The 57,141-nt window shown below is 64.0% G+C and carries 48 protein-coding genes and 1 pseudogene (1 of these 49 only partly in view); 25 read left to right on the top strand and 24 right to left on the bottom strand.

Going from position 1 to position 57,141, the window contains the following annotated elements:
• From DRB19_RS18840 to DRB19_RS18825, 4 genes are all read left to right on the top strand, one after another.
• The coding region annotated (locus DRB19_RS18840) for a hybrid sensor histidine kinase/response regulator (RefSeq protein ID WP_114187576.1) crosses the window boundary (this coding region is incomplete at its 5' end): on the top strand, nt 1–2,494 show 2,494 of its 5,130 nt. Its footprint begins 2,636 nt before the window's first position.
• The gene (locus tag DRB19_RS18835) at nt 2,491–4,548 is read left to right on the top strand and encodes a response regulator (protein ID WP_114187570.1); all 2,058 of its coding nucleotides are present in this window, start codon (nt 2,491–2,493) and stop codon (nt 4,546–4,548) included. The genes DRB19_RS18840 and DRB19_RS18835, both read left to right, overlap by 4 nt.
• A gap of 97 nt (nt 4,549–4,645) precedes the next feature.
• Nucleotides 4,646–5,560 carry a class I SAM-dependent methyltransferase gene (locus DRB19_RS18830; RefSeq protein ID WP_114187569.1) on the top strand — a complete coding sequence of 305 codons (915 nt, stop codon included), beginning with the start codon at nt 4,646–4,648 and terminating at the stop codon, nt 5,558–5,560.
• A complete protein-coding gene (locus DRB19_RS18825; RefSeq protein ID WP_114187568.1) occupies nt 5,557–6,324 on the top strand; it encodes a pseudouridine synthase in 768 nt (255 codons plus the stop codon). The genes DRB19_RS18830 and DRB19_RS18825 overlap by 4 nt, the downstream gene beginning before the upstream one ends.
• A gap of 15 nt (nt 6,325–6,339) precedes the next feature.
• On the opposite strand, the gene DRB19_RS18820 is transcribed toward DRB19_RS18825, so the two are convergent.
• The 6 genes from DRB19_RS18820 to DRB19_RS18795 form a co-directional block, all read right to left on the bottom strand.
• Nucleotides 6,340–7,695 carry a M10 family metallopeptidase gene (locus DRB19_RS18820; protein WP_114187567.1) on the bottom strand — a complete coding sequence of 452 codons (1,356 nt, stop codon included), beginning with the start codon at nt 7,693–7,695 and terminating at the stop codon, nt 6,340–6,342.
• A 281-nt stretch (nt 7,696–7,976) separates the two neighbouring features.
• Complete coding sequence (gene iolB, locus DRB19_RS18815; protein WP_114187566.1) at nt 7,977–8,774, bottom strand: 5-deoxy-glucuronate isomerase; 798 nt, start codon at nt 8,772–8,774, stop codon at nt 7,977–7,979.
• Between the two features lie 12 nt (nt 8,775–8,786).
• On the bottom strand, nt 8,787–9,671 hold the full coding sequence (iolE, locus tag DRB19_RS18810) for a myo-inosose-2 dehydratase (protein ID WP_114187565.1): 885 nt from the start codon (nt 9,669–9,671) through the stop codon (nt 8,787–8,789).
• Nucleotides 9,672–9,696: 25 nt separating this feature from the next.
• Nucleotides 9,697–11,544, bottom strand: coding sequence for a 3D-(3,5/4)-trihydroxycyclohexane-1,2-dione acylhydrolase (decyclizing) (iolD, locus tag DRB19_RS18805; protein WP_114187564.1), 1,848 nt, complete (start codon nt 11,542–11,544; stop codon nt 9,697–9,699).
• Complete coding sequence (locus tag DRB19_RS18800) at nt 11,541–12,653, bottom strand: hypothetical protein (protein WP_114187563.1); 1,113 nt, start codon at nt 12,651–12,653, stop codon at nt 11,541–11,543. The genes iolD and DRB19_RS18800 overlap by 4 nt, the downstream gene beginning before the upstream one ends.
• 15 nt (nt 12,654–12,668) lie before the next feature.
• Entirely contained in the window at nt 12,669–14,582 is a 1,914-nt protein-coding gene (locus DRB19_RS18795) for a bifunctional 5-dehydro-2-deoxygluconokinase/5-dehydro-2-deoxyphosphogluconate aldolase (protein ID WP_114187562.1), read from the bottom strand.
• 152 nt (nt 14,583–14,734) lie between these two features.
• On the opposite strand from DRB19_RS18795, the gene iolG reads away from it, so the two are divergent.
• Nucleotides 14,735–15,724, top strand: a complete 990-nt coding sequence (gene iolG, locus DRB19_RS18790) for an inositol 2-dehydrogenase (protein ID WP_114187561.1) — start codon at nt 14,735–14,737, stop codon at nt 15,722–15,724.
• Nucleotides 15,725–15,783: 59 nt separating this feature from the next.
• Here the strand turns inward: iolG and DRB19_RS18785 are convergent, their stop codons facing one another.
• Nucleotides 15,784–16,632, bottom strand: coding sequence for a MurR/RpiR family transcriptional regulator (locus DRB19_RS18785; RefSeq protein WP_114187560.1), 849 nt, complete (start codon nt 16,630–16,632; stop codon nt 15,784–15,786).
• Nucleotides 16,633–16,913: 281 nt separating this feature from the next.
• Here DRB19_RS18785 and DRB19_RS18780 point away from each other — a divergent pair, with 281 nt between their 5' ends.
• The 4 genes from DRB19_RS18780 (at nt 16,914) to DRB19_RS18765 (ending at nt 21,441) form a co-directional block, all read left to right on the top strand.
• Entirely contained in the window at nt 16,914–17,855 is a 942-nt protein-coding gene (locus DRB19_RS18780) for a sugar ABC transporter substrate-binding protein (protein WP_114187559.1), read from the top strand.
• A 69-nt stretch (nt 17,856–17,924) separates the two neighbouring features.
• The gene (locus tag DRB19_RS18775; protein WP_114187558.1) at nt 17,925–19,073 is read left to right on the top strand and encodes an ABC transporter permease; all 1,149 of its coding nucleotides are present in this window, start codon (nt 17,925–17,927) and stop codon (nt 19,071–19,073) included.
• The gene (locus DRB19_RS18770) at nt 19,073–19,858 is read left to right on the top strand and encodes an ATP-binding cassette domain-containing protein (protein ID WP_114187557.1); all 786 of its coding nucleotides are present in this window, start codon (nt 19,073–19,075) and stop codon (nt 19,856–19,858) included. Before DRB19_RS18775 ends, DRB19_RS18770 begins: the two co-directional genes overlap by 1 nt.
• Before the next feature lie 407 nt (nt 19,859–20,265).
• The gene (locus DRB19_RS18765; RefSeq protein WP_114187575.1) at nt 20,266–21,441 is read left to right on the top strand and encodes a Gfo/Idh/MocA family protein; all 1,176 of its coding nucleotides are present in this window, start codon (nt 20,266–20,268) and stop codon (nt 21,439–21,441) included.
• A 152-nt stretch (nt 21,442–21,593) separates the two neighbouring features.
• On the opposite strand, the gene recQ is transcribed toward DRB19_RS18765, so the two are convergent.
• Both recQ and DRB19_RS18755 read right to left on the bottom strand, forming a co-directional pair.
• Entirely contained in the window at nt 21,594–23,396 is a 1,803-nt protein-coding gene (gene recQ / locus DRB19_RS18760; RefSeq protein ID WP_114187556.1) for a DNA helicase RecQ, read from the bottom strand.
• Nucleotides 23,393–24,664 (bottom strand): BaiN/RdsA family NAD(P)/FAD-dependent oxidoreductase, encoded by a 1,272-nt coding sequence (locus DRB19_RS18755; protein ID WP_114187574.1) that lies wholly within the window; start codon nt 24,662–24,664, stop codon nt 23,393–23,395. The genes recQ and DRB19_RS18755 overlap by 4 nt, the downstream gene beginning before the upstream one ends.
• A 325-nt stretch (nt 24,665–24,989) precedes the next feature.
• Here DRB19_RS18755 and DRB19_RS31215 point away from each other — a divergent pair, with 325 nt between their 5' ends.
• Together DRB19_RS31215 and DRB19_RS18745 are read left to right on the top strand one after the other, a co-directional pair.
• Nucleotides 24,990–25,286: a CAP domain-containing protein gene (locus DRB19_RS31215; RefSeq protein WP_245439654.1), complete on the top strand. Its 297-nt coding sequence runs from the start codon at nt 24,990–24,992 to the stop codon at nt 25,284–25,286.
• Between the two features lie 59 nt (nt 25,287–25,345).
• Nucleotides 25,346–27,124: an SLC13 family permease gene (locus DRB19_RS18745; RefSeq protein WP_114187554.1), complete on the top strand. Its 1,779-nt coding sequence runs from the start codon at nt 25,346–25,348 to the stop codon at nt 27,122–27,124.
• Nucleotides 27,125–27,172: 48 nt separating this feature from the next.
• Here DRB19_RS18745 and DRB19_RS18740 read toward each other — a convergent pair whose 3' ends face one another.
• Nucleotides 27,173–27,475 (bottom strand): hypothetical protein, encoded by a 303-nt coding sequence (locus DRB19_RS18740; RefSeq protein ID WP_114187553.1) that lies wholly within the window; start codon nt 27,473–27,475, stop codon nt 27,173–27,175.
• A gap of 239 nt (nt 27,476–27,714) precedes the next feature.
• Between DRB19_RS18740 and DRB19_RS18735 the strand changes: the two genes are divergently transcribed.
• Nucleotides 27,715–28,674 carry a DMT family transporter gene (locus DRB19_RS18735; protein WP_245439653.1) on the top strand — a complete coding sequence of 320 codons (960 nt, stop codon included), beginning with the start codon at nt 27,715–27,717 and terminating at the stop codon, nt 28,672–28,674.
• On the opposite strand, the gene DRB19_RS18730 is transcribed toward DRB19_RS18735, so the two are convergent.
• Nucleotides 28,637–29,599 (bottom strand): hypothetical protein, encoded by a 963-nt coding sequence (locus tag DRB19_RS18730; RefSeq protein ID WP_114187552.1) that lies wholly within the window; start codon nt 29,597–29,599, stop codon nt 28,637–28,639. The two genes, DRB19_RS18735 and DRB19_RS18730, sit on opposite strands and share 38 nt — an antisense overlap.
• A gap of 265 nt (nt 29,600–29,864) precedes the next feature.
• Between DRB19_RS18730 and ribA the strand changes: the two genes are divergently transcribed.
• Together ribA and DRB19_RS18720 are read left to right on the top strand one after the other, a co-directional pair.
• Nucleotides 29,865–30,977: a GTP cyclohydrolase II RibA gene (gene ribA, locus DRB19_RS18725; protein ID WP_114187572.1), complete on the top strand. Its 1,113-nt coding sequence runs from the start codon at nt 29,865–29,867 to the stop codon at nt 30,975–30,977.
• Between the two features lie 150 nt (nt 30,978–31,127).
• Entirely contained in the window at nt 31,128–32,816 is a 1,689-nt protein-coding gene (locus tag DRB19_RS18720; RefSeq protein WP_114187551.1) for an L-lactate permease, read from the top strand.
• Nucleotides 32,817–32,867: 51 nt separating this feature from the next.
• Here DRB19_RS18720 and DRB19_RS18715 read toward each other — a convergent pair whose 3' ends face one another.
• Both DRB19_RS18715 and DRB19_RS18710 read right to left on the bottom strand, forming a co-directional pair.
• Complete coding sequence (locus tag DRB19_RS18715; protein WP_114187550.1) at nt 32,868–34,037, bottom strand: M20 aminoacylase family protein; 1,170 nt, start codon at nt 34,035–34,037, stop codon at nt 32,868–32,870.
• A gap of 95 nt (nt 34,038–34,132) precedes the next feature.
• Nucleotides 34,133–35,344 (bottom strand): peptide ABC transporter permease, encoded by a 1,212-nt coding sequence (locus DRB19_RS18710; RefSeq protein WP_114187549.1) that lies wholly within the window; start codon nt 35,342–35,344, stop codon nt 34,133–34,135.
• Between the two features lie 127 nt (nt 35,345–35,471).
• On the opposite strand from DRB19_RS18710, the gene DRB19_RS18705 reads away from it, so the two are divergent.
• A complete protein-coding gene (locus DRB19_RS18705; RefSeq protein WP_114187548.1) occupies nt 35,472–36,602 on the top strand; it encodes an FAD-dependent oxidoreductase in 1,131 nt (376 codons plus the stop codon).
• Here the strand turns inward: DRB19_RS18705 and mmsB are convergent, their stop codons facing one another.
• From mmsB to DRB19_RS18680, 5 genes are all read right to left on the bottom strand, one after another.
• Nucleotides 36,603–37,493: a 3-hydroxyisobutyrate dehydrogenase gene (mmsB, locus tag DRB19_RS18700; protein ID WP_114187547.1), complete on the bottom strand. Its 891-nt coding sequence runs from the start codon at nt 37,491–37,493 to the stop codon at nt 36,603–36,605.
• Nucleotides 37,494–37,496: 3 nt separating this feature from the next.
• Entirely contained in the window at nt 37,497–37,922 is a 426-nt protein-coding gene (locus DRB19_RS18695; RefSeq protein ID WP_114187546.1) for a DUF4267 domain-containing protein, read from the bottom strand.
• A complete protein-coding gene (locus DRB19_RS18690; RefSeq protein ID WP_114187545.1) occupies nt 37,919–38,290 on the bottom strand; it encodes a DUF5367 family protein in 372 nt (123 codons plus the stop codon). The genes DRB19_RS18695 and DRB19_RS18690 overlap by 4 nt, the downstream gene beginning before the upstream one ends.
• The gene (locus DRB19_RS18685) at nt 38,287–39,438 is read right to left on the bottom strand and encodes an isobutyryl-CoA dehydrogenase (protein ID WP_114187544.1); all 1,152 of its coding nucleotides are present in this window, start codon (nt 39,436–39,438) and stop codon (nt 38,287–38,289) included. Before DRB19_RS18685 ends, DRB19_RS18690 begins: the two co-directional genes overlap by 4 nt.
• Nucleotides 39,439–39,535: 97 nt before the next feature.
• Nucleotides 39,536–41,032, bottom strand: a complete 1,497-nt coding sequence (locus DRB19_RS18680) for a CoA-acylating methylmalonate-semialdehyde dehydrogenase (protein WP_114187543.1) — start codon at nt 41,030–41,032, stop codon at nt 39,536–39,538.
• 124 nt (nt 41,033–41,156) lie between these two features.
• Here DRB19_RS18680 and DRB19_RS18675 point away from each other — a divergent pair, with 124 nt between their 5' ends.
• On the top strand, nt 41,157–42,086 hold the full coding sequence (locus DRB19_RS18675) for a LysR family transcriptional regulator (protein WP_308494307.1): 930 nt from the start codon (nt 41,157–41,159) through the stop codon (nt 42,084–42,086).
• A 30-nt stretch (nt 42,087–42,116) separates the two neighbouring features.
• The gene (gene tal, locus DRB19_RS18670) at nt 42,117–43,082 is read left to right on the top strand and encodes a transaldolase (protein WP_114187542.1); all 966 of its coding nucleotides are present in this window, start codon (nt 42,117–42,119) and stop codon (nt 43,080–43,082) included.
• A gap of 132 nt (nt 43,083–43,214) precedes the next feature.
• On the opposite strand, the gene DRB19_RS18665 is transcribed toward tal, so the two are convergent.
• The 3 genes from DRB19_RS18665 to DRB19_RS18655 form a co-directional block, all read right to left on the bottom strand.
• Nucleotides 43,215–44,894, bottom strand: a complete 1,680-nt coding sequence (locus tag DRB19_RS18665; protein ID WP_114187541.1) for a thiamine pyrophosphate-binding protein — start codon at nt 44,892–44,894, stop codon at nt 43,215–43,217.
• An 87-nt stretch (nt 44,895–44,981) separates the two neighbouring features.
• Nucleotides 44,982–46,547, bottom strand: a complete 1,566-nt coding sequence (gene amaB / locus DRB19_RS18660) for an L-piperidine-6-carboxylate dehydrogenase (RefSeq protein WP_245439651.1) — start codon at nt 46,545–46,547, stop codon at nt 44,982–44,984.
• Nucleotides 46,548–46,759: 212 nt separating this feature from the next.
• Complete coding sequence (locus DRB19_RS18655; RefSeq protein WP_114187540.1) at nt 46,760–47,893, bottom strand: saccharopine dehydrogenase family protein; 1,134 nt, start codon at nt 47,891–47,893, stop codon at nt 46,760–46,762.
• 117 nt (nt 47,894–48,010) lie between these two features.
• On the opposite strand from DRB19_RS18655, the gene DRB19_RS18650 reads away from it, so the two are divergent.
• Complete coding sequence (locus tag DRB19_RS18650) at nt 48,011–48,439, top strand: Lrp/AsnC family transcriptional regulator (protein WP_114187539.1); 429 nt, start codon at nt 48,011–48,013, stop codon at nt 48,437–48,439.
• Nucleotides 48,436–49,641 (top strand): NAD(P)/FAD-dependent oxidoreductase, encoded by a 1,206-nt coding sequence (locus DRB19_RS18645; protein ID WP_114187538.1) that lies wholly within the window; start codon nt 48,436–48,438, stop codon nt 49,639–49,641. Before DRB19_RS18650 ends, DRB19_RS18645 begins: the two co-directional genes overlap by 4 nt.
• 13 nt (nt 49,642–49,654) lie before the next feature.
• On the opposite strand, the gene DRB19_RS18640 is transcribed toward DRB19_RS18645, so the two are convergent.
• On the bottom strand, nt 49,655–50,362 hold the full coding sequence (locus tag DRB19_RS18640) for a hypothetical protein (RefSeq protein WP_114187537.1): 708 nt from the start codon (nt 50,360–50,362) through the stop codon (nt 49,655–49,657).
• Nucleotides 50,363–50,382: 20 nt separating this feature from the next.
• Here DRB19_RS18640 and DRB19_RS30040 point away from each other — a divergent pair, with 20 nt between their 5' ends.
• The 6 genes from DRB19_RS30040 (at nt 50,383) to DRB19_RS18615 (ending at nt 56,648) form a co-directional block, all read left to right on the top strand.
• Nucleotides 50,383–50,583, top strand: a complete 201-nt coding sequence (locus DRB19_RS30040; RefSeq protein WP_147021851.1) for a hypothetical protein — start codon at nt 50,383–50,385, stop codon at nt 50,581–50,583.
• On the top strand, nt 50,573–51,883 hold the full coding sequence (gene ugpB, locus DRB19_RS18635; protein WP_114187536.1) for a sn-glycerol-3-phosphate ABC transporter substrate-binding protein UgpB: 1,311 nt from the start codon (nt 50,573–50,575) through the stop codon (nt 51,881–51,883). Before DRB19_RS30040 ends, ugpB begins: the two co-directional genes overlap by 11 nt.
• A 126-nt stretch (nt 51,884–52,009) precedes the next feature.
• Entirely contained in the window at nt 52,010–52,891 is an 882-nt protein-coding gene (gene ugpA / locus DRB19_RS18630; RefSeq protein ID WP_114187535.1) for a sn-glycerol-3-phosphate ABC transporter permease UgpA, read from the top strand.
• A complete protein-coding gene (ugpE, locus tag DRB19_RS18625; protein ID WP_114187534.1) occupies nt 52,891–53,736 on the top strand; it encodes a sn-glycerol-3-phosphate ABC transporter permease UgpE in 846 nt (281 codons plus the stop codon). Before ugpA ends, ugpE begins: the two co-directional genes overlap by 1 nt.
• Nucleotides 53,737–53,844: 108 nt before the next feature.
• Nucleotides 53,845–54,924 carry a sn-glycerol-3-phosphate import ATP-binding protein UgpC gene (locus DRB19_RS18620; protein ID WP_114187533.1) on the top strand — a complete coding sequence of 360 codons (1,080 nt, stop codon included), beginning with the start codon at nt 53,845–53,847 and terminating at the stop codon, nt 54,922–54,924.
• A 92-nt stretch (nt 54,925–55,016) separates the two neighbouring features.
• Nucleotides 55,017–56,648, top strand: a complete 1,632-nt coding sequence (locus DRB19_RS18615) for an HAL/PAL/TAL family ammonia-lyase (RefSeq protein ID WP_114187532.1) — start codon at nt 55,017–55,019, stop codon at nt 56,646–56,648.
• Between the two features lie 56 nt (nt 56,649–56,704).
• Here DRB19_RS18615 and DRB19_RS18610 read toward each other — a convergent pair whose 3' ends face one another.
• Entirely contained in the window at nt 56,705–57,046 is a 342-nt protein-coding gene (locus DRB19_RS18610; protein WP_114187531.1) for a hypothetical protein, read from the bottom strand.
• Nucleotides 57,028–57,141, bottom strand: a pseudogene (locus tag DRB19_RS18605) (IS630 family transposase); the annotation flags it as partial. The gene DRB19_RS18610 and the pseudogene DRB19_RS18605, both read right to left, overlap by 19 nt.

Below are 57,141 nucleotides of genomic sequence, written 5' to 3'. Positions count from 1 at the left end.
CATCATCGTGCTGCCCGTCCTGTTCGAGCAGGAGGTCAAGGCGGTCATCGAGCTCGCCTCGTTCAGCCGCTTCAGCGAAACGCACCAGTCCTTCCTGGATCAGCTGACCGAGTCCATCGGTATCGTGCTCAACACGATCGCGGCCAACATGCGGACGGAAGGTTTGCTCAAGCAGTCCCAGCTGCTCACGACCGAGCTCCAGAGCCAGCAGGAAGAACTCAAGAAAACCAACGACCGGCTGGAGCAGCAGGCTGCGACGCTCCGCCAGTCCGAGGAGCTGCTGCGCCAGCAGCAGGATGCCCTGCGCCAGACCAATGAGGAGTTGGAGGAAAAAGCCCGCCTGCTCGAGATCCAGAAGAAGGAGGTCGAGACCAAGAACCTCGAGGTCTCGCACGCCAAATCGGCCCTTGAGGACAAGGCGGAGCAGCTCTCCCTCACGTCGCGCTACAAGTCCCAGTTCCTGGCCAATATGAGCCACGAATTGCGCACTCCTCTCAACAGTCTGTTGATCCTCTCGAAGCTCCTGACGGAGAATCCGGACGGAAACCTGACGGATAAGCAGCGCGAATTCGCCAAGACGATTCATGCCGCAGGCTCGGACCTTCTGGCTCTGATCAACGACATTCTCGACCTGTCGAAGATCGAGTCCGGAACAGTAAGCCTGGAGCTGACCAATGTCAGCTTCCAGGAACTTGTCGACCATATGGAGCGCACCTTCCGGCAGGTGGCGGAGGAGAACAAGATCGACTTCAAGATCGCGCTTGACTCCGCGCTTCCGCCCACCATCCGGACGGACTCCAAGCGTCTGCAGCAGGTGCTCCGCAATCTTCTGTCGAACGCCTTCAAGTTCACGGAAAAGGGCGGCGTGACCCTCCAGATCGGTTCCGCCGAAGGATCGCCGCTACGCTCGGGCAGCGACTGGATCTCGCTCTCGGTCACCGATACGGGCATCGGCATTCCGGAAGACAAGCAGCGCATCATCTTCGAAGCCTTCCAGCAAGCGGACGGCACGACGAGCCGGCGCTATGGCGGCACGGGCCTTGGCCTTGCCATCAGCCGCGAGATCGCCCGCCTGCTTGGGGGCGAGATCGTCCTGTCCAGCGTGCCGGGCGAGGGATCGACCTTCACGCTCTTCCTGCCGCTCCAAGCGCCGGTCGTGATGGATGCGGATTCCCGCATCAGCAACGCGGACGGATCCTTCAGCCGCCCCGCCATGCCTAGCGCCCTGTCGGCCTTCTCGGATGACCGGCATGCCATCACCCAGGGCGATCACGTGGTGCTCATCGTCGAGGACGATTCCATGTTCGCCTCGGTTCTTCTCGAGCTGGCCCGCGAACAGGGGATGAAGGGCTTGATCGCCCATGACGGCGCCACGGCCCTGGCCTTGGCGCATCGCTACAAGCCGCATGCGATCACGCTCGATATCGGCCTGCCGGATATGGACGGCTGGGCCTTGCTGGACCTGCTCAAGCATGATCCGCGCACCCGCCATGTGCCCATCCATGTGGTCTCGGTGGACGACCAGAAGAAGCGTGGTCTCAGGGCCGGAGCCTTCGGGTTCCTCGAGAAGCCCGTGGACCGCGATGCCCTGATGAATGCCCTGTCCCGGACACGGGAGTTCATCGACCGTCCCGTGAAGAACCTGCTTCTGGTGGAAGATGACGCCAACCAGCGGATGAGCATGGTCGAGCTTCTGCGGGACAACGATGTCGGCGTGACGGATTTCGACACGGCCGAGGCCGCCATCGAAGCCATCAAGACGCGACGGTTCGATTGCGCGATCATCGACCTGGGCCTTCCCGACATGTCCGGCGCCGAGCTGATCGAGCAGATCCGCAGCATTCCGGGAAGCGAGGAGCTTCCGGTGATCGTCTATACGGGCCTCGATCTCACGAAGGCGGACGAGCATCGTCTCGAGGGGATCGCGTCGACCATCATCCTCAAGGGCACCGGCGCTCCCGAGAAGCTGCTGAGCGAGGCCAGCCTGTTCCTTCACAAGGCCGTTGCCGACAGCGAAGACAGCACGAGCGCCGTTCCGATCAGGCTGGAGCGTTCCAGCGACACATCCTTGCAAGGCCGCAAGGTTTTGATCGTCGATGACGACGTGCGCAACATCTTCTCCCTGACCAGCGCCTTGGAGCAGCACGGCATGGAGGTCGTGTTCGCCGAAAACGGACGCGAGGGCATTGAAATGCTCAAGAACACTCCAGATGTGGATGTCATGCTGGTCGACATCATGATGCCTGAGATGGACGGGTTCGAGACGATGGAAACCATCCGCAAGCTGCCGGAGTACAAGACCCTCCCCATCATCGCCGTCACGGCCAAGGCCATGAAGGGCGATCGTGAGAAGTGCCTCGAGTCCGGCGCGACCGATTATGTGTCCAAGCCGGTCGACGTGGATCAACTCCTGGCGGTGCTCCGCATCCAACTGACAAACAGTACGCACCGGAACGGGGCCAACGGCGTCACGCGAGGCGAGCTGCATCCATGACGCATACCCCCGGCCAATCAGAGCCGACTTTCTGGATCGATGGTGAGCCCGTCTATGCCAACCCAAAGCCGGTCATCACCAAGATCCTGGCGGTCGACGACGATCCTCGCAATCTCCTGGCCGTCCGGGAGATGCTGCAGGGACCGGACGTCGAGATCGTGACCGCCGAATCGGGGGAGGCGGCGCTCCGGCAGGTCTTGAGGGACGACTTCGCGGTCATCCTTCTCGACGTGCAGATGCCCAACATCGACGGTTACGAAGTGGCTGGGATGATCCGCGCCCGCGCCCGCTCGGCGCGGGTGCCCATTATCTTCCTGACAGCCTTCAACAAAGACGACATGCACGTCTTCCGCGGCTACAGCGCCGGCGCGGTGGACTACGTGTTCAAGCCCATCGAGCCTTTGATCCTGAAGTCGAAGGTCGACGTGTTCGTCGATCTGCATCGAAAGACCGAGGAGATCCGCCGCCAGGCCGCGGAGGAGCGCCGCCTCCTGATGGAGAACCTGAAGGTCCGCAGCGAGAAGCTCAAGACCGAGCAGATGCTGCGGCGGCGGGAGGAGCATCAATCGATCATCCTGCAGTCCCTTCCGGTCGCCCTGTTCACGGCCTCGCTCCAGGACGACCACCGGAGACTGCATTTCACGAAGGATGGAATTACGGGGCTTACGGGTTTTCACCCGGAGGCGTTTCTGGAGCGAGAGGATTTCTGGTCCTCGCGCGTTCATCCCGAGGACCGCGAACGGGTGTTCGCGCAGTTGCGCGAACTTCCGGATTTGGGCGCCGTCTCGCTGGAATATCGGTGGCGCTGCGCGGATGGGACCGACCGTCACTTCCTGGATCACACGGTGGTTGTTCGGGACGAAGACAACAACCTGCATGAATTTTTCGGCATGTGGTTCGACATCACGGAGCGCAAACAGCTTGAGCAGAACCTCCTGCATGCCAGCAAGCTTGAAGCGGTCGGTCGCCTGACAGGCGGCATTGCCCACGACTTCAACAACATGCTCAGCGTCGTCATCGGCAACCTTGATCTCATGCAGAAATCGCTCAAGGGAAACGAGCGGGCGCAGAAGCGGGTCAAGATGGCGCTAGATGGCGCTCAGCGCTGTGCCGATCTCACCCACCGCCTGCTGGCCTTCTCAAGGCGCCAGCCTCTCCAGTCGGCGACGATCGACGTGAGCGCGCTCATGCCGGGCCTGCTTGAGCTGATGCGCCGGACGCTGGGGGAGAACATTCGCGTCAGGCTCGCCGGCCCGGATGGGATCTGGCCCATCAAGGTCGATCGAGCCCAGCTCGAGGCTGCGTTGGTCAACCTGGCGGTCAATGCCCGGGATGCAATGCCCACCGGAGGTGAGCTCAAGATCGAACTGGAGAACCGCGTAGCCGAAAATCTCGCGAATCCGGGCGAGTACGTGGTGATCTCCGTCGCCGATACGGGGACCGGCATGCCATCCCATGTGCTCGAACGTGTTTTCGAGCCTTTCTTCACCACCAAGGAAGCCGGCAAGGGCACGGGTCTCGGCCTGAGCATGGTCTACGGGTTCGTACAGCAATCGGGCGGCCATATCGAAGTCGACAGCCTGCCGGAGAAGGGCACGACGATCCGCCTGTTCCTGCCTCGGGCTCATGGAGAGGTCGCTGCCTCCGCCGATGGCCTCCGGTCCATGGACATGCCCCAGTTCGGGCAGGGAGAGGCCGTTCTCGTGGTGGAGGACAACCACGAGGTTCGGCAGGTCGCCGTTTCGACCCTGAAGGCGCTCGGGTTCACCGTCACCGAAACAGAGACAGCGGACGAGGCTGCTGATCTCCTCAAGCGCAACTCTGATTTCCGGCTCGTTCTCAGCGATGTCCGAATGCCCGGTAAGCTGAGCGGCGTCGATCTCGCGAGCCTCATCAGGGCAGACTACCCCCATGTCCAAGTACTGCTCACTACCGGCTATGCCGAGGACAAGGGCTTGGCCGATGAGATCGACCTGATCTACAAGCCGTACCGAGCCCTCGACTTGGCCCAGAAGATCCAATCCATGTCGTCACTGGCGGTCTCCGCCGCCTGAGGTAAGGCGCCAGCTACGCCGACTTGAGCCATCGAGACTTACGTTTCCGGCCACGACATAATAAGAATGCCGGTCATTCAGCGTAGGCCACGAAGCTTTGCACGATACGAACCTTGACGGCATCTATGGAATCCCGCCGGCCGAACTTGCTCCATCGCCGCCGACGGCCATTCAGTTCTCGCCCCTGATCCCCGGGTCGCATAGGCTGGAGGAGCGGGAGGCAGGCTCCTTGGGCGCAATGGTCATGCTGGCCCCGCCCGGCACGGTCGAGCGGCGTCATGAGACCGCCCTTGCCTTGAGGGCTCTGGCGCCGGGTGGCCTGCTGACGATTCTCGCTCCCAAGGACAAGGGCGGCTCACGGCTTGCCAAGGAACTCAAGGGCTTCGGCTGCACCGTAACGGAAACCTCCCGCCGCCATCACCGCATCTGCGCCTGCGAACGCCCCGCTGCTCCCACGGGCATCGACGAAGCCCTGGCGGAGGGAGGACCCCGCGTGGACGAGACCCTGGGGCTCTGGACGCAACCTGGCGTGTTCAGCTGGAACCGGGTCGATCCCGGGAGCGCTCTTCTGGAACAGCACCTGCCGCCCCTGAGCGGCCGTGGCGCCGATCTGGGATGCGGCATCGGGTTTCTGTCCCGTGCCATTCTGGCCTCTGCGAAGGTCGAGCACCTGGCGCTCTTCGACATTGATCGTCGCGCCGTCGAAATGGCGAAGCGCAATATTGATGATCCCCGGGCCGAGGTTCGATGGGCGGATATCCGGGGCGGCATCCCTCTTGGCGGGCTCGATTTCGTGGTGATGAACCCGCCGTTCCATGATGGGGGCATGGAGGATCAGAGTCTCGGTCAGGCGTTTATTCGCCGGGCCGCCGAAGCCTTGCGCCCCGGTGGCGTCTGCTGGCTCGTGGCCAATCGGCATCTCCCCTACGAGGCGGTGTTGAAGCCCCTGTTCAGGCGCGTGACCCCAAAGATGGAAGCGGCAGGATACAAAATCTACGAGGCGCAAAAATGAGTAAGTCCACGCCAACGCTCCGGCTCGATCGCCTCCTGGCCAATATGGGTTATGGCTCGCGGCGCGAGGTTCAACAACTGGCCCGCGCCGGGATTGTGACGCTGGATGGAGCCGTGATCGAGGATGCCGATCAGCGCATCGCTGTCACCAGGGACCTGTCCGACAGGATGCAGATCAAAGGGAAGCCGCTCGATCCGCCGCCGGGCCTGACATTGATGCTGCACAAACCCCGAGGCGTCACCTGCTCCCACAAGGAGGCGGGTCCCCTTGTCTACGGCCTGCTACCCGACCGTTGGCGCAACCGCGACCCGGCCATCTCGACCATTGGGCGGCTCGACAAGGACACGTCGGGTCTGCTGTTGCTGACCGATGATGGGAGCCTGCTGCACCGGATCATCTCCCCCCGCGCGCATGTGCCCAAGCGCTACCACGTGACCCTCGACCGCCCCCTGCGGGGTGACGAGGTGGACATCTTCGCAGCAGGAACCTTGCTCCTGGACGGAGAGGACAAGCCGCTGCTCCCCGTCCAGATGGAGGTGCTCTCCAGCACGAGCGCCTACGTGATTCTGACCGAGGGGCGCTATCATCAGGTCAGGCGCATGTTCGCGGCGGTGGGCAATCATGTCACGGATCTGCACCGCGACCAGATCGGTCGGCTGACATTGCCGGAAGACCTTGGCCCAGGGCAATATCGTGTGCTCGAGGAGTCGGACCTGTCTCTCGTCCTGCCGCCAAACAAGAAGGATTCGTCGGAGGGGTCCTGATCCTCAACGGGCCGGCTACACGATGATGAAATCGGAAGCGCTCGCGGAAAGGGTCCTGTCCAGACGCGCGAACTCGACCTGAGGCGCAGCGCCCGTGCCATCCGGATCATAGAACAACGAGCCAGTGCCTCTGTTGTGGATGATCCTGTCGTTCCCGTCATGCGCCGCTGCGCCTGTCCAGAACGCGCCCGATGCAAGGGATCCAGCTTTCAACCCCGTAAAGATCGCATTCTCCAGCTTGATTACATCGACCCGGGAGGAGAAGTCGACGATATGGTCAACATTGGAAGCGGACGGTTTCGTATTGAATAGGAAGACGTCGCGCCCCGGTCCGCCCGCCAAGACATCATTGCCGAGACCGCCGTTGAGCATGTCATTGCCGCTCCCGCCCCGGAGCGAATTGGCCGCGGAGTTCCCGGTGATCTTGTCGTTGCCTGCACCCCCAACAGCAACTTCGATCACGGTATCGGGCCCGACCGCAATGGTGGCGCGAGACGAGGAGCCGTCGGAGAAGTGGATCGGCGCACCCATGGAGCTGAGCTTGCCGGGACGCAGGTCGATGATCGAGCCCGCATCGCCGGAATATGCGATCGTGTCTCGCCCGCCCGTGTCATAGATCGTCTGCCAGTATTTCTTGGCGTCCGAGAACCGATAGACGTTGCTTCCGGTATTGGCCGAACCGCTTCCATACAGGGCCTGCATGGCCACGATATCGAGATACATCGGCGTCGTCGGGTAGAAATCTGCGCCGCCGTCGAAGCCCGGCTTCGCGGAATAGCTCATCACCGTCTGGAAATAGCTGTCCTGTTTCGACGAGAGCTTGGCGCTGTTCGTCGAGGCGGTTTCGAACGGATGTTTGAGACCAAGAGCATGGCCGATTTCGTGCAGAAGCGTCAGATAGTCGGCGGAGCCCGGCTTGACGGAGGCGCCGTGTCCGGGATGCCAGTTTTGATACTGCATCCACACGTCGCCGGAGGACGCAAAAGTGCCTGGGCTGTAGGCATGGCCTGCAAGGCCGGAAGAAGCGTTGGCGCTCGTGAGGGCAAAACGCACCTCCCCGACGTCCGACGCCGTTTCAGTGACCTTTTGCAATGTTATGCCGGCGACGTTGTCCCACGCCTGAATCGCTTTGTGAGCCGCTGTCCGCTCGGCCGCCGTGAAAGTGTGCCATGCGTCGGTCTCGGTCTTGCTTCCGTAAAGCGCGGAGGCGGCGAAGGTCGAGGACGAGGTCGGAACGCTCCACGTCACCGATACCGGGCTTCCCATGGAGTTGTCGCCCCATCTGTAGCCCCATATCAGGGCCGATGCCGCGCCATACCCTGAGGTCTCGACCATGCTGGCCGAGACGCTGTTCGTCGTCGGAGTCGCCATATCTGCCCACCACAGCAGCAAGAGCACGTTGGCTCGGATCCCTGACCCATTTCGGGCCGGGCTTTTTGCTGTTCTCGCCGGCTGTCCGACGCGCTGCGTCTACGGTTCATCCTACAGACGATGACACTGCTGACGATGCGCTCAACGGAAGCGACCGAGAACGGTGTGTTTTTAACGGAGAGAGCGCCGCCTCGCCTAGCGTCACTTCGCTTCTGGCGATGCTTCATACGGTCCCATCCCGATTCAGGGATGGTCCCGAATTCAAGGTCGGCAGATGGGGTTCAGGCGACCATCCAGGCATGGTCCGGATCGTTATGAAACTTCCAGACGCGCTTTGGTCCCGCCATCACGTTCAGGTAATAGAGTTCGTATCCGTGCGGCGCGCCCACTGGGTGGTATCCCTTCGGCACGAGCACCACGTCGCCGTTGCTTGCAGCCAGCGTCTCGTCGAGGGATCGATCATCCGTATAGACCCGCTGGAGCGCAAAGCCGGAGGGTGGGTTGAGCCGGTGATAGTAGGTTTCTTCCAGGAAAGACTCATTCGGCAGCGCGTCGCGATCATGCTTGTGAGGTGGATAGCTCGACCAATGGCCCGACGGCGTGATGACCTCGACCACGAGCAGGCTTTCGGCCGGCTCCGTCTCCGGCAGGATGTTGCGCACATGGCGCGTGTTCGTGCCATTGCCGCGGGTTTCCTGCCCCACCTGATCGGGGCCGATCACCCGCGCCGGCAACTTGCCTTCGCCGGGTGCCGTGCACACGGCGATCTCGCAATCCGTCTCCGCCGTCAGGGCCCACTCGGAGCGCGCGGGGGCGTAGAGCGACCACGGATCCGGTTCGAACGGCGATGAGCGCCCGCCGATCACGCCGAAATCCTGGCCTGCCGCCGATCCCCGCGCCTTGCCGGACAGCATGACGATGCAGGCCTCCCGGTCCTCGGTCCGCTGAGCGAGGTTCTGGCCGCTTTTGAGCTGGTAGACCTCGAAACCCACATAGGTCCATCCGGCGGAGGTCGGGGTGACGGAGTGGATGCGCCCGCTGGCGTCGGGCTTGCTCGGTTTGACCAGGAGGTTCGACATCCGCGTTGCTCCTCAGCGAAGTCCGGCTTCCTTCAGGAAGCGGGTGAGATTGGCGTAGCCCATTTTGGCGTAGGTGAGGGGGTGAGCCTTCTTGGGATCCTGCTCCGCCTCGATGACCACCCAGCCGCTATAGCCCGGTAGTTCCTTGAACACGGACGTGAAATCCACCATGCCGTCTCCGGGAACCGTATAGACGCCTTCGATGACCGAATCGAGGAAGCTCCAGCCCTGCGCCTTAGAACGCTCCATCACGTCCTTGCGCACGTCCTTGGTGTGCACATGGCTGATGCGGTTGCGGTAGCGGCGAGCCAGATCCGCCGGGTCCGCGCCGCCCCAGGTGGCATGTCCCGTATCGAGCAGGAGATGAACGGCTTCGCCGGTTGAATTCATGAAGGCGTCGATGTCGGCCTCCGATTCCACGATCGTGCCCATGTGGTGGTGATAGACGACGCGTACACCTTCTTTCAGCGTCTGCTCGGCCACCTGCGTGACGCGGCGTCCATACTCGGCCCAATCGCCATCCTTCATGACAGGGCGCTGCGACAGGGGCTTGGAGCGGTCCCCGTGAATGGCATTCGACGTCTCGGCGAAGACGAGCACATTGGAGCCCATGGCCTTGAGAAGATCGAGATGCGGGCGCAGGGCCTTCATCTCCTGGTCCGCATCGCGTTTCAGCAATTCGGCCGAGTACCAGCCCGACACGCAGGCGAGGCCGAAGGGTTGAAGCGCCTTCTTCAAGGCTTCCGGCTCACGGGGAAACTTGTTGCCGAGTTCCATACCCTCGAAACCGGCTTCCTTGGCCTCGGCGAGGCAGACCTCGAGCGGCGTCTCGCCGCCGAGTTCCAGCATGTCGTCATTGGACCAGCCGATGGGGTTCGCCCCGATGCGAATCGTCATGTTTGTCTCTCGTGCTTTTGTTTGCTTAGTCGCCCACCCGCTGCGACGCGAGTGCGTTTTCATAGTCTTTGCGGGCAGCTGTTACTTCGGAGCGGACCGACACCTCCGGCACGGCCACGTCCCACCAATGGCCGCCCGCATCGGTGGCGATCAGCGGGTCGGTGTCGATGACGATGAGCGTGCTGCGCTCGGCGCCGCGCGCTTTTTTGAGCGCGTCCTCGAGTTCGCCGATGCTCTTCACCTTCATGGCCTGCGCGCCAAGGCTCGCCGCATGCGCGGCGAAATCGATATCGGGCAGCGTCACGTGATTGGTGTGTTGCAACAGGTTGTTGAAGCTCTCGCCGCCAGTTGCCCGCTGGAGGCGGTTGATGCAGCCATAACCCCGGTTGTCGAGCAGCACCACGGTGAGCTTTCGCCCCAGCATCACCGACGTGGCGAGTTCGGAATTCATCATGAGATATGAACCGTCGCCCACCATGACGATGACCTCGCGGTTCGGATCGGCCATCTTTACGCCGAGTCCGCCCGCAATCTCGTATCCCATGCAGGAATAGCCATATTCCAGGTGGTAGCCGAGGGGAGCGCTGGCTTTCCAGTGCTTGTGCAGCTCGCCGGGAAGGCCGCCTGCCGCACAGACCACCACGTCGGACGGTGAGGAGGTGCGCTGCACCGCGCCGATCACCTGCGCGTCGGAGGGCAGTTCGACGTTGGTCGGGTCAGTATAGCGGGCGGAAGCCTCGAACCAGCGGGTCTTCTCGTCTCGGGCTTTCGCCGTCCAGGCCTCGGGCGCTTTCCAGCCTTGAAGCGCTTGGCTCAATTCTTCAAGGCCCACACGCGCATCCGCAACAATGGGCTGTGCGCTGTGCTTCATCGCATCGAAGCCCTGCACGTTGAGACCGACGATGCGTCGACTCGGGTCTTTGAACAGGGCCCAGGAGCCGGTGGTGAAGTCCTGCAGGCGTGTGCCTACCGCAATGACCACGTCGGCCTCTTCAGCCAGGGCATTTGCTGCACCGGTACCCGTAACGCCCACCGAGCCGAGGCAGGCTGGATGATCGTGGGCCAGGCTCGACTTGCCGGCCTGGGTTTCGCCGACGGCAATGCCATGTTTGGTGGCGAAGTCGGCGAGCGCCTGCTCGGCACCCGAATAGAGCACGCCGCCGCCCGCCACGATGAAAGGTTTCTTCGCGCTGCGGATGAGCGCGGCCGCTTTCGCGAGTTCGTCCGCATCGGGGCGAATGCGGCGCGGAGTCCAGACCTTCTCGGCGAAGAAACTCTCCGGATAGTCGTAGGCCTCGGCCTGGGTGTCCTGGCACAGGGCAAGGGTCACCGGGCCGCACTCGGCGGGATCGGTCAGCACCGCCATGGCGCGCTGAAGCGCCGGGATGATCTGCTCGGGCCGCGCGATGCGGTCGAAATAGCGGGAGACCGGCTTGAAGCAATCGTTGGCCGAGATCGTGCCGTCGGAGAAGCTCTCGATCTGCTGCAGCACCGGATCGGGGCGACGATTGGCGAAGACGTCGCCTGGCAGGAGCAGCACGGGAAGACGGTTCACGTGCGCGACGGCGGCGGCCGTCACCATGTTTGTGGCGCCCGGTCCGATGGAGGTGGTGCAAGCCATCATGCGTCGCCGGCGGGAGGCCTTGGCAAAGGCGATCGCCGCATGGGCCATGCCCTGCTCGTTATGCGCACGATAGGTCGGCAGCCTTTCGCGGACCCCATGCAGCGCTTCGCCCATGCCGGCCACGTTGCCGTGGCCGAAGATGCCCCAGACGCCTGCGAAAAGAGGCAGGACTTCTCCGTCGATGTCGGTCTTCTGCGCCGCCAGGAACCGGGCGACCGCTTGGGCCATGGTGAGGCGGATCGTGCTCATGCGTGCTCCAATCGCTGGGCGCCAGCATGCGGCGGGCGCAATTTCGTAATGGTTTCAGGTAGGCTTTTCGTCATCCAGGCAGACAAGGCCGTGCGGTGACGCTGCAAAAGAAGCCCTGCGCCGATGATGGCGACGCCGATCAACGACAGGGCAAAGGTGAAGATCAGCGAGTTCGCGAAAACCCGGCTTGCCAGGTATCCGAGATAGACCGCCACGCCAATGGCCCCGAAGACGGCGTAGATGGGCCGCAGCAGGAACACGGACAGGAGGACAAGGCCGACGTTGATCACGCAGTAGAGGAGCTTTGCAAGCTCGCTGGATCTGTCTGAGATCGTCACCGCGCCCCAGAAGGCGAGAAGTCCGTAGAGGTGCAGCCAAAAGGCGAAGTCCTGCCGCGAATCGCGCTTGAGATCGATGAACCAGGCCGCGCCGATCATGATCAGCCCGAAGATCATCGAGACCGTCTGCCGCGCAGTCCAGGTCTCGGACCATGTCATGTCACGGCCATGGAGCAGCCAGGGCGTCAGGTCCATGGACATGAACCACAACCCAATGGCCAGGATCGCCACCATGAACGGGAACGGATAGAACCGGAGCGCGAGGAGGCTTGCGATGACGGTCACGATTTCCATCGGAAGCCAGCTGCCCTTGATCCAGACGAAGAAGTCGCGGTAACGCCCTGGGTCGCCCCCGTCGCCCCACAATCCGGAGGCGTCCTGGATGCCGTAAACCGCAAGCGGCGCCATGGCGACCGCAACCACGACCATCAAGCCTCCCGGCGTGTGGAGGCCGCGGCGATACCACAGATGATGTCCAGCCAGGAGGAAGAGCGCCGCGTATACGAGGGCGGTGACCGTCAGGGCCGTTCCGCCCATCGCCTCGAACGCCAGGGTGGAGAACAGCGTCATGGCGCCCATGACGATGAGCGCACCCGCATACCACAGGACATGGACGATATCGAAGCGCACGCGCTCCGGGGACGCGTGCACGGAGATCGCGGGTGATCCTGCGTGTCGCGCCCGCAAGACGGCCACGAGGCCCTCAACCTGATCGTCGCGAAGCGCGATGGCGCGGCCGGCTGCCTTGATGTCATCCTCGGTGAAGGACATGGACAATTCCGCCCCTCATGCTGCCTTCGCGCGGCCGGCGACGCGCTGCCATGCATCTACGAGACGCTGGAACCGGGCCGCCATGTCGCTGACGGCAGCCTCGTCGGTGATCTCGCCCTTCAGCCAGCGGCGGGCGGCGTCGTTGAAGATCGTGCGGCCGACCGCAAACCCTTTGACCTGCGGCTCGCGAGCTGCGGCTGCGAAAGCGGCCTCCAGCTCGCTCTCGGGCGCTTCGAGCCCGAGAAGAACGATGCCACGGCAATAGGGATCGTTCGTCGTGATGACCTCGCCGATGGCATGCCAGGCCGCGCTGTCCCGCTGCGGTTCGAGTTTCCACCAGTCGGGCTTGATGCCGAGATCGTAGAGACGCTGCAGCACGGTCGGAACGGTGCTCGGCGTCAGGGGCCCATTCTTGCCGGCGATAATTTCCACCAGCAGTTCGCGACCGATCCGTCGGGCGGCATCATGGAGGCGAAGGAGTTCGCGCTCCTGCCGCTCCTTCAGCTCCTGCGGATCGTCGGGGTGGTAGAAGCACAGGCACTTGATCGTGTGGCCCACAGGCCACTCGATGAGCTGCCCGCCAAGGCTTCCGCCATTCTCGAAGTCAAGCGGGCGAGAACCCGGCAGCTCGACCGGGCGGCCGATCCAGAACGGATGGTCGGCGGCCCGGAACAGGGCCTCTCGCCCATAGGTTCCGTCGAGCAGCATGCCGAAGCCGGGGCGACCGTTGGCCACTCGCGCTGCCGCCTGCACGGCGAGCACCTTGAAGGCCGGAATGAGACCGGAAGACGCGCCGGCCTCCCTGGCCATGGCTTCCAGCTGAACGCGATGGTCGATGGCAAGCGCCATCAACATCTCGGCTTCGGGGCGGCGGGTCGTGGCCCAGTGGATATGGTTGATGTCCTGGTCGAAGCGCAGCGCCCTGTGGCGGCTCCCCGCCTTCAGGAAGTGCTGCAGTTCCGGGAAAGTCGGGATCTCAGGCGAGCACAGCAGACGCGACACCGCGAAGGCGCCGCTCGCATTGGCATAGGCACAGCAGGTCTCCAGCGGCTCGTCTTTCAGCCACCCGCGCAGGAAACCGGACAGGAACGCGTCGCCTGCGCCCAGCACGTTGTAGACCTCGACCGGGAAGCCTGGACCCTTCACGCCGGCATCGAGGGAATCCGGGATCTCGCCGGGAAACACCACGCAGCCCATGGGACCACGCTTGCACACGATGGTTGCCCTGGATGCCGCACGGATGCTCCTGATGGCCGTCAACGTATTCTCTGAGCCGCCTGCAATATGCAGTTCCTCCTCGGTGCCGACGATCAGATCGCAATCTGCAAGGATAGGTTTCAGATGTTCCGTCACCGTGTCGGAGCGCACGTAACGGGAGTCTCCCGCCCCATGGCCCAGCAAACCCCAGAGATTCGGGCGGTAATCCACATCGAACACCACCTTGCGGCCATTGGCCTTAGCGATGCGGATCGCTTTCCTTTGCGCGTCGGCCGTGCCCTCGCGGGCAAAATGGGTGCCAGTCACCACGATGGCGGCCGATGAGGCGATGAACGCCTCGTCGATGTCGGCTTCGCTCAGCGCCATGTCGGCGCAGTTGTCGCGATAGAAGATCAGCGGGAACGAGTCCTCGTCCCTGACGCCGAGGATCACAATAGCCGTGAGGCGTTCCTTGTCGGTCACGATACCTTGGGTCGCTACCCCTTCGCGTTCCATCTGCTCGCGGATGAAGCGGCCCATGGCTTCGTCGCCGACCCGGGTCACGAGGCCGGATTTGAGGCCGAGCCGCGCCGTGCCGATGGCGATGTTGGCGGGGCATCCACCGACTGCTTTCGAGAAGGACGCCATGTCCTCCAGGCGCCCGCCGACCTGCTGGCCGTAAAGATCCACCGAGGCGCGGCCGATGGTGATGACATCCAGGGTCGGCTTCATGCTATTCCTCCCGCTCTCCGAACCGGTTTTCACCGAATTCCGGCCTTTTTCGCGGCTCTTGCAGCTATGGAATGTTTATTCTATTAGCAGCTTGAGCTGGAACATCAATTCCAAATTTGCCTGTAAGCCGGCAAAAAGTCCTTGGGGGGAGCATGATCAGAATCGCTGTTTTGGGCGCAGGCCGCATCGGCCGTATCCATGGACGCAACGCCGCCAATCACCCGGAGGCCCGCCTCGTGGCCGTCGCCGATCCCCATGCGCCCGCAGCCCAGGAGCTTGCAGCCGCGACAGGGGCCGAGGTCGCTTCTCTCGATGCCATCGTCGAGCGCTCCGACGTGGACGCGATCCTGATTTGCACGCCCACCACCACTCACTCCGATCTCATTGAGCGTGGCGCCCGCGCCGGTAAGGCCGTGTTCTGCGAAAAGCCCGTGGACCTCTCCAGCGCCCGCATCGAAACATGCCTGGGCGCCGTCGAGAAGGCCGGCACGCCGCTCATGATCGGCTTCAACCGCCGCTTCGATCCGAATTTCGCCAGCCTGCGCCGCCGTCTTGCTGATGGCGAGGTGGGCGAGGTGGAGCTCGTCACCATCCTGTCCCGGGATCCCGGCCCCCCGCCGGTGAGCTACATCGCCACCTCGGGCGGCCTGTTCCGGGACATGATGATCCATGATCTCGACATGGCTCGCTTCCTGCTCCTCGGCGACGAGCCGGTGGAGGTGCATGCGGTCGGCTCCTCTCTGGTCGATCCGGCGATCGGACAGGCCGGCGACGTGGACACTGCGGCTGTCATGCTGAAGACCGCGAAGGGCCGCATCGTCCAGATCTCCAACTCCCGCCGCGCCACCTACGGCTACGATCAGCGCATCGAGGTCCATGGTTCGAAGGGCATGATCCGCGCGGGCAACATCCACCGCACCACGGTGGAGGTGGCCACAGGCGTCGGCATCATGGCCGATCCCGTGCAGGACTTCTTCCTCGAGCGCTATGTGGACGCCTACAAGGACGAGCTCAATGCTTTCCTCGAGGCGGTGAAAAGCGGCAAGGCCTGCGAACCGACCGGCCACGACGGCCTCATGGCGCAGCGCCTTGCGGATGCCGCGACAGAATCGGCGCAGAGCGGCAGGCCTGTTCGGCTCTGACTCCGGAAATGCGTCTTCGCCATGGCCAGGTACGTCCCGGCCATTTTTCTTTGACAGGCCTATGTCTCGGAACGCTTCTCCGCTGTGCCCACGGCCAGCGCCATGGCCAGTGCAAAGGAGGCGGACAGGGACCGGAACGCGCCGAAATCCGCTTCCGCCACTTCGAGCCAGACATCCGCGTTGGTGACAAGCGGGCTGAACGCCGAGTCGGTGATCGCCACGACCGGGATGTTGCGCCGCGCGGCGATCGCCGCGAGGTCGGCCGTGACGGGTGAATAGGGCGTGAAGCTGATCGCCAGAACCGCATCCCGCTCCGTTGCGGTGGAGAGCTGTTCCGGACCGAGCTGGGCGATGTGATCGATGAGCATCGCCCGCACCCCGAGCTTGCCGAACGCATAGGCGCAGTAGGCCGAGACCGGGAAGACCCGGCGAGCACCGAGCAGATAGATCGTGTCCGCCTTGGCCAGGGTCTCGATGGCGCGCGACAGCTCTTCCGGACGCACCGAGCCGCGCATGCGATCGAGGGAAACGGCGGCCGCGTCGGCGAAGCCATCCAGAAGGGCTGTCGAGTGACCATGGCGTCCATCAGTGTTGCGCAGGACCCGCAGTCGCTCGCCGTAATCCGGAAACCGCTCTCTCAGTCGCGCGCGAAAAATCTGCTGGAGGTGAGAGAACCCATCATAGCCGATGCTCTTGGCAAAGCGCACCAGGGTGGAGGGCTGCACGCCCGCATGCTCGGCGATGCCGGCAACAGTGCCGAACGCCATCTCCTCCGGATGTTCGAGGGCGAAGGCGGCCAGCTGTTTCAAGCGTTTGGGCATGCTCTCGCGGCGGTTGAGCAGAAGCGCCCTGAGGCCATCGTAATCCTCAGGGGTCACGTCCGTTGCCGTTTCCGAACCGTCCTCCATCGTCCGCCCGCATACCTTTTCGCTCTACCTCAGGATGTGCGGGAGCTTGACACCGATCCCCTGAAAATGGAATAAAAATTCTAAAGATATAAACAAAAGGTCCAGCTGTTCCGTTTCGGAGGGCTTGGACTGGCAGAGGAAACGCCTGGGAACGGATGCTTCGAGACCCGAATCATTCGTTTTCCCTCTGCCAACTCCATCGCGCGGCTGTCAGCCGCAGCGTTCGTCGCGACCGGGCATCCGGGGCGATGCCAGAGAGAAGACCCATTGGGAGGAAACATATGAAATCGTTCGTCACAGGATTGGCTGCCGCCGCAGCCCTTGCGCTCGCGGTCGCAACTCCGGCCTCGGCGCAGCAAAGTTCCCGCATCATCGTGGTCAGCCACGGCCAGGCCAACGACCCGTTCTGGTCGGTGGTGAAGAACGGCGTGACGGCGGGCGGGCAGGACATGAAGGTCCAGGTCGATTATCGCGCGCCCGAGACTTTCGACATGGTGGCCATGGGCCAGCTCATCGACGCGGCGGTGAACCAGAAGCCGGCCGGTCTGATCGTCTCGATCCCCGACGCTTCGGCGCTCAGCGCATCCATCAAGAAAGCCGTCGCCGCAGGCATTCCGGTCATTTCCATGAATTCCGGCTCCGATGTGTCGAAGAGCCTCGGCGCGCTGCTTCATGTGGGCCAGGACGAGGTTGAGGCCGGGCGCATCGCGGGCGCAAAACTCAAGGAGATGGGTGGTAAGGTTGGCCTGTGCGTGAACCAGGAGGTCGGAAACGTATCCCTCGACCTGCGCTGCAAGGGCTTTACGGAAGGGTTCGGCGGCAAAGTGACCGTATTGCCGGTCTCCAACGATCCCGCGGACGTGCGCGCCAAGGTGAAGGCGGCAGTCGCCGCCGACGGCTCCGTCGATACGATTATGGCACTCGGGGCCGGTACGGCGGGCGAGCCGACGGTTGCGGCCGTGAAGGACGCCGGCAAGACGGGCGCCATCCGGGTCGCGACGTTCGACATGTCGGCCAACTTCCTCAAGTCGATCGCCGCCGGTGAGGCGGCTTTCGCCATCGATCAGCAGCAATACCTGCAAGGCTACCTGCCGGTCGTGTTCCTGGCGCTCAATGCCAAGTACGGTTTGATTCCCGGCGGCGATGTGCCTTCCGGCCCGAACCTGGTCACCAAGGAAAAAGCCGCTCAGGTGGTGGACCTTTCCGCCAAGGGCATCCGCTGATCATTGCCGGAGCCCGCGAGCATCCTCGCGGGCTCTTCTTCTTGAATGTCATTGTCCGGGGAGGCGTTCATGACGGATGTCAGCCAACCTACCGCAGATGTGACCACCGCTTCGGCTGCGCCTGTCAGCCGGGCTCGCGACGAGCGCCTCAAGGAGGCCTCGTTCCTGACCAAAACCATGCGCCGTCCGGAACTCGGGGCGCTGGCCGGTCTCATCCTGGTGACGATCTTTTTTCTCTCCACCGCCGATGCATCCATGTTCACGTTGGCGGGCATGATGAACGTGCTCACGCCCGCGTCACAGCTCGGCATCCTGGCCATTGCGGCCGCGCTTCTCATGATCGGCGGCGAGTTCGACCTTTCCATCGGGTCGATGGTGGCTTTCGCCGGCCTCATCTTCGGATCGTTCCTCATCCTCACCGGCTGGCCCCTGCTGCTCGCCATCGCGGCCACCTTCGCGGTGGCGGCGCTTCTCGGCGGCCTTAACGGACAGATCGTGATCCGCACGCGGCTGCCGTCCTTCATCGTCACGTTGGCGTTCCTGTTCATCCTGCGTGGCCTGTCCCTCGTGGGGCTCAAATGGGCTACCGGCGGGTCCACCCAGATGCGCGGCATCGGCGAGCAGGCAGGCGAAGGCCTCGTGCGGGAGATCTTCTCGGGCACGGCCCTGGAAGGGCTGTTCTCCTGGCTCGCAGCCCACGACGTCATCGCGAAGTTCCCGAACGGAACTCCTACCGTCACAGGCGTTCCCGTCTCCATCATCTGGTTCATCCTCGTGGCCGTGGTGGCCACGTGGCTCTTGCTTCGCACAAAGGCCGGCAATTGGATCTTCGCGTCGGGCGGCGACCCCAATGCGGCGCGCAACTCCGGCGTGCCGGTCGACCGGGTGAAGACGGCGCTCTTCATGCTCACGGCCTGCGCGGCGGCGCTCGTCGCCATTCTGACGGTGCTTGATGCGGGTTCGACTGATTCCCGGCGCGGCTTCCAGAAGGAGTTCGAGGCCATCATTGCGGCCGTGATCGGCGGATCGCTCCTGACGGGCGGCTACGGCTCGGCCATCGGGGCGTTCTTCGGCGCCATCATCTTCGGCATGGTGTCCATCGGACTCACTTACACGCGCTTCGATTCGGACTGGTTCCAGGTGTTCCTGGGCGCCATGCTGCTGCTCGCGGTGCTCTTCAACAACTACATCCGCCGCAAGGTCACGGGAGAGCGCTGATGGAAACCCATGCTCCTCTCATCGACATCCGCAACGTCGTCAAACATTTCGGCTCGGTGATCGCGCTCTCGGGTGTGTCGCTCACGGTCAATCGCGGCGAGGTGATGTGTCTGTTGGGCGACAACGGCGCCGGCAAATCGACCCTCATCAAGACCCTGGCCGGCGTTCACAAGCCGACCAGCGGCGAATTCCTGGTCGATGGCCAGCACGTCACGTTCACGAGCCCGCGGGACGCGCTCGATGCGGGCATCGCGACGGTCTACCAGGACCTCGCCATGATCCCGCTCATGTCGGTGACCCGCAACTTCTTCATGGGCCGCGAGCCCGTGAAAGGCTTCTGGCCCTTCCGCTACGTGGATTTCGATTATTGCGATGAGGTCACCCGCGAGGAGATGCACCGGATCGGCATCGACGTGCGCGATCCCAACCAGGCGGTCGGCACCCTGTCAGGCGGCGAGCGGCAATGTGTGGCCATCGCCCGCGCGGTCTATTTCGGCGCCAAGGTGCTGATCCTCGACGAGCCGACCTCGGCGCTCGGCGTGGCGCAAACCTCCATGGTGCTGAAATACATCCATCAGGTGCGCCAAAAGGGCCTCGGCGTGATCTTCATCACGCACAATGTCCGCCACGCTTACGCGGTCGGCGATCGCTTCACGGTGCTCAACCGGGGCAAGACGCTGGGCACTTATACGAAGTCTGGGATCCAGATCGAGGAGCTGCAGAACCTCATGGCCGGCGGCAAGGAATTGCAGGCGGTCTCGGCTGAACTCGGCGGAATGGTCTAGCTCCTTGAGACATGCCATGCCATGCGAAAACCCTACGAAGAGTAAGTTCGAGCAGTCATGAGAACAGGGCTCCGCATCATTGAAGTCTTGTCTCTTGCGTGGTGGCTTTTCGCACTCGGCGCAACCTTCCTTTTTAGCGCCTATCTCCCTCGTCGGCCTCTCTTCACGATCTCTGACAGTTGTTATCTGACCTCCGATTGGTTCGAAATTGTTGAATGTGGATCGACCTGGGGCCGCCACTTCTTAGGTGGTCTCCTCACTTGGGGGATGCTCTGGACAAGAAATATCGAGGATCTGATGGCTCTGACACCCTTGATCTCGATTTGGTTGGCATCTCTGTTTCTTGCATCAACTTGTATCTTCCGAGTTGCTTCAAAAATTTCGAGCGCATCAAGGGCTTGTTTCAGATGACGAGTATAGGCGTTGGCCTTATCGGCACGGGCTATATGGGCAAGTGCCACGCATTGGCTTGGAACGCAGTCGCGCCTGTCTTCGGCGATGTCGAGCGCCCGCGCCTCGCGGTACTGGCGGAGAGTTCGCAGGATCTTGCCGACAGGAAGGCGCGTGAACTCGGCTTCGACAGAAGCACTGGTGACTGGCGGTCGCTCGTATCCGATCCAACCGTCGACGTCGTCTCCATTACGACACCCAATGCATTCCATCCCGACATGGCGATTGCCGCGCTGGAAGCCGGCAAGCATGTCTGGTGCGAGAAGCCCATGGCGACAAAGCTTGCCGATGCTGAGCGGATGCTCGCCGCCGCCCGCGCGTCCGGCAAGGTCGCTGTGCTGGGCTACAACTACATCCAGAACCCCATCATCCGCCTGATCCGGCGTCTGCTCGACGAGGGCCGGATCGGAGATGTGAACCACGTCCGCCTGGAGATGGACGAGGATTTCATGGCGGACCCGGAGGAGCTTTTCTATTGGAAGAGCGAAGCAGCCTCCGGCCATGGGGCGCTCGACGATTTCGGCGTTCATGCGCTCAGCCTGATCTGGACGCTCTTCGGGGGCGTCCGCCGCGTTTGCGGTCACATGGCGAGGCCCTATGCGGACAGGCCCGTACAGGGAGGCGGCCGACGCGCGGTCGAGACTTACGATATCGCCACAACGCTGATTGAGCTGGAGAACGGCGCGTCCGGCGTCATCGCGCTGAACCGATCCGCCTGGGGCCGCAAGGGACGCATCTTCGTGCAGCTTTTCGGCCCGAAGGGCACCATCGTGTACGATCAGGAGCGCATGAACGAGGTGCAGCTATACACCACGGATGAGCCTAAGGAGACGCAAGGTTTCAGGACGATCCTCACCGCTCCGCACCACCCACCCTATGACAAGTTCATTCCAGCTCCAGGACATGGGCTAGGCTTCAATGAACTGAAGATCATCGAATGTCGGAAGCTGATCGGGCGTATCAGGGGCGAGGCCGCGACACTGATCGAGTTTGAGGACGGCATCCGCATCGAGCGCACGGTGGATGCTATCGCGCGCAGTGCGCATGCAGGGCACTGGGTGGACGTGCCTGCCGCTGCTGGCGAAGGCTTCGACGTAAAGCATCCCAAAACTGGTCGTTCCGGGGCCACGTAGCGGAGCCCGGAACCCATCAACGTCAGCGCTTCAGAAAAAAGGCGGCTCGCGTTCCAACACCACTTGCAGCGTCAGCGGCTATGGGTTCCGGGCTCTCGCTCTGCTCGCCCCGGAATGACGGTGGCGGCTTCTTCGCCTGGCATCCAGAATTCTTACGTCCCGTGCGCCCTCACCACCTCGAGGAATGCATCCGCATAACGATCAAGCTTCGCCTGACCGACGCCGTGAACCTCGCCGAAGGCTCGGGTGGTGGTCGGGCGCTTGGCCGCCATGTCGATGAGGCTGCGGTCGGAGAAGATCACATAGGCCGGAACGCCTTCCTCCTTGGCGAGGCGCGTGCGCAGCGCCTTGAGGTCGAGGAGCAGCGGATCGTCCGACGGCACGGCGGATTGCGCTTCCATGCGGGTGCGACGCCGACGGCGCTCGGCGGGCTTCATGAGAACGTCGGAGCGCAGCTCGATGCGCTCCTGGCCTTTGAGCACGGCGACGCCCCTGTCGGTGAGGGTCCAGCGTCCGTATTCGGCAATCTCCAGGCCGACGAGGCCGGCCGCATAGATCTGCCGCAGCAGGGAGCGCCACTCCGTCTTCGAACGATCGTTGCCGACCCCGAAGGTTTTCAGCTTGTCATGGCCGAAACGACGGATCGAATCCGTTTCCTCGCCCATCAGGATGCTGATCAGATGTTCGGTGCCGAAGCGCTCGCCCGTCCGCACGATGGCCGAGAGCAGCTTCTGCGCCTCGATGGTGCCGTCGAAGGACATGACGCCCTCGATGCACAGATCGCAATTACCGCAGGGCTCCGTCGTTTCGCCGAAATAGGCAAGCAGCGTCTGGCGGCGGCAGCGCGGCGCTTCGCACAGGGCCACCAGCGCGTTGAGGCGCTGGCGTTCCACCCGCTTCTGGTCGTCGGAGGCCTCGCTGTCCTCGATCTGCATACGGCGCAGGCGCATGTCGTCGAGGCCGTAGAGGGTGAGCGTGTCGGCGGCCGCCCCGTCGCGGCCGGCGCGGCCGATTTCCTGGTAGTAGGCCTCAATGGATTTCGGCAGGGCCGCATGGGCCACAAAGCGCACGTCTGGCTTGTCGATGCCCATGCCGAAGGCAACAGTCGCAACCATCACCACGCCGTCCTCCTGCAGGAAGATGTCCTGGTTCTTGGCGCGCTCTCCTTGAGCCATGCCCGCGTGATAGGGCAGGGCGCGGTAGCCGGCCTGGCTCAGCGAATCGGCCAGCCTCTCGGTGGCGTCCCGGGACGAGCAATAGACGATGCCGCTCTCGTAGCGGTGCTTGTCCAGGAAGGAGAAGAGCTGGCGTTTCATGCTCTCCTTGGCCTGCATGGCAAGGCGCAGGTTCGGCCGGTCGAAGCCATGGATGAACAGGCGCGGCTCCGTCTCGAACAGGCGGTGCATGATGTCGCCGCGCGTCGCCACGTCGGCGGTGGCCGTCAGGGCGATCGTCTGCACGCCGCCCAGGCGCCGGCGCACCTCGCCCAAGAGGGCGTATTCGGGCCGGAAGTCATGGCCCCACTGGGAAACGCAGTGAGCCTCGTCGATGGCCAGCAGACTGACACCGGAGCGACCGAGCCACTCGGTCGTGCCCGTATTGGCGAGACGCTCCGGCGATGCATAGAGGAGCCGCATGGTGCCGTCGCGCACCGCGTCGGCCACCCGCCGGTTCTCGGCCTGGTCGTTGGCGGAGTTGAGGCTCCCGGCCTCGATGCCGAAATGGCGCAGAGCCGCCACCTGGTCGCGCATGAGCGCGATGAGGGGCGACACCACAACCGTCAAGCCATTCCGCACGAGGGTGGGCAACTGATAGCAGAGCGACTTCCCGGCCCCGGTCGGCATGACGGCCAGCACGTCCTCGCCGCCCAGAACCGCGCGCACGATCTCCTCCTGTCCTTCGCGGAAGGACGGGAAGCCGAAGATGTCGTGGAGAATTTGCGCCGGATCAGTCACGTGTGCCGTGTGGCCGAGGCAGGACTCTGCGTCAATGCGGCAATGGGAATCTTAAGGTGGTCCAACGCCCCTCTTGCGGCCGCGATCCCGGTGGCGAAGGCGGCCTGGAGGAGATAGCCCCCCGTAGGGGCCTCCCAATCCAACATCTCGCCGGAGACGAAAACACCGGGCAGGCGGCGCAGCATCAGGTGCTCATCGACCTCGGAAAACGAGACGCCGCCCGCCGTGGAAATGGCCCTGTCCAGGGGTTTCACCCCCGTCAGCCGCAAGGGCACGGCCTTGATCAGGCGGGCCAGCTCGTCCGCCTCGCTGGGCAGAGTCAAGCTCGCTTCCCGTAAGAGAGCGATCCCGACCGGCGGCAATCCGGCGGCTTTACGCAAGAACGTGGACGTGGACTGTCCTTTGCGCGGGGCTTTGAGGCGATTCGCCAGAGCCTCCGACGAGAGGTCCGGCCGCAGGTCGAGGAAGAGCGTAGCCTCGCCAACGCGCTCCAACGCATCGCGCAACCGTGCCGAAAGGGCATAAACCGCGCCACCCTCGATTCCGTCCGCTGTCAGAATGGCCTCTCCGCGCACCGTCGTGTTCTCGAAGGTCAGGGCAAGCCGCTTCAACGGCTCGCCCTCGTGGCGGCTGCGAATCACCTCGGACCAGGGAACGGTGAAGCCCATATTCGACGGGCGAAGCACCGATACGGCAACGCCCCGCTCCTTCAGAAAGTCCGTCCAACGTCCATCCGAACCGAGCCGGGGCCAGCTCGCCCCGCCAAGCGCCAGGATGGTCGCATCGGGCTTGGCCGTCACCGTCTCGCCCCCTGGCCCGGCGAAGGTCAGGGCGCCGTCCTCGTTCCAGCCCTGCCAGCGGTAGCGCAGGGCGAACCGGACGCCGAGCTGTTCCAGCCGCGACAGCCAAGCGCGCAGGAGGGGCGAAGCCTTGAAGGACTTGGGGAAGATCCGCCCGCTTGAACCGACGAAGGTCTCTTGGCCCAGCTCCTCACACCAAGCGCGCAGGTCCTCGGGCCGAAACCTCTCGAGCATGGGCCGCAGCCGCGGCTCCGCTTCAGCATAGCGGCCGACGAAACGCGCGAAGTCCTCGCTGTGGGTGAGATTCAGGCCCCCGCGCCCCGCCATGAGCAGCTTGCGGCCGACCGAGGGCATCTGGTCGTAGACAGTGGCCGCGACCCCTGCCTTTCTCAGGATTTCCACCGCAATCAGCCCGGCGGGGCCGCCGCCGATGATGGCGACGTTGGAATGGGATGGTGGCGGGAGCATGCGATCAGCTGACGCGGCGAAGGTTTTGCCAAGGGTTCTGGACCCTGCGCCTGCCGCATGGCATGCAGCGGCATCGGGCCTGTGCTTCTGCACATGACCGCCACGGGCATTTTTTTCAAGGGGAGCGGCGCCGAACGCCGCCCGCAAGGGGAATTCGATGCGGACCGTCTCGTTTTGTCTTCTGGCCGCCTTGGCGCTCGCCGGCTGCGCCACCGAATCGTCGCTGACGAGCCAGCACGCCGTTCTGGCAACCTCGACTTCCGATGCTGCTACCGCGGCGTCCCTCATTTCAGCCTACCGGGTGTCCCAGGGCCTGAGTCCTGTTATGGTCGATTCGCAGCTCAACAAAGCCGCCGAGCATCAGGCGCGGGTGGTGGCGGCGGCCGGCAAGCTCAGTCACGGCAATTTCGCGAGCCGCATGGATCAGTACGGCATTGCCGGCTACTCGGCCGAGAACCTGTCCGCGGGTTCTTCATCGGTGGACGGCGCGGTGAGTCGCTGGAAGGCTTCGCCCGGCCACAACAGCAATCTTCTCATGCCGCAGGCCCGCAAGATCGGCCTCGCAAGGGCCGACGCCAAGGGCGGCTATGGCCGCTACTGGGCACTCGTTCTCGGGCAGTAGGTTCCGGCACAAAGACGGCGGCTGCGCGTTAGAGGGATACCTCCTCAGTTCGCGCACCCATGACCCATCAACAAATTCTCGCCTTCGCCATCGTCGCCGGAATGATGGCTCTCTTCGTGTGGGGGCGTTTTCGCTACGATCTGGTAGCGGCCTTGTCCCTGCTGGCGGCCGTGCTGGTCGGCATCGTTCCGGCCGACAAGGCCTTTTCCGGCTTCAGCGATGACATCGTCATCATCGTGGCGAGCGCGCTCCTGGTCAGCGCCGCGGTTGCAAAATCGGGGGTGCTCGAGGCCGGCCTGAACCGGATCGGTCCCTATCTGCGCACGACCCAGCTTCAGATCGCCGTGCTCGTCGGGGTGGTGACGGTGCTGTCGGCCTTCGTGAAGAACATCGGCGCACTCGCCATGATGATTCCGGTGGCTTTCCAAATCGCGCGGCGCACGAACACGCCGCCATCGAGCTTCCTCATGCCTATGGCGTTCGGCTCGCTGCTTGGCGGGATCGTGACGCTGGTGGGCACTTCGCCGAACATCATCGTTTCGCGCGTCCGGCAGGAATTGATCGGCGAGCCGTTCGGCATGTTCGACTTCACGCCCGTCGGCTTGGGCATTGCGGTGCTTGGTGTCATCTTCCTGACGTTCGGTTACCGCCTGCTGCCGCAAGGCCGCAAAGGCGCAGCCTCCCTGGACGATGCGCTCAACATCAAGAATTACGTCACCGAAGCGCGCGTCGCCCCCGAATCCGACATCATCGGGCAGACCGTCGCGGATCTGCGCAAGCTTGCGAATGACGAGGTCAAGGTCTCGGCCATCATCCGCAAGGAGACTCGCAGCTCCAGCCCCCTGCCGGACGCCATGATCCGCGAGGATGACGTGCTTCTGCTGGAAGGTGAGCCGGATGCCCTGGAAAGCGCCGTTTCCCGGGCGGGCCTGAAGCTCAGCCGGGAGCATCGTCAGCCGGAGACCGACGAGGCTACCGACGAAATCGGCGTCATCGAAGCGATCGTCGGACCCAACTCGGTTCTGACCGGAGCTTCGGCGGAGCGCCTTGCGCTCTATGAGCGCTATCACGTCAACCTCCTGGCGGTCAGCCGAAGCGGGCAGCGCTTCACGGAGCGCCTGCGCACGATCAATCTGCGCTCGGGCGACGTGATCGTGCTGCAGGGCAACCTCAAGAAGCTGCCGGACACCTTGCAGGAACTCGGATGCCTGCCTCTGGCGGAGCGCACCATTCGCCTCGGGAGCGCCCGCAGAAGCCTGCTTCCGATCCTGATCCTCGCTGGCGCCATGGTATTGGTGGCGTTCGATCTTCTGCCGGTGGCGATCGCCTTCTTTGGAGCAGGGGTTCTTCTCGTCCTGTTCGGCTCGCTGACCCTGCGGGAGGCCTACGAAACCATCGAGTGGCCGATCATCGTCATGCTCGGCGCGCTCATTCCAGTCAGCGAGGCGATCCGCACCACGGGGGGAACGGACCTTATCGCAGCGTGGCTCTCATCAGCCGCCAACATGCTGCCGCCAACCGGGGCGCTCGTGCTCATCATGGTGGCCGCTATGGCGGTGACGCCGTTTCTCAACAACGCCGCGACCGTGCTGGTGATGGCGCCCATCGCGGCAAGCTTCGCCAGCCAGCTCGGTTTCAGGCCCGACGCGTTCCTGATGGCGGTGGCGATCGGCGCGGCCTGCGACTTTCTCACGCCCATTGGGCATCAGTGCAACACCCTCGTCATGGGGCCGGGGGGCTACCGGTTCGGGGATTACTGGCGGCTCGGCCTTCCGCTTTCGGTCCTGGTCGTGGTTGTGGGCACACCCCTCATCATGCTGTTCTGGCCGCTAAACTGAGAAACGCGGCCTGAGAGCCCATTTTCCGTTCGATTGGATTGGCCGGATCTATCGCAGGGCCGCTGTCAGCAAGAGGGTCGTCCCGGCGGCCGACGACGCGACCGCGACGATCATGGCCCAGCAATGGAGCCGGTCGCGCTCCTCCTGGTTCAGGAGGGGGCGGATCCGCGAATCCGAGCGCCCGAAGATGAAGCTGCTGTTGCGCGCCGGCCTGGGCGAGGCAGGCATGATGCTGAAGCTCGATCGGCCGTCGGGACGCATCCGCATGGCGCGCGCATTGTCCGTCCGGAACGAATGGTCGTAAAAGGCTTGCGGATCCATGGCCTGCGCAACGTTGAGGAAACATGTCATGGCCGTGAGCCTCGCCCTGAAGGCGTGAATGCGAAGTAAAGCTGCGTGAGAACCCGGGATCGTCGTAAACCAAACCTTGCCAGCAGACAGCGCGCCGATGGTTTACAACTCGTAAACGTGTGAGCTGAAACTCTGTTATCCAATGGTTTTCTTCCCGTCGAAGCCCGATGGCCACAGAAAACGGGTCGATGGGCTGCCTGGAACGTGGCAAGGCTGGCCTGAAACCGGGAAATGTCACGATGCCATCAGCATCCATCCACAAGACCATGACGGCGTCCGACTGGGGGCTCCTGATCATCCTGTCCGTCCTCTGGGGCGGGTCCTTCCTGTTCATCGGGATCGCCGTCAAGGAACTGCCTCCCCTGACGATCGTCGCGTCCCGCATCGCCCTGGCGGCCGCAGCCCTGTATCTGATCCTGCGCGTGACGGGGGCCTCGCTGCCGCAAGGGCGGCAGGTCTGGGCGGCCTTTCTGGGCATGGGAATCCTCAACAACGTGATCCCAATGAGCCTGATCGTCTGGGGGCAGGGCCACATCACGAGCGGATCGGCCTCCATCCTCAACGCCACGACACCGCTTTTCACCGTTCTGGTGGCCCATGTTCTGACCGTTGACGAACGCCTGACGCGGCAGCGCTTCATCGGGGTGATCGTCGGCTTCGCCGGGGTGGCGGTGATGATCGGCGCGGCCGCTTTTCAGGCGTGGAATGTCAGCATTCCGGCGCAGCTCGCGGTTCTGGCGGCGGCCCTTTCCTATGCGTTCGCAGGGGTATTCGGTCGTCGCTTCAGAGCGATGGGAATCGCGCCGCTCGCCACTGCGGCCGGGCAGGTAACGGCGTCCAGCGCCATTCTGCTTCCCTTGAGCTTCATCATCGACCGTCCCTGGTCTCTGCCGGCTCCGAGCGGAGGCGCCGTCCTGTCCCTGGTGGGGCTGGCTCTCGTGTCGACTGCGCTCGCGTATATCCTGTTCTTTCGCCTGCTTGCGCGGGCGGGCGCCACCAATGCCGGGCTGGTGACGTTCCTGATTCCGGTGAGCGCCGTCCTGCTCGGAACCATGTTTCTCGGGGAAACCCTGGAAGTCCGGCACATGGCCGGAATGGCCCTGATCAGCGCAGGGCTTCTCCTGATCGACGGCCGTCTGATCCCGGCCGTTGCGGGCGCAATCAGCGCGAGGAGGCCGGCGACGCGCGGAAATGGTTGAACATCATGTCCGGCGCGCTGGTGTTGTGGCGCGATGGCAGGAGGCGTCCCATCCACACGTCGGTTGCTCTAGCGCGATCGAAAGTCATGATCGGCTCCTCGCGCCAGGACCGGGCTTTCTCCTCCCGGGACGCGATGCGGGCAACGTCGGCGTTGAACTCGGTGACGTACATGGAGCGCAGGGTCGCGAAGGGCTGATCCTTCACGGCTTGGCCGAGATCCACCTCCAGGGTGAGGCGGTCCTCGGTCAGTTCCTTCATGAGGACCGTCGCCGTTCCTCCCTTGGCCAGGGTGAGGGTGAAAGTCATGGTCTTGGGGTCGAAAGCCACATCCTTCAGGTTCACCACCGGGCGAACATCCATGTCGACGGGGCCGACCAGGAACGAGGACCCGTAGGCGCTCTGTCCCAGATGGGCAGGCGGCAGCGGGCGGATGCGCCAATAGCCGTCCCCCGGATAGAGCACCAGCACCTCGTCGATCCGGTCCTTCCGGCGCTTGAGGATCTGCATCATGTGGATGTCGCGCTCGACCCGGTCGCCGACCCGCACCGTCACATCGCTCGGACGCCAGAATTGGCTGTAGGACAGGCCGATAACCTGAAGATCGGCATTCTCGAACAGCGTCATCATCTTGGGGTGGGGATGATTCGACGTTTCGGCCGAAATGTCCTCGCAGGCCGTCCAGTCCGGTGCCCAGCGGTCTTCGCGCAAGGTGCCCATATAGGCCGGATGCACAGCCTCGATCCGGAAGTGACGCACCTCCGGCGACGCGAAGTTGATGGAAACGTTGTCCTTCTCGGCGCAGAGCACGGGCTCGCTCCCGTTCGTCACATCGACCGCCAAGCCATCGAGCGTGGCGGCGCCTGCGGGAGACGCGGCGCTCAGGAATCCGAGGATTGCAACGCGGAAAAGCCAGTTTTGCATCATGGGGAATTCTTCATCCGGGCTTGCAGGCGGCGGCGTGTGCATGGGAGACCGCACAGATACTCCTCTCCGGCTTAGCCGTCGAGCTGAACAATATCCCGTCGCCGCGCCTGTTGACCGGACATGGCAGCCATCCCATCTCAGGCGTTAGGGATCGCCTAGAGCCTGTGATAAGGTGCCTCTTGTCCGGAAGCTTGGCTTGAGGCGGCTCGTTCCGCAGGGGATGTTCCTCCGCACAAGGCCGGTTCGCCTGAGTTTTATGAAGATGATGCGCCTTGTCCTGAGCCTGTCCGATGATCCCTCCACCACTTCGGTCGAGCGGGCCATTGCCGAATTCCGCAGTGCGCGCCCGGTCGTCATCGACGGGCCGGCCGCAAGCGCACTCGTGATCGGCGTGGAAGAGCTGGACGAGGCCATGGGCGCAGAGCTCGAGACCGTGGCTGGGGGGCATGCCCATCTGGTACTGCCTCCCGCGCGGCTGCGCCGCCTGGGTCTTGATCGGAATACGCCTGCGCGCGTGGCGCTGCCGGCCGTGGACAGGGCTCGGATCGAGCATCTCGCTCTCAAGATCGATGGCCGAATCGATGCGCCGGTTCGCCCCATCGGCCCGCTGGACGATGAGGCCCTTGAACTCGCCCGCCTGTCCCTCGTCCTGCCCGCCGTGGTGGTGGTGCCATTGGGCGCGGGCATCGAAATCGATCCGTCGCTGGTTCGCGTGTCGGCTTCCGCCGTCCGGGAGTACCGCCGGGCGAAGGCGATGGACCTGAAGATCGTCAGCCGCGCCCCGGTGCCGCTCGAAGGTGCGCCCGCGAGCGAGTTCGTGGTGTTCCGCGGCGGCGAGGGCCTGCGGGACCAGGTGGCGGTCATCGTCGGGAAACCCGATCTGTCCGAGCCCGTGACGGTGCGCCTGCATTCCGCCTGCCTGACCGGAGACCTCTTCGGCAGCCTCAAATGCGATTGCGGCGACCAGCTGCGCAACACCGTGCGCCACATGGCCCAGAACGAGGGCGGAATCCTGCTCTATCTCGACCAGGAGGGGCGTGGAAACGGCATCGCCAACAAGATCCGCGCCTACAAGCTTCAGGCTCAAGGCTACGACACCTATGACGCCGACGAAGTTCTCGGATTTGATGCGGACCAGCGCCGCTTCGATTTCGCCGCCGGAATGCTCAAGCAGCTCGGCGCGACGACAGTGCGGGTCATGACCAACAACCCGGAAAAGCTCAGCGCCCTGCGTGAAGCCGGCCTCGAGGTCATTTCCGATCACCGGGTCCTCGGCCGCCCGACGCCGGAGAACGTCAGCTACCTGGCGTCCAAGCGGGACCGCGCGGGCCATTACATCGACATCGAAGGCCTGCTCGCCTCCTCGATGAAGGATTGAGATGCCGCTTCCGTAGCGGCATTTTTCGTCTAAAGCCCAATATGCGCCAACCTCGGGTGACCTAACTTCCTCTTCAGCGGCTGGACCCGCTCGCCTGGCCGCTTTCAAGCACGAACAACCGGTTCGCCGGTAAGTTTGAGGAATGCGCCCATGTGGAGCCAGGTCTACAACCCATTCGGGAGCGCGGTGATCTCGACCATCGTCGCCGCCCTGCCGATCGTCTGCCTGCTGGGGCTGATCGCCTTCGCCAAGATGCAGGCTCATATCGCCGCCGTCATCACCCTTGTCCTGTCGCTGGTGATCGCCATCTTCGCCTTCGGAATGCCCAGCATGATGGCCCTCGAGGCTGCGGGCTTCGGAGCTCTGACCGGCCTCTTTCCCATCGGCTGGATCATCATCAACGTGATCTTTCTCTACCGGCTGACCGTTGAGAACGGCTCGTTCCAGACCCTGCAGGATTCGATTGCCGGCATCACCACGGACCGACGCCTGCAGCTGCTTCTGGTGGCGTTCGCGTTCGGGGCGTTCTTCGAAGGGGCGGCAGGTTTCGGCACGCCGGTCGCCGTGACCGGCGCCATCCTGATCGGCCTTGGGTTCTCGCCCCTTGCGGCCTCGGGCCTGTCGCTGATCGCCAACACGGCTCCGGTCGCCTATGGGGCGCTCGGTACGCCCATCGTGACGCTGGGGGCCGTAACGGGGCTCGATCCGATCGCCCTCGGGGCGATGGCGGGACGCCAACTCCCGTTCTTCTCTCTCATCGTGCCGTTCTGGCTGATCTGGGCCTTCGCAGGCTGGCGCGGCATGATGCAGATCTGGCCCGCCATCCTGATTTGCGGCGTCTCCTTCGCCATTCCGCAATTCGTTGTCTCCAACTATCACGGGCCGTGGCTGGTGGACGTCGTCGCGTCCCTCGTGTCCATGGGGTGCCTGGTGGCGTTCCTGAAGGTCTGGCATCCTGCCGCGATCTGGACAAGCCCGGCTTTGCGCAACGGCGCTGAACTCGCGACCGCGGGTGGACCATCGTCTTTGGGCGCAGCATCCACGTCTGCGAGCCTGGGAAGACCCCGTCACAGCCCCGGCGTCGTCTTCAGGGCTTGGCTGCCCTGGATCATCCTCTGCGCCTTCGTGTTCGTGTGGGGCACGCAGACCTTCAAAGATATCGTCAATCCCTTGTTCTTCCCGAAATGGACGTTCGAGGGTCTGCACAACATGGTGCTGAAGGTGCCTCCGGTGGTGCCGAAGCCAACTCCCGAGGGCGCCGTCTACAACTTCAACATCCTCACCATGACCGGCACAGGCATCCTGCTGGCGGCCATCGTGTCCGGTCTTGTGATGAAATACTCGCCCCTGAGGCTCATCCGGGCCTACGGCGAAACCCTGTGGGTGGTGCGCTACTCGCTGGTCACCATCGCGGCGATGCTCGCGCTCGGCACGCTCACCCGCTATTCCGGCGTAGACGCGACGCTGGGTCTTGCCTTTGCGCAGACCGGGTTCTTCTACCCGTTCTTCGCCGCGATGCTGGGGTGGCTGGGTGTTGCCTTGACCGGGTCCGACACGGCCTCGAACGTGCTCTTCGGCAACCTGCAGAAGATCACAGCAGGGCAGTTGGGACTGTCCGAGATCCTTATGTGCGCATCCAACTCAACGGGCGGCGTCATGGGCAAGATGATCGACGCCCAGTCCATCGTGGTCGCGTCCACGGCCACCAACTGGTTCGGGCACGAGGGTGAAATCCTGCGCTTTGTATTCTGGCATTCCATCGCGCTCGCGTCGCTGGTCGGCGGGCTCGTGATGTTGCAGGCCTATGTGTATCCGTTCACGGCCATGGTCGTGCAGTGACGGATGGGTTCAGTCGCCGCCGGCGATGTCCGGCGGCGACCGCAAGGCTTTCTATCGGGCCGGCATGCCGGTCTCGATGATCTTGGCCCAGAGCGAGACCCCATAGGGAGCCGCTTCGTCGTTGAAGTTGTAGGCCTCGTGATGAAGGCCGGCGGATTCGCCGTTGCCGACGAAGATGTAGGCGCCGGGCCGTTCATTGAGCATGAAGGAAAAATCCTCTGCGCCCATCATGGGCGGCGGGGTGGTGTCGACCGCCTGCTCGCCCACGAGGGCCTTCGCCACCTCGACCATGAAGGCGGTCTTCGCCGGGTCGTTCATGGTGACCGGGTAGCCGCGCACGTAGTCGACAGTGGCGGTCGCCCCGAAGGCGGCGCAAACGTTCTGGGCAATGGTCGCGATGCGAGCCTCGCAGAGGTCCTGAACGGCAGGCGACAGGGTGCGCACGGTGCCGAGAAGCGTTGCCGTCTGCGGGATCACGTTGAAGGCGTCGCCCGCCTTGACCGAGCACACCGACACGACCGCCGATTCCAGGGGATCGACGTTGCGGGAGGCGATCGTCTGCAGAGACGTGATCACATGGGCGGCGACCACCACAGTGTCGATGCCGTCATGGGGGCGGGCCGCATGGCCGCCCTTGCCTTCGATCGTGATGGTGAAGCGGTCCGCCGCCGCCATCATGGCGCCGGGACGGATGGCGAAATGGCCGAGCGGCATGCCCGGCATGTTGTGCATGCCGTAGACCTCCTGCACGCCGAAGCGCTCCATGAGGCCATCCTTCACCATGGCGTCGCCGCCGCCGCCGCCTTCCTCCGCCGGTTGGAAGATCACCACCGCGGTTCCGTCGAAGTTGCGGGTCTCGGCCAGGTACTTGGCGGCTCCCAGCAGCATGGCCGTATGGCCGTCATGGCCGCAGGCATGCATGAGGCCAGGGGTTTTCGACTTGTAGGGGACGTTCGTGGCTTCCACGATGGGCAGGGCGTCCATGTCGGCCCGGAGGCCGATCACCTTGCCCGAACCGGTCGCGCGGCCCTTGATGACGCCGACGACGCCGGTCTGGCCCAGTCCGGTCACCACCTCGTCGCAACCGAAGGCCCTCAGCTTATCGGCGACAATCCCGGCGGTCCGGTGAACGTCGAAGAGCAGCTCGGGATTCTCATGGAAGTCCCTGCGCCAGGCGGTGATCTCATCGGCAAGATCGGCGACACGATTGATGATCGGCATGAAAAACCCTTGGTGAGATGTTCAAGGACTTACCGAAGCAGAGGCAGTGCCTGTGCGTCAACCATGATGAGGCGACAGGCCCGTATGCGCAGCCTTCAAGGGGTGCGGCGCAGGATCGCCTTCGGACGCGTCGTGCGGAACTGCCCACGCTCGATCGCCACGAAGATCAGCACCACGACCACAAGAGCCGTGAACCACCAGACCTGCGCGGTCCCGATCCCGAGGCAGCCGAGCGCATAAGCCGTGGCGAAGGCCGCCATGATGCCGGGACCGAGGATGGGGCGCTGCCCGCCGGCCCCGAGTACGGACCGGTAGAGGAGCACGGCACCCGCCACGGCGCCGACGAGACCAAGCTCGTACCAGATCTCGAACAGGAACGTGTGCGGGGCTGACGGCGGAACCAGGCCGATGATGCGGCCGCGCAGGGCCGTCTCGAGGCCATGGCCCGTGATCAGGCTCAGAGGGTCGTTGAGGATGACCATGCGCCAGGTGTTCAGGGACGTCACCAGAGGAGCGCGTGCCCCCAGGAAGATTTCGAACATCGGCTTCAGGATGAACGGCAGGACAGGGGCGACCAGCAGGAGCCCGGCCATCAGCCAGCCTGTCAGGCGGGAGCCGAACGAGGGGCTGGCCGCTGTGACCACGAAGATCACGGCGCCCACGGCCAGGCCTTGCAAAGACGATCCATCGCTTGCCAGAAGCGCGCTGCCGGCGACGATGATGCCGAGAAGCATCGCCTCCAGGTTGCGTCCGCGGGAATGGAGCCAAGTCACCGCGGGCCAGAGCATCAAGGCAAGCACGATCATGCCGCGCTCGATGCTTTGACCATCCGGGTCCTGAGGGCCGGTTCCCCGAAACGCCATCGCCATCCCGGTCAGGGCCGCAAGGCCGACGCCCACGGGCAGAATGTAAAGATTGGCGGACCGCATCCGGTCCGGGAGGGCCAGATAGCCCGCAAGCGCCATGAGAGCCATGGTGGCGATGTTGAGGAGCCGCTCAGAGGCTTCCGACATGAAGGGCGTCCAGAGCAGCGAGAGGGCTGTCCAGAGCAGGAGGACCGCGCCTGCCATGCCGCCCGGCGAGCCGACCACGATCCTGACCTTCTCGCCCAGGTGCTTGGTGCGACCATCGATCACGGAGGCGAGAATCAGCAGAACCACCGCCACAGGCGCCAGGGCCACGACGGCGCGCCTGGCGAAAAGGGCGCTTAAGGGTATGGCGAAGAACAGGATCGCGAAGCCGACCCGCCGCAGGATGGCTGCGGCGTCGGCGGAAGGGTCGGCCGTGAGGGATGTGGGTCGAGCCATGGGGACTTCGGCAATCGGAGGTTGAGCGATCGTGAGTCCGGAGACTAATGGACGAAGTCCCCAAAAGCTGTAGGTGTCTTGCAACACCTCTCAGCCCATTTCGCTGTCTTTTCAAATCCTCGCACCCATGGAACGTACCCGGTCCCGGCCCGAAAAGCACCTCGTCCTCGTAGGCGGAGGACACGCTCATGTGCTTGTGCTGCAGGCCTTCGCCCGCAGGCCGGAGCCTGGAACCCGCCTGACCCTGGTCGCCAAGGACCGGCTCACGCCATATTCGGGCATGCTGCCGGGCCACATGGCCGGGTTCTACCCTCGCGACGCCCTGCACATTGATCTGGAGCGGTTGGCCCGGCGATGCGGCGCGGTCCTGATCCAGGACGAGGCCATTAGCTTTGATCGGGATGCCGGGCAGGTTCGCCTTCGCGGCGGCGGCACGATCTCTTACGATATTCTGTCAATCAATATCGGCATCACGCCAGACCTGTCCGATCTTGAGGGAGCGGAAGAACACGCTCTTGCGGTCAAGCCCATCGGGGATCTGCTGCCGAAATGGGACCAACTCGTCCAGGACGCGCACAAGCCCGATGGACCGCGCCGGATCGTCATCGTCGGTGGAGGAGTGGCCGGAATCTGCCTTGCCTTTGCGGTCTCTTCATCGCTGCGGGCCAAGGTCGGGAGCAGCATCGAGGTGACTCTCGTCAGCGCGAGCGCCGCGCCGGAGATCAACTCTCGCATGCGCAGGCGCGTCGAAAGGGCGCTGGAGCGCCGGGGCATCAAGGTTTGGGCAGGTTGCGCGGCCATTGCCGTTGATCCGCAGGGCATAACTCTTGCCGGAGGCCGTCGCATTCCGGCCGACCGGGTGCTCGTCTCGACCCAGGCGGCTCCGCCGCCCGCGCTCCAGCACTGTGGCCTCGCCAAGGATGAGAAGGACTTTCTGGCGGTTGGACCGACCCTGCAGGTTCTGAACGACAAAGCGGTGTTTGCCGCCGGAGACTGCGCCACGATGCTCGGGCATCCCCGGCCCAAAGCCGGAGTCTTCGCCGTTCGGCAGGGGCCGGTTCTTGCCCGCAATCTCCGCCGCGCCCTGCGGGGGGAGGCGCTGGAAACCTATATCCCCCAGCGCCGCCACCTGGTGCTGATCGGCACGGGAGACGGCCAAGCCATCGGCGGACGCGGCCGATGGCTGGCTTTCGAGGGCCGCTGGGCGTGGCGGCTGAAGGACTGGCTCGACCGGCGATTCATGCGCCGGTTTTCATGATCAGGCCCGTTGTCCCCGCAGGAAATTGATGATGCCAGAAAAATCGTCGCCCTCGTGGCCCGCATTGTTGAACAGGGCGTAGAGCTGTGCGGCTTCCGCGCCCAGCGGCGTGGTCGCGCCGGAGGAATTCGCCGCCTCCTGGGCGAGCTTCAGGTCCTTCAGCATCAGGGCCGCGGCGAAACCCGGCTTGTAGCCGTTATTGGCGGGCGATGTCGGCACCGGCCCGGGCACCGGACAATAGGTGGTGAGCGACCAGCACTGGCCCGACGCGGTCGAGGCCACGTCGAACAGCGCCTGATGCGACAATCCTAGTTTCTCGCCCAGCACGAACGCTTCCGCCACGCCGATCATCGAGATGCCGAGGATCATGTTGTTGCAGATCTTGGCCGCCTGTCCGGCCCCCGCCTCGCCGCAATGGACCACCTTCTTGCCCATTTGGGACAGGATCGGCTCCGCGCGCTCGAAGGCATCCGCCGCGCCGCCGGCCATAAAGGTCAGCGTCGCGCCCTTCGCGCCGCCGACGCCGCCGGAGACCGGCGCGTCCAACGACAGGAGGTTCCGCTCCTGCTCGCCTGCGAGCCCGTGGGCCCTGCGGGCGCTGTCCACGTCGATGGTGGAGCAGTCGATCACAAGCGCACCCGGCTTCACGACCGGCAGGATGCTGGACCAGACCGAGAGCACGTGCTTGCCGGCGGGCAGCATGGTGATGACCACGTCGGCATCCCGCACGCTATCCTGCGCCGAGCCTGCGACCGTGATGCCGTCTGCGCGGGCCTGATCGCAGGAGGCCGGCACGAGATCGAAGCCGATGACCTGGTGTCCCGCCTTGACCAAGTTGGCCGCCATGGGGCCGCCCATATGGCCGAGGCCGATGAAGCCGATGGTGGTCATGGATTAATCCTCCCGTTGATGTTTTGAGCCGATGAGCAGCCAGATCGAGCTTGCCGCCATGACGATGCTGCTGCCCGAATGCAGCAGGAGATGTTGGGGGCTCTCGAAACCGCGCTCCAGAAATACGATGAACACGTCGCCTGCCGGGATCAGAACGGTCAGCGCCAGGATCACGCCGACGGTGCGGCGGCCTGAGAGGCGCGACAGAGCGAACAGGTAGAACCCGAAGGCAAGATCGCGCAGGCCGATGGCCGACACATAGGATAGTCCCGGGCCTTCAGAGACCGGAATGCCGAACAGGGCTGCGCTTGGGCGTGGGGCAAACACGAAGAGCAGGCCCAGCAGGACGAACACGCCCGACAGCGCCAGCACGAGCCAGATGCTGGGCTCGCTCAACGGCAGTCCCGCGCGCTCGCTCCCGCGTCTCATGCGCGCCGCGCCACCCACAGGGTTCCGGCAAGCGAGAAGCCGTAAAACCACAGCATCAGCGACCCGAACACCTTGTCGAGGGCTGGATCGAGGCGCGGAAAGAACACCGCGAAGTGGGACCCGATGGCCGCCATGACCAACATGCCCGGAACGGCCGCCAGAGCCATCGCGGACACAGCGTGCTTCGATGGCGCACGGATGAGGCGAGGGACCACGAGACCGAGCAGCAGACCGAGCGCGGCCCCGACTGTGAAGTTGACCTGGAACGGCCTGCGGCCATCGACGAAAAACCAGGGACCGGCGAGATGGAACACGGCCAGGATCACCCCGGTGAGGGCCAAGCCCAGGACGATTGCCCTGAAAGTCACCGGTTGCCCCGACCGACGAGGCTTCGCGCCACGATCAGGCGCATGATCTCGTTGGTGCCCTCGAGGATCTGATGCACGCGCAGATCCCGGACGATCTTCTCGACGCCGTAATCGGCCAGATAGCCGTAGCCGCCGTGAAGCTGGAGCGCCTGGTTGGCGATCTCGAAACCCCGATCCGTCGCCATGCGCTTGGCCATGGCGCAGAGTTTGGTGGCGTCGAGGGACTTGGCATCGAGGGCGGATGCCGCGCGCCACAGGAACGTGCGGGCGGCTTCGAGTTCCGTCGCCATGTCGGCGAGCTGGAACTGGGTTGCCTGAAAATCGGAAATGCTCTTGCCGAAGGCCTTGCGGTCGGCCGTGTAGGCGAGCGCCTTGTCGAGGGCGGCCTGCGCGCCGCCGAGCGAGCAGGCGCCGATATTGATTCGTCCGCCGTCGAGGCCCGACATGGCGATCTTGAAGCCCATGCCCTCATCCGACAGCCGGTTGGCGACCGGCACGCGCACGTACTCGAAGATCACCGCGGCGGTGGGCTGGGCGTTCCAGCCCATCTTCTTTTCCTGGGCGCCGAAGGAAACGCCGGGCATGTCCTTCTCGATCACCAGGGTCGAAATGCCGGACGGGCCTTCCTGGCCGGTGCGCACCATGGTGACGTAGATGTCCGAGGTGCCCGCGCCTGAGATGAACTGCTTGACGCCGTTGACCACGTAGTGGTCGCCGTCGCGTACCGCGCGGGTCTTGAGCGCCGCCGCGTCCGAGCCGGAGCCGGGCTCGGTCAGGCAATAGCTGCCGATCAGGTCCATGGTGCACAGGCTCGGCAGGAAGCGCTGACGCTGCTCCTCGGAGCCGTAGCGGTCGATCATCCAGGCGACCATATTGTGAATGGACAGATACGCCGACACGGCCGGACACCCGGTCGCCAGCGCCTCGAAGATCAAAGCCGCATCGAGGCGCGTCATGCCCGATCCGCCCACGTCGTCGCGGGTATAGATCGCCGCCATGCCCAAGGCCGCCGCCTCGCGCATCACGTCCACAGGAAAATGCTTTTTCTCATCCCATTCGAGTGCATGGGGCGCGAGTTTCTCGGCCGCGAAGTCGAGGGCCATGTCGCGAACGGCGATTTGGTCGTCTGTGAGGGAGAACTGATTCATGATGCCTAAATCGTCATGCCTGAGTGCATTCGTGCACCCATACTTTCGATCTAGAGCGAGAAAGGCCGGGAGCGAGCCCGGCCTTTCTCGTGAATAATTACTGCATCGTCGGGATGACGAACTCGGCACCGTCCTTGATGCCGGACGGCCAGCGGGACGTGACGGTCTTGGTCTTGGTGTAGAACCGGATCGCGTCGGGGCCGTGCTGGTTGAGGTCGCCGAAGCCGGAGCGCTTCCAGCCGCCGAAGGTGTAGTAGGCCAGCGGCACCGGGATCGGCACGTTGATGCCCACCATGCCCACATTCACCTTGGAGGCGAAATCCCGGGCGGCGTCGCCGTCGCGGGTGTAGATCGCAACGCCGTTACCGTATTCGTGCTCGGTGGGAAGGCGCAGCGCGTCGTTGTAGTCCTTGGCGCGGACGACCGACAGAACGGGGCCGAAGATCTCTTCCTTGTAGATGCGCATGTCGGCCTTCACATCGTCGAAGAGGCAGCCGCCCATGTAGAAGCCGTTCTCGTAGCCCTGCATCTTGAAGTTACGGCCATCGACTACGAGCTTCGCGCCTTCCTGGACGCCGAGGTCCACATAGGAGCGCACCTTGTCGAGATGGGCGCGGGTGACGAGGGGGCCAAAATCGGCGCTCGGATCGGTGGACGGTCCGACCTTCAGGCTCTCGACCCGCGGGATTAGGCGATCCATCAGGGCGTCTGCCGTGCTCTTTCCAACCGGCACCGCCACGGAGATCGCCATGCAGCGCTCGCCAGCCGAGCCGTAGCCCGCACCGATGAGCGCGTCCGCCGCCTGATCGAGATCGGCGTCCGGCATGATGATCATGTGGTTCTTCGCGCCGCCGAAGCACTGGGCGCGCTTGCCGTTGGCGGCAGCGCGGGAATAGACGTATTCGGCAATCGACGAGGAGCCCACGAAGCCCACCGCATGGATGTCGCGGTCGTCGAGAATGGCGTCCACCGATTCCTTGTCGCCGTTGACCACGTTGAGAATGCCGGCCGGCAGGCCCGCTTCCATCATGAGTTCGGCGAGGCGCAGCGGCACGCCGGGGGCGCGCTCGGACGGCTTGAGGATGAAGGCGTTGCCGCAGGCAATCGCCGGAGAGAGCTTCCAGAGCGGGATCATGGCCGGGAAGTTGAAGGGTGTGATGCCCGCCACGACGCCCAGCGGCTGGCGGATCGAATACATGTCGATGCCGGGACCTGCGCCTTCCGTGAACTCGCCCTTCAGCAGGTGCGGGATGCCGGTGCAGAATTCGGCAACTTCAACGCCGCGCTGGATGTCGCCTTTGGCGTCCGAAATCGTCTTGCCGTGCTCGCGGGCCAGCAATTCGGCAAGCGAGTCGGTTTCCTGGGCGATGAGCTCGAGGAACCGCATCATCACGCGGGCGCGGCGCTGCGGGTTGGTGGCGGCCCATGCAGGCTGCGCGGTTTTGGCGACTTCCACCGCCTGATGCAACTCGTCCTTGGACGCCAGCGCAACCTTGCCGATGACCTCGCCGGTCATGGGTTGGAAGAAGTCAGTGGTCCGGCCCGACTTGCCCGGCACGTGCTTGCCGCCGATGAAGTGTCCGACTTCGCGCATGGCGTTTCTCCTCTTGAGGGTGTTTTTGATGCCGCCCCTTCTATCATTGTCGAAATCGCACGACTATGGGTGAATGCGAAGTAGCGTTGTGCGAAAATGCCAATATGAACTCACGGGCGGGCAGGTGAGTGCATTCGACTGGGACGACCTGCGCTTTTTCCTGGCGGTGGCCCGCGCAGGCCGCCTCACGGTCGCCGCCCGTCGTCTCGAGGCCGATCATACCACGGTTTCACGCCGCATCTCGGCTCTTGAGAACGCGCTGAAGACCAAACTTTTCGAGCGCAAACCGCAAGGCTACGCATTGACCGAGCAGGGTGAGCGACTGCTCGCCAAGGCTGAGAGCATGGAAACTCAAGCGCTTGCGGTGGCGAGCGAAGTCGGTGGATCAGACTTGGCGCTCTCGGGCACCGTGCGGATCGGCGCACCGGACGGGCTCGGCACCTATTTCCTGGCCCCGGAACTCGGAGCCCTGGCGGAGCAGCATCCCGATCTCACGCTCCAGCTCGTGGCTCTGCCGCGCACCTTCTCCCTGTCGAAGCGGGAGGCCGACATCGCCATCACCCTGGAGCAGCCGACCGAGGGCCGTCTCGTGTCCCGCAAGCTCACGGATTACCGGCTCAGGCTCTACGCCTCGAAGGTGTATCTTGATCGCCACGGTCCCATCGCCGACCCGGCGGATCTCGCGGGAAAAACCATCGTGTCCTATGTGCCGGACCTGCTCTACAGCTCGGCGCTCGACTATTTCTCGGGCTTGGAGAAGTACACCTCCCGCCGCTACGAATGCGCCAGCGTGGTGGCCCAGCTCGAGGCGGTGCGGGCAGGATTCGGCGTCGGCGTGCTGCACGACTACGCGATCCGCCAGTTCCCGGAGCTGCAGGTGGTGGCGCCCTCGTTATTTTTTCCTGCGGACCTACTGGATCGTCATGCACGCGGAGGTGCGCAACCTGCGTCGTGTCGAGGAGGTGCACGGGTTCATTCTCGGGCGCGTCAAAGCCAACCGGACCCTGTTCCTGTGACAGGCGTTGGTCTTCACGGGACAGGCGAGACAGTTTAAGGCTGGCGCAACACATTCACGGAGTTACCGATGCCCTCCAAGCTTGACCAATTGCGCGCCATGACGGTGGTGGTCGCCGATACGGGCGATCTCGACGCGGTTCGCCGTCTTAAGCCGCAGGACTGCACCACCAATCCGACCCTGCTGCTCAAGGCGGTCGAAACCCCGGCCTATGCGCATATCCTGGAAGAGGCCCTGACCTGGGGGCGCGGCCAGGGCGGTTCGCACGCGGTCGAGGCCATCTGCGACCGTCTCGCGATCGCCTTCGGGGCTGAGCTTGCCGGCATCGTGCCGGGCCGTGTCTCGACGGAAGTGGACGCAGACCTGTCGTTCGACACCGAGGCCACCGTTGCCAAGGCGCGCGCCATCATCAAGGCTTACGAGGAGCGCGGCATCGGGCGCGAGCGCATCCTGATCAAGATCGCCTCCACCTGGGAAGGTATCCGCGCCGCCGAGGTGCTGCAGAAAGAGGGTATCGATTGCAACCTGACCCTCCTGTTCAGCCAGGTTCAGGCCCAGGCCTGTGCTGAGGCAGGCGTGTTCCTCATCTCGCCCTTCGTGGGCCGCATCCTTGACTGGCATGTGAAGGCCGGCGGCGGACCCTACACGGGCGAGACGGATCCGGGCGTCATCTCGGTGCGCAACATCTATGCGTCCTACAAGGCGCAAGGGATTAGGACCGTGGTCATGGGCGCATCCTTCCGCAACGTCGGCGAGATCGAAGCGCTGGCCGGCTGCGACCGTCTCACCATCTCGCCTGCGCTCCTCGACGAGCTCGCCAAGGCCGAGGGCGACCTGCCGCGCAAGCTCTCGCCCGACAACGCCGAGAAGATCCCGGTTCCGACCCGTCTCGACGAGAAGAGCTTCCGCTACGCCCTCAACGAGGACGCCATGGCGACCGAGAAGCTCGCCGAGGGCATCCGGTCCTTCGTGAAGGACCTGCGCTCCTTGCGGATGCTCGTGGCGCAGCGCCTTGACGAGGCGAAAGCGGCTTAAATCGAGGAACTGTCATCCCGGGGTCGCGCCAACGGAACCCGGGATCGTCTGCAGAATAAGGCGCTTTACCCGTCTTACGATCCCGGATCACGGCTACGCCGCGTCCGGGATGACACGCGCTTTATCCGGCTGTTACTTCTTCTCCGCCAGCGCCTTCTCGCGGATTGCCGAGAGCGACATGGCCGGCGTGATCGCCTCTGGATCGAGCAGGCAATGCAGGATCGCGGGCTTGCCAGACGTTAGCGCGCGCTCGAGAGCCGGCGCGAAGTCCTCCGTGCGCTCCACACGCTCGCCATATCCGCCGAAAGCCTTGGCGTAGGCCGCGAAGTCCGGGTTCTTCAGGTTCGTGGCCGAGACGCGGCCAGGATATTCCCGCTCCTGGTGCATGCGGATCGTGCCGTACATGCCGTTGTCGAGCAGGATCACCAGGATCGGCAGATCGTACTGCACCGCGGTGGCGAATTCCTGCCCGTTCATGAGGAAGTCGCCGTCGCCGGCAAACACCACCACGGGGCTTTGCGGCTGAATGCGCTTTGCGCCGACCGCCGCCGGAACCCCATAGCCCATGGAGCCGGACGTGGGGGCAAGCTGCGTCCCGTATTTCCGGAAGGGCCAGAACCGGTGAACCCAGGTGGCGAAGTTGCCCGCGCCGTTGCAGTAGATCGTCTCAGCCGGAAGCGTCTCGCGCAGATGCGCCATCACCTCGCCCATCTGGAACTGGCCAGCGTGGCGAATGGATTTCGGATCGCTCCATGCGAGATAATTATCATGAGCCGCCTTCGTGCCCTCGCTCCAGGGGAGGGATGCCGCAGGATGCACGCCTTCCAATGCCGCCGTGAAAGCCACAGGCGAGGCATTGATTGCCAGATGCGGGCTGTAGATGCGCCCGAGCTCGCTCGGATCGGGGTGCACATGCACCAGCTTCTGGCGCGGCGAGGGGATGTCGACGAGCGTGAAGCTCTGGCTCGGGATCTCCGACAGGCGTCCTCCCACGAGCAAGATGAGGTCCGCATCCTTGATGCGCGCCAGCAGCTTCGGATTAACGCCGAGGCCGAGATCGCCGATGTAGGATGCATGGTCGGCCGGAAAGAGCATCTGGCGGCGGAACGTGCAGGCCACCGGCAGGTCGAACCGTTTGGCGAATCGCACGAAACGCTGCACGGCCGTTTCGGACCAGCGGCTGCCGCCCAGCAGAACGACTGGCCGCTCCGCTCCATGCAGGAGCTTCTGCAATTCGGCCATCTGTCCTAGGGACGGGTGGGTTTCGATCGTCTGATAACGCGGCGCGTCGGCCACGTCCGCCATTTCGGTCAGCACATCCTCCGGCAGGGCAATCACCACCGGGCCTGGACGACCGGATGTGGCCACGTGGAAAGCTCGGGAGATCACTTCAGGAAAGCGCGCCGGATCGTCGACTTCCGTGGCCCATTTGGCAAGCGGGCCGAAAGCGGCGCGGTAGTCAAGCTCCTGGAACGCCTCGCGCTCCCGCATGCCGCGCTCGATCTGGCCGACGAATAGAATCATCGGGGTCGAGTCCTGCTTGGCGATATGAATGCCGGGCGAGGCGTTGGTGGCTCCAGGACCACGGGTCACGAAGCAGATGCCGGGACGGCCGGTGAGTTTGCCGTAAGCCTCCGCCATCATGGCTGCGCCGCCCTCCTGGCGGCAGACGGTCACGTTGATGTCGGCGTCGTGGAGCGCGTCGAGCGCCGCCAGATAGCTCTCGCCCGGCACGCAGAAGATGTGATCGACTCCATGGACGAGAAGTTGATCGACAAGGATCTGGCCGCCGGTGCGGGAGGGCGCTTTCATGGAAGGCTCGCGATTTTGAGGTAAACTGACAAGGAGAAGCGGAGAGCAGTTATGCTCTCCGCTCGGATTGGCGCTCTGTGCAGCCGATCAGGCGTCGACGTCGAACTTCACGCCCTGGGCGAGCGGAAGCGTGGCGCCGTAGTTGATGGTGTTGGTGGCGCGGCGCATATAGGCCTTCCACGCGTCCGAGCCCGCCTCGCGGCCGCCGCCCGTTTCCTTCTCGCCGCCGAAGGCCCCGCCGATCTCGGCACCGGACGGGCCGATATTGACGTTGGCGATGCCGCAATCCGAGCCCGCCACCGAGATGAAAGTTTCGGCCTCGCGCATGTCGAGGGTGAAGATCGAGGACGAGAGGCCTGCGCCCACCGCGTTGTGATTCTCGATCACGTCGTCGAAGTTCGAGTAGCGCATCACGTACAGGATTGGCGCGAAGGTCTCGCGCAGCACCGGACCGGTCTGCTCCGGCATTTCGACCAGGGCCGGACGGGCATAGTAGCCGTTGGCGCATTCACCGTCGGTGAAACGGCCGCCCCCATGCACCGTGCCGCCCGCCGCGCGGGCTTCATCGAGCGCCCGCTCCATGCCGTCGAAGGCCGACTTGTCGATCAGTGGACCAACGAGGGTGCCCTCGGCGCGGGGATCGCCGATCTTGACGCTCGAATAGACCTTCTTGAGGCGCGGCACGAGCCGGTCGTAGACGCTCTCGTGCACGAAGAGGCGGCGCAGGGTCGTGCAGCGCTGGCCCGCCGTGCCCATGGCGGCGAACGCGATGCCGCGCAAGGCGAGGTCGAGATCGGCGGAGGGCGACACGATGGCGGCGTTGTTGCCGCCAAGCTCCAGGATGGCGCGGGCAAAGCGCTCGGCGAGCTTGGGACCGACCTGACGGCCCATGGCCGTGGAGCCGGTGGCGGACAGAACCGGCACCCGGTGATCCTCCACCAGGATCTCGCCGACCTCCCGGCCGCCGAGCAGGACTTCCGACAGGCCCTCCGGCACGCCACCGAAGCACTTGGCGGCGCGCTCGACGATGGCCTGGGTGCCAAGGGCGGTCAGAAGGGTTTTCTCGGAGGGCTTCCACACCACGGAGTCGCCGCACACGAAGGCGAGCGCCGCGTTCCAGGACCACACGGCCACGGGGAAGTTGAAGGCCGAGATTACGCCGCAGACGCCGAGCGGATGCCAGGTTTCCATCATGCGGTGGTCGGCGCGCTCGGTCGCGATGGTCAGGCCGTAGAGCTGGCGCGAGAGGCCGACCGCGAAGTCGCAGATGTCGATCATCTCCTGGACCTCGCCGAGGCCCTCGGACGTGACCTTGCCGGCCTCCAGCGTCACGAGGCGGCCGAGATCGTCCTTGGCGGCGCGCAGCTCCTCGCCGATCAGGCGTACGAACTCGCCGCGCCTGGGAGCTGGAACCTTACGCCAAGCCTTGAAGGCGGCGTCTGCCCGGCCGATGGCGGCCTTGGCTTCGTCGGGAGTGGTCTCCCGAACTTCAACGATGGTCTCGCCCGTGATGGGCGAGACGGCGGGCCGGCCGCCGGCCGCGAAAGCGCTGTCGGGAACGCCGAGACGCGCCAGGATCGCGCGCGCTTCCGCGGCAGCGGTCACGGGCGTGGCGGGAACGGTTTTGAGGGCGGCTTGATCGCGCGCGGACATGTCAATCTCCCATGGGGATGCGGGCTCGGGCTCTCATGTGAGCCCTCCACCCTCGCGTGTCGTTGGACAAGACGGCGGTGGCCTTCGTGCCTCTGTCTTAAAGCATCTCCGGGAAATGTGGGAACTGCTTTTCCCGAATAAGGTCATGCGAATTCGGAACAATGCCGGACTAAGCTCCCGCTTCCGCCGGAAGGGGAGCTTAGTCCGGATCCTCATGCAACAGCGTCGAGACGGATCTTTTTGGCCGCCGTGCCTTCCTGTTCCTCCAGGAGCTCGCCCGAATAGACCCGGCCGAAGCGGTTGGCCATGAACGTGTCGAGATCGATCTCCTCCTGACGGCAAAAGCCCTGCTGCGGCAGCTTGCCCTCGACCAGCAGGTCGAGCATGGCGCAGATTCCGGCGGCGGTCGTCACCTGAATGGCGGTGCGCTGGACGCCCCCGACCGTCTGGCCGTAGATCTTGCGGGCATAGGTTTCCTGAACATGGCGTCCGCCGCGCTCGCCGGTCACCGTCACGAACACGATGACCATGTCCTGCATGGTGGCCGGAACGGCGTTCTCCAGGATGTCCTTCAGGACCTCGCGGCGGTTTCGCAGCTGCAGGTCGTTGAGGAGAACCCGCATCAGGGCGCAGTGGCCCGGATATCGGATGGTCTTGTAGTTCAGGCTGCGGACTTGGCCGTCGAGGGTTTCACACAGGGTGCCGAGGCCGCCGGAGGTGTTGAACGCCTCATAGCGGGTGCCATCGAGGGAGAACTCCTCCAATTCCTCCATGGCCGGGACCTCCCGGAGCTTGCCGTCGACCACGGCCTCGCAGCGCTCGATATACTCGTTGATGACGCCGTCCGTGCTCCAGGTGAGGTTATAGGACAGGGCATTCGACGGATATTGCGGCAGCGCGCCCACGCGCAGGCGCACGGTGTCGAGCTTGTCGAAACGGCGCGCGATGTCGTGGGCGACAATCGAGATGAAGCCCGGAGCGAGGCCGCACTGAGGGATGAACGCCGTGGTGGCCTCCTCGGCCAGTTCCTTCACCATGCGGGTGGTGGCAACGTCCTCGGTGAGGTCGAAGTAGTTGACGCCTGCAAGGCGGGCGGCCTGCGCCACATGGCCGGTCAGGTGGTAGGGAGCGGCGCTCAGGACCGCATAGTGACCCTTGAGGGCGGACTGGAGGGCGACCGCGTCATTGAAGTCGAGCTGGATCGTCTTGACCCCGTCCCGCGCCACCGCCTCCAGGGCCGCCGCGGAGCTGTCCGCCACCGTCACGGCATAGTCGCCCGTCTCATGGAGCATGTCCGCAATGGTGGAGCCGATCTTGCCCGCGCCGATGACGAGAATGGAATTCATGAAGTCCTCCCTGGATGATGTTCAGGAGAAAACGGCAAAGCTCTGCAGAACGCCATAGACAGGTTGACGGAAAGCCCAGTAGGTTTCGGCGTTTCGCCACCAAAACTGGTCAATGTGATGCTCGACGCCACCGATCGTGCCCTGATTGCGCTTCTGCGAGAGAATGCTCGCATCGGACATGCGGAGGCGGCCAGGAGGCTCAATTTGTCCCGGACCACCGTTCAAGCGCGGGTCGAGAGTTTGGAGCGGCGAGGCATCATCGTCGGCTACACGGCTCGCCTCGCCGAGGAGATCAGCCGCCGCATGGTGCGCGCTCACGTCACCATCGTGGCGGCCCCGAAAGCTTCGGCCGCCGTGGTGTCTGCGCTCCAGCGCATGCCAGAATTGCGCGCCCTTTATTCGGTTGCGGGTGTCTTTGATCTTTTGGCGGTGGTAGAGGCCGAGGACGTTCCCTCCCTGGATGCCGCCATCGACAAGATTGGCGCGCTCGAGGGCGTCGAGCGCACGCAGTCCTCCATCATCCTGTCAACGAAGTTCGAACGATGACCAGCACCGCACCTTCCATGGCCGACGTCGTAATCGTCGGCGGCGCCGTCATGGGCTCCTCCACGGCCTATCACCTGTTGTCCAACCCGGACTTCAAGGGCCGCGTCATCGTCATCGAAAAGGACCCCACCTACCAACTCTCGGCTTCCGCCCTGTCCGCGGCCTCCATTCGACAGCAATATTCCAGCGCGGTGAACATCCGGATCTCCCTTTTCGGAATCCAGTTCCTGCGCAATATCGGCCACCATCTCGAAGTGGAGGGCGAGCGTCCCCAGATCGACCTGAAGGAGGGTGGATATCTCTATTGCGCTTCAGAGGCGGGCGCGTCGATCCTGACCGAGAACCATGTGCTCCAGGCGGCCGAGGGCGCGGACATCCTGCTGATGGATCCAGCCGCCCTGAAGGCGCGCTTTCCCTGGCTCAATGTGGAGGATCTGAGCGCAGGCGCATGGGGTCGCTCCGGCGAAGGGTGGTTCGACGGTTGGGGTCTGCTCCAGGCCTTCCGCAAGAAGGCGCGCTCCCTCGGGGCGGAATACCTGAAGGGCGAGGTGACCGAGGTGGAGCGTGACGGCCTCAGGGTCGTGGCCGTGCGCCTCAAGGACGGCACGCGCATCGCCTGCGGGGCGCTGATCAACTGCGCCGGGTCGGGCGGACGGGCGCTCGCCGCCATGACCGGGCTCGACATCCCCGTTCAGGCCAAGCGCCGCTACGTGTTCACCTTCACGTGCCGGGACAAGGTCGAAAACTGCCCGCTCCTCATCGACACGTCGGGCGCCTATGTGCGACCGGAAGGCGAGGGTTTCATCTGCGGCGCGTCGCCCGAGGCGGATCTGGACCAGGACTGGCACGACGAGGATCCGTCATCGCAGGAGATCGACCATTCGTTCTTCGAGGAGTTCATCTGGCCGGCGCTTGCCCACCGGGTGCCCGCCTTCGAGGCTATCAAGCCCGGCCGCGCCTGGTCAGGCCCCTACGACATGTGCCTGCTCGACCATAACGCGATCATCGGGCGTGCTGGCGACGTCGAAAACTTCTACCTTGCCAACGGGTTCTCGGGCCATGGCCTTCAACAAGCTCCGGCCGTGGGACGTGCCCTGGCGGAGCTGATCATCTATGGGCAGTACCGGACCCTGGACCTGTCCGAGCTCGGCTACGAGCGGGTTATCTCCAACCGTCCCCTCCTGGAGCGCAACGTGATCTAGAGGTTGGGGCCCCTTAGTCCGACCCGTAGGCCCAAACCCGGCCGCCCCGGTTCATGTGGCGCTGGAGAAAGCCCGATTGGGCTCCTGGCGGATTGGACTCGAGGGCGAGTTCGTTCACGCCCTCCCGGTCGGCCCGCGCATCGTCGCGCCGACCGGCCGTTCCGGTCGTGGTGCCAGCCCCCATGCCGGGCTGCGCCGTCTCGTCGGTCCTCAGGTCCGCGGTCCCGAGATCGTCGGCTGCCTCCGTCATCTGGCCCATGCCCGGCAGGGCGCTGGTATTGGTGCCGCCTGCGGTCGAGCCGCCGGTGATGCCGGCGGCCAGCGGAGCGCCCACATCGCCTCCCGCCTGATCGGATCCGTTGGACTGCGCCCATTCGCGGCTGTCACGGTCAAGGTCGACCGGATCGAACATTTCGAGGACCCGAATGGCCTCTTCGAAATTCTGCTGGTCGACCCGAGCGGCGATCAGGGAGCAGCCCCTGTGCAATCCCTGCTCGAAGAGGCGCAGGTCCGACGCCGGGAGGTTCAGGTCATAGAGACCGGCCCGGGAATCGTCCTGGGCCGACAGGGTGCGAAAGCCCGAAATGGACGAGACCTCCCGTCCTTCCGTAAACCCGATGGCCGTGACGTGGGACTGGGCGACGCCTGTCCCCATGAGAGCCTGGAGGGCCTGCTGAGCTTTGGCCTGATCCTGGAACAGAGCCGTGACGATGCGGGGCATGTGAGTCTTTCCGTTGCGATATGGACCTCAAAGAACGGCTGCTCAAGCCTGTTCCCACCAGCATCGTTAAGCCTTTTCGTCGAAAGGGCTTCCATTTTGGAGCCGGCTATGATTGTCATGTTTTTGTCATTGAAATGTCATCCGGGCTTTGCTCAAGGGTGATGAACGACAAGAACGTCCCAGACGGGATGAATATGGGAGAGATTGATCATGAAGAATAAGTCCTTCCTCGCCGCCCTGGCCGTCGGCCTTGCGGCGAGCACGTCTGCTTTCGCGCAGACCGAGATCCAGTGGTGGCACGCCATGACAGGCGCCAACAATGACGTCGTGAACCGGCTGGCCGAGGAGTTCAACGCCTCCCAGAAGGACTACAAGGTCGTCGTCAGCTACAAGGGCCAGTACGCCGACACCCTGAACGCCGGCATCGCGGCCTTCCGCGCTGGCAATGCCCCGCACATCCTGCAGGTTTTCGAGGTTGGCACCGCGACCATGATGGGCGCCAAGGGCGCCATCAAGCCGGTCCACCAGCTGATGGCTGACGCCGGCGAGAAATTCGATCCGAAGAGCTACCTGCCAGCGATCACTGGTTACTACTCCACCGCCAAGGGCGAGATGCTCTCCTTCCCGTTCAACTCCTCCTCCATGGTCATGTGGATCAACAAGGACGAGCTGAAGAAGGCCGGCGTCAACGAGATTCCGAAGACCTGGCCGGAAGTGTTCGATGCCGCCAAGAAGCTGAAGGCTGCCGGCCACAACACCTGCGGGTTCAGCAACGCCTGGGCGAGCTGGGCCAACGTCGAGCAGTTCTCGGCTTGGCACAACATCCCGATGGCCACCAAGGCCAACGGCCTCGATGGCTTCGACACGGAGATGAAGTTCAACTCGCCGGCGCATGTGAAGCACCTGCAGAACCTCATCGACCTGCAGAAGGACAAGACCTACGACTACTCGGGCCGCGACTCGAAGAGCGAAGGCCGCTTCACCTCGGGCGAATGCGCGATCTTCCTGACCTCCTCGGGCTTCTACGGCAACGTGAAGGCCAACGCGAAGTTCGACTTCACGTCCGTGCCGATGCCGTACTACCCAGACGTCCAGGGCGCTCCGCAGAACTCCATCATCGGCGGCGCTTCCCTATGGGTCATGGGCGGCAAGTCGGCTGACGAGTACAAAGGCGTCGCCAAGTTCTTCACCTTCCTGTCCGATACGGATCGTCAGGCCAAGCTGCACCAGGAATCGGGCTACCTGCCGATCACCAAGGCGGCTTACGAGAAGACCAAGGCTTCGGGCTTCTACGAGAAGAACCCGGTCCTCCAGACCCCGCTGATTGAGCTCACCAACAAGGAGCCGACCGAAAACTCCCGCGGCCTGCGCTTCGGCAACATGGTTCAGATCCGCGACGTGATCTCGGAGGAGATGGAAGCTGCTCTGGCCGGCCAGAAGCCCGCCAAGGACGCGCTGGACTCCGCTGTGACCCGCAGCAACCAGATCCTGCGCCAGTTCGAGCGCTCCGTCAGCCGCTGAGTTCTGTCTGACGTTACGAACTTCATCCCGGGCAGCTCGGCGCTGCCCGGGATGATCTTATAAAGACCCACCGCAGGCCGGTCGCCGCCGTCATCTGCCACCCCTCATCGGACAGCCGTACGCACGATGGAAAAACGAGCCCATTTTTCAGGTTGGATGCTGCCCCTTCTGCTGATTGTTCCGCAGATGGCGATCACCATCATTTTCTTTTACTGGCCGGCATCCCAGGCCATTTGGCAGTCATTCCTGCGAGAAGACGCTTTCGGTCTTTCGTCCGAGTTCGTCGGTTTCGAGAACTACGTCTCGCTGTTCGAGCAGCCCGAATATTACCGGGCGATGGTCACCACGGTGATCTTCTCGTCCCTGGTGGCGTTTTTCTCCCTCGGCTGCTCCCTGCTGCTGGCCACCCAGGCCGATAAGAACCTGCGCGGCGGCCAAGCCTACAAGACCCTGCTGATCTGGCCCTATGCGGTCGCCCCGGCCATCGCGGGCGTGCTGTGGATCTTCATGTTCCACCCGACCCTGGGAACGCTGTCTCGGCCCATCAAGGCGGTCGGCATCGATTGGAACCCGATGCTCAACGCCAACCACGCCATGACCCTGCTGGTGCTCTCCGCCACCTGGAAGCAGATCAGCTACAACTTCCTGTTTTTCCTGGCCGGCCTGCAATCGATCCCCAAGAGCGTGATCGAGGCGGCGGCCATCGACGGCGCGGGCCCGCTGCGCCGCTTCTGGACGGTGATCTTCCCGCTTCTGTCGCCAACCACGTTCTTCCTCCTGGTGGTCAACATCGTCTACGTGTTCTTTGATACTTTCGGCATCATCGACGCGGTGACGGGCGGCGGTCCCGCCGGACAGACCACCACTCTCGTCTACAAGGTCTACGCGGACGGCCGCCTCGGAGGCGACCTGGGAGGCTCGGCCGCCCAGTCGGTGATCCTCATGGTCATCGTCATTGCCCTGACGGCTGTCCAGTTCCGCTATGTCGAGCGCAAGGTGCAATACTGATGGTTGAGAATCGTCCTTTCCGCGATTTCATGGCCTATCTGACGCTGGCCCTCGGCATCGTCATCGTGGTGTTCCCGGTCTATCTCGCCATCATGGCGTCGACCTTCGATGCGGCCACCATCATCAACGGCAACATGCCCCTCCTTCCGGGCGACCAGGCCGCCGTCAACTACCCGCGGGCGCTGTTTTACGGCGGCGTGCATGCGCGCGAGCCCGTGGGTATGATGATGTTCAACTCGATGATCATGGCGCTAGGCATCGCAATCGGGAAAATCTTGATTTCCGTCCTGTCGGCCTACGCGGTGGTGTACTTCAAGTTCCCGTTCCGCAAGACGGCATTCTGGGTCATCTTCATCACCCTGATGTTGCCGGTCGAAGTGCGCATCTACCCGACCTACAAGATCGTGGCCGATCTCGGCATGCTCGATACCTATACGGGCCTCGTCCTGCCTCTCATCGCGTCAGCGACCGGTACGCTGCTGTTCCGGCAGTTTTTCATGACGATCCCCGACGAGCTTCTGGAAGCGTCTAAGATCGACGGCGCGGGACCATTCCGGTTCTTCAAGGACACGCTCCTTCCCCTGTCGATGACGACCATCGCGGCTCTGTTCGTGATCCAGTTCATCTATGGCTGGAACCAGTACCTCTGGCCCCTGCTGATTACGACGCAGAGTTCCATGCAGACCATCGTCATCGGCATCAAGAAAATGATCACGACGACGGACGCGCTGACCGAGTGGCAGATCGCCATGACGACTGCCGTTCTGGCCATGGTGCCGCCAGTTCTCGTGGTGGTGTTCATGCAACGGCTGTTCGTGAAGGGCCTCGTCGAAACGGAGAAGTGATGCGCGGTATCTCGCGCATCGCCCTCCCGTGCAGGAGGGCAAACCCAGTGAACAAGAATAAACCCCAGTGCCTCATGAGCGCACGGGCCGCAGTGAAGGAATAAACAAATGGCAGGCGTGACGCTCGATACGGTGCGGAAGGTCTATGCGGGGAATGTGGAAGCCGTAAAAGGCGTATCCCTGAACATCGAGGACGGCTCTTTCTGCGTGCTGGTCGGCCCCTCGGGCTGCGGCAAGTCCACGCTTCTCCGCATGGTGGCGGGGCTTGAGACCATCTCGGGCGGCACGGTTCAGATCGGCGACCGCGTAGTGAACGAAGTCGAGCCGGCCGACCGCGACATCGCGATGGTGTTCCAGAACTACGCGCTCTATCCGCATATGAGCGTCTACGACAACATGGCCTATGGCCTGAAGAATCGCGGCACGCCCAAGGACGAGATCGAAAAGCGCGTCAATGAGGCGGCCCGCATCCTGGCGATCGAGCCGTTCCTGAGCCGCAAGCCCCGCGCCCTGTCGGGCGGCCAGCGTCAACGCGTCGCCATGGGCCGCGCGATCGTGCGCAAGCCCCAGGTGTTCCTGTTCGACGAGCCGCTCTCGAACCTCGACGCCAAACTGCGCGTGCAGATGCGCGTCGAGATCAAGCGTCTCCAGCGCGCGCTCGGCGTGACGTCGATCTACGTGACCCACGATCAGGTCGAGGCGATGACGCTCTCGGACAAGCTCGTGGTGATGAGTGGCGGCCAGATCGAACAGGTGGGCGCGCCGGCGGACGTGTACCGCCGTCCGGAAACCCGGTTCGTCGCGACCTTCATCGGCTCCCCGCCCATGAACATCCTTCCCGGCCAGGTGGAAGGCCCTGGCCGCGTCTCCGTGGGCGGTCAAGTGCTCTCCGTCACGGACATGCGGGACGGTTTGAGCCCCGGCTCGGCCATCGAGGTCGGCTTGCGGCCCGAGGATGTCCAGGCCGGCACCGCCACCGGCGCCAGCAACCTGACCATGGCCGTGGACTTCGTGGAGGAGCTCGGCGCGACCCAGCTTTTCCACGGCAAAGTCGGAGGCGCCGATTTCGTCGTGCAAGCCTCCACGGGACAGATCCCGGCGGATATCCGCACGCTGCCCCTGTCCATCGATCCAGGCAACGTTCACCTGTTCGATCCGCAGACGACGAAGCGCCTCGGGCGCGTCTGATCGTCGCCTGAGCCCTCGCGGAGCCGCGCCACAACGCGGTTGCGCCCGAAGTTCAGCCTCGTTATCCCTCGATTGGACAAGAGGAAAAGGCGATGGCGATCAAGGTCGACGGGATAAAGCTGAAAATCCGGGATGTGGCGCGTGTGGCGCGCCCCAACGGCAACGGCCGCTTCGAGAAGGCGGCCCTGCATCCGGAGGCGCGCGAGCGCATCGCGGCCACGCGGGCCTTTATCGACAAGACCTGGATGCATGACGACGCGCCGCTGATGTACGCCTTCAACACCGGCGTCGGACTGTTCAAGGACCAGCGCGTCCTGATCGCCGACATGGAGGAGTATCAGCGCAAGACTGTCTATGCCCACGCCACGGGCGTCGGCGAGCCATTCTCCGAGGACGTGACCCGCGCCATGATGCTGCTTCGCGCCAACGCGTTCGCGTCGAACTATTCCGGTCCGCGCGTTGAACTTGTCGAGCGGCTCATCGAGTTCCTCAACGCGGGCCTGCATCCCGTCATTCCCCAAAGGGGTTCCGTAGGCGCATCGGGCGACCTCGCGCCGCTCGCGCACATGGCCGGCGCGGTCTGCGGCTTTGCGGAAGCCGAGATGATCTACAAGGGGCGGCGCATGCCGGCCCGGGACGCCATCGCCAAAGCCGGGTTCAGTCCTGATTTCGAGCTTGGCGCAAAGGACGCCTCGGCGCTCATCAACGGCTCGACCACGTCGCTCGCCCTCGGGGCGCTGGCAACCTATGATGCGCGCCGCATCCTCAAACACGCGGACATCGCCATGTCCCTGTCGCTGGAGGCCATGCGCGGCGAACTCGCAGCGTTCGATCCTCGCGTGCACAAGGCCCGTCCGCATCCGGGGCAGGCGCGGGTCGCCCGCAACCTGCTGAGGATCCTGGACGGCACCAGGCGGTGCTCGCAGGCCGCGCGCGACGTGGTGTTTCCGGACGAGCCGCGCCAGCCCGGCACGCCCGCAAGTCCGCGCGTTCAGGACGTCTATTCCCTGCGCTGCACCCCACAGGTGCATGGACCTGCCGTCGAGGCGGTGGAATACGTGGAGCGGATCATCGGAACGGAGATGAATTCCGCTACCGACAATCCGCTGATCTTCGATGACGGCCAAGGCAGTTACGTGTCCATCTCGGGCGGGCATTTCCACGGGCAGTACGTGGCGCAGGCCATGGATGTGCTGGCCATCGCCATGACGGATCTCGGCTCCATCTCCGAGCGGCGTCTCGCGCGCCTCGTGGACCCGACCATGTCCTACGGGTTGCCGCGCAATCTTCTGGCCGGCAAGCGCGGGCTCAATACGGGCTTTGCAACGGTCCAGTGCTCCATGTCGGCCCTTGTGATGGAAAACAGGAGCCTCTCCACGCCAGGTTCCGTCGACTCCATTCCAGGCAAGTCGAACGCCGAGGATCATATCTCCAATTCCACCTGGTGCGGACGCAAGGCGCGCTCCATCGTAGAGAACGTGGAGCAGATCGTCGCCGGCGAGTTGCTGATGGCCGCGCAGGCGCTCACGCTCGTGGAGCCGCTGGCGAAGGACTTTCCGCTCGGCAAGGGATCTCAGGCGGCCATGGAGGCCATTCGGGCGGTCATTCCGCCGGCCCTCGACGGGGATCGCTGGTACGCAACCGAGATGCGCCAGGCCCTCGACCTTGTGCGCTCGGGCGCTGTCGTGGAGGCGGTCGAAAGCGCCATCGGCTCGTTGGAGTAAGACTACGAAAAAGGCCCGGCATCACCGGGCCTTCGAAGCTTGAAACGAATGGCCGCTCAGCGGCAGCGGCGGACGCTGTGAACGATCACATTGCCGTTCGGACGGTAGACCCGCTCGCGCACCACGCGGCATCGATCGCCGCGCCAGGCCCGCGGGCCCACGCCGCAATTGCGCACGGTCCGATAGACGACGCGGCCATTCGGGCGCACGGTGCGGATGCGACGGGTCACGCACTGCACATCCTCCACAAGCGAGGGCGTTTCCAGCTGCGCTGCGTTGAAACGGGCCTGAGCTTCGGGTGCGGACAAGAAACCGGCGCCGAGCGCGAGGGCAAAAGCCGGGAGGAGAATGGCTCGCGACTTATACCAAGTCCCGCTGATCAGAACCGGTGCGCCCACTCCCGCAGGCCGAGGGATATGATCGTCCAGGGTCGATCCGTGAGCTTGTTCCACGCTGCACAACAGTGATCGAGGATGTCCTTGTAGGACGTGAA

Source organism: Microvirga aerophila, from assembly GCF_003332305.1.
GTDB classification, from domain to species: Bacteria; Pseudomonadota; Alphaproteobacteria; order Rhizobiales; family Beijerinckiaceae; genus Microvirga; species Microvirga aerophila.
Note: the sequence above shows the minus strand (reverse complement) of the source record. Positions and strands in the feature narration are given on the sequence as shown.

Excerpts from the sequence above, each read along its gene's own strand:
- DRB19_RS18640 (WP_114187537.1), bottom strand. The coding sequence starts at position 50,362 with ATGCCCCGCATCGTCACGGCTCTGTTCCAGGATCAGGCCAAAGCTCAG.
- DRB19_RS18665 (WP_114187541.1), bottom strand. The coding sequence starts at position 44,894 with ATGAAAGCGCCCTCCCGCACCGGCGGCCAGATCCTTGTCGATCAACTT.
- DRB19_RS18720 (WP_114187551.1), top strand. The coding sequence starts at position 31,128 with ATGTGGAGCCAGGTCTACAACCCATTCGGGAGCGCGGTGATCTCGACC.
- DRB19_RS18780 (WP_114187559.1), top strand. The coding sequence starts at position 16,914 with ATGAAATCGTTCGTCACAGGATTGGCTGCCGCCGCAGCCCTTGCGCTC.
- DRB19_RS18785 (WP_114187560.1), bottom strand. The coding sequence starts at position 16,632 with ATGGAGGACGGTTCGGAAACGGCAACGGACGTGACCCCTGAGGATTAC.
- iolE (WP_114187565.1), bottom strand. The coding sequence starts at position 9,671 with ATGACGATTCGCATCGGGGCGAACCCCATCGGCTGGTCCAATGACGAC.
- DRB19_RS18645 (WP_114187538.1), top strand. The coding sequence starts at position 48,436 with ATGACCAGCACCGCACCTTCCATGGCCGACGTCGTAATCGTCGGCGGC.
- DRB19_RS18695 (WP_114187546.1), bottom strand. The coding sequence starts at position 37,922 with ATGAGACGCGGGAGCGAGCGCGCGGGACTGCCGTTGAGCGAGCCCAGC.
- ugpE (WP_114187534.1), top strand. The coding sequence starts at position 52,891 with ATGGTTGAGAATCGTCCTTTCCGCGATTTCATGGCCTATCTGACGCTG.
- ugpA (WP_114187535.1), top strand. The coding sequence starts at position 52,010 with ATGGAAAAACGAGCCCATTTTTCAGGTTGGATGCTGCCCCTTCTGCTG.
- DRB19_RS18680 (WP_114187543.1), bottom strand. The coding sequence starts at position 41,032 with ATGCGCGAAGTCGGACACTTCATCGGCGGCAAGCACGTGCCGGGCAAG.
- DRB19_RS30040 (WP_147021851.1), top strand. The coding sequence starts at position 50,383 with ATGGACCTCAAAGAACGGCTGCTCAAGCCTGTTCCCACCAGCATCGTT.
- iolD (WP_114187564.1), bottom strand. The coding sequence starts at position 11,544 with ATGAGCACGATCCGCCTCACCATGGCCCAAGCGGTCGCCCGGTTCCTG.
- mmsB (WP_114187547.1), bottom strand. The coding sequence starts at position 37,493 with ATGACCACCATCGGCTTCATCGGCCTCGGCCATATGGGCGGCCCCATG.
- iolB (WP_114187566.1), bottom strand. The coding sequence starts at position 8,774 with ATGTCGAACCTCCTGGTCAAACCGAGCAAGCCCGACGCCAGCGGGCGC.
- DRB19_RS18795 (WP_114187562.1), bottom strand. The coding sequence starts at position 14,582 with ATGAAGCCGACCCTGGATGTCATCACCATCGGCCGCGCCTCGGTGGAT.
- DRB19_RS18825 (WP_114187568.1), top strand. The coding sequence starts at position 5,557 with ATGAGTAAGTCCACGCCAACGCTCCGGCTCGATCGCCTCCTGGCCAAT.
- DRB19_RS18655 (WP_114187540.1), bottom strand. The coding sequence starts at position 47,893 with ATGAATTCCATTCTCGTCATCGGCGCGGGCAAGATCGGCTCCACCATT.
- DRB19_RS18685 (WP_114187544.1), bottom strand. The coding sequence starts at position 39,438 with ATGAATCAGTTCTCCCTCACAGACGACCAAATCGCCGTTCGCGACATG.
- DRB19_RS18740 (WP_114187553.1), bottom strand. The coding sequence starts at position 27,475 with ATGACATGTTTCCTCAACGTTGCGCAGGCCATGGATCCGCAAGCCTTT.
- DRB19_RS18835 (WP_114187570.1), top strand. The coding sequence starts at position 2,491 with ATGACGCATACCCCCGGCCAATCAGAGCCGACTTTCTGGATCGATGGT.
- DRB19_RS18800 (WP_114187563.1), bottom strand. The coding sequence starts at position 12,653 with ATGTCCTTCACCGAGGATGACATCAAGGCAGCCGGCCGCGCCATCGCG.
- DRB19_RS18820 (WP_114187567.1), bottom strand. The coding sequence starts at position 7,695 with ATGGCGACTCCGACGACGAACAGCGTCTCGGCCAGCATGGTCGAGACC.
- DRB19_RS31215 (WP_245439654.1), top strand. The coding sequence starts at position 24,990 with ATGGTCGATTCGCAGCTCAACAAAGCCGCCGAGCATCAGGCGCGGGTG.
- DRB19_RS18755 (WP_114187574.1), bottom strand. The coding sequence starts at position 24,664 with ATGCTCCCGCCACCATCCCATTCCAACGTCGCCATCATCGGCGGCGGC.
- DRB19_RS18705 (WP_114187548.1), top strand. The coding sequence starts at position 35,472 with ATGGAACGTACCCGGTCCCGGCCCGAAAAGCACCTCGTCCTCGTAGGC.
- DRB19_RS18765 (WP_114187575.1), top strand. The coding sequence starts at position 20,266 with ATGACGAGTATAGGCGTTGGCCTTATCGGCACGGGCTATATGGGCAAG.
- ugpB (WP_114187536.1), top strand. The coding sequence starts at position 50,573 with ATGAAGAATAAGTCCTTCCTCGCCGCCCTGGCCGTCGGCCTTGCGGCG.
- DRB19_RS18770 (WP_114187557.1), top strand. The coding sequence starts at position 19,073 with ATGGAAACCCATGCTCCTCTCATCGACATCCGCAACGTCGTCAAACAT.
- DRB19_RS18710 (WP_114187549.1), bottom strand. The coding sequence starts at position 35,344 with ATGGCTCGACCCACATCCCTCACGGCCGACCCTTCCGCCGACGCCGCA.
- DRB19_RS18735 (WP_245439653.1), top strand. The coding sequence starts at position 27,715 with ATGCCATCAGCATCCATCCACAAGACCATGACGGCGTCCGACTGGGGG.
- DRB19_RS18650 (WP_114187539.1), top strand. The coding sequence starts at position 48,011 with ATGCTCGACGCCACCGATCGTGCCCTGATTGCGCTTCTGCGAGAGAAT.
- iolG (WP_114187561.1), top strand. The coding sequence starts at position 14,735 with ATGATCAGAATCGCTGTTTTGGGCGCAGGCCGCATCGGCCGTATCCAT.
- DRB19_RS18775 (WP_114187558.1), top strand. The coding sequence starts at position 17,925 with ATGACGGATGTCAGCCAACCTACCGCAGATGTGACCACCGCTTCGGCT.
- amaB (WP_245439651.1), bottom strand. The coding sequence starts at position 46,547 with ATGTCCGCGCGCGATCAAGCCGCCCTCAAAACCGTTCCCGCCACGCCC.
- DRB19_RS18745 (WP_114187554.1), top strand. The coding sequence starts at position 25,346 with ATGACCCATCAACAAATTCTCGCCTTCGCCATCGTCGCCGGAATGATG.
- ribA (WP_114187572.1), top strand. The coding sequence starts at position 29,865 with ATGCGCCTTGTCCTGAGCCTGTCCGATGATCCCTCCACCACTTCGGTC.
- DRB19_RS18615 (WP_114187532.1), top strand. The coding sequence starts at position 55,017 with ATGGCGATCAAGGTCGACGGGATAAAGCTGAAAATCCGGGATGTGGCG.
- DRB19_RS18620 (WP_114187533.1), top strand. The coding sequence starts at position 53,845 with ATGGCAGGCGTGACGCTCGATACGGTGCGGAAGGTCTATGCGGGGAAT.
- tal (WP_114187542.1), top strand. The coding sequence starts at position 42,117 with ATGCCCTCCAAGCTTGACCAATTGCGCGCCATGACGGTGGTGGTCGCC.
- DRB19_RS18730 (WP_114187552.1), bottom strand. The coding sequence starts at position 29,599 with ATGATGCAAAACTGGCTTTTCCGCGTTGCAATCCTCGGATTCCTGAGC.
- DRB19_RS18715 (WP_114187550.1), bottom strand. The coding sequence starts at position 34,037 with ATGCCGATCATCAATCGTGTCGCCGATCTTGCCGATGAGATCACCGCC.